Source organism: Methanopyrus sp. (genome assembly GCF_053997775.1).
Map to the genome: position 1 here is coordinate 1 of NZ_JBMXXF010000010.1, position 57,671 is coordinate 57,671.

The 57,671-nt window shown below is 70.3% G+C and carries 48 protein-coding genes and 2 tRNA genes (1 of these 50 running past the window's edge); 23 read left to right on the plus strand and 27 right to left on the minus strand.

Annotation, left to right across the window (positions count from 1 at the left end; genetic code table 11):
• Window positions 1-970 (plus strand): phosphohexomutase domain-containing protein (locus tag ACXJJV_RS01730; protein WP_456466454.1); only part of this gene is annotated, 970 nt, incomplete at its 5' end.
• Window positions 971-974: 4 nt separating this feature from the next.
• Window positions 975-2,408, plus strand: coding sequence for a DNA topoisomerase VI subunit B (locus ACXJJV_RS01735; RefSeq protein ID WP_456466455.1), 1,434 nt, complete (start codon window positions 975-977; stop codon window positions 2,406-2,408).
• A gap of 313 nt (window positions 2,409-2,721) precedes the next feature.
• Here ACXJJV_RS01735 and ACXJJV_RS01740 read toward each other — a convergent pair.
• Window positions 2,722-2,797 (minus strand) — tRNA-Asn (locus ACXJJV_RS01740).
• A 62-nt stretch (window positions 2,798-2,859) separates the two neighbouring features.
• Here ACXJJV_RS01740 and ACXJJV_RS01745 point away from each other — a divergent pair.
• Both ACXJJV_RS01745 and ACXJJV_RS01750 read left to right on the plus strand, forming a co-directional pair.
• Window positions 2,860-3,438, plus strand: coding sequence for a hypothetical protein (locus ACXJJV_RS01745; RefSeq protein WP_456466456.1), 579 nt, complete (start codon window positions 2,860-2,862; stop codon window positions 3,436-3,438).
• A gap of 4 nt (window positions 3,439-3,442) precedes the next feature.
• Window positions 3,443-4,336, plus strand: coding sequence for a hypothetical protein (locus tag ACXJJV_RS01750; protein WP_456466457.1), 894 nt, complete (start codon window positions 3,443-3,445; stop codon window positions 4,334-4,336).
• Here ACXJJV_RS01750 and ACXJJV_RS01755 read toward each other — a convergent pair.
• Window positions 4,245-5,198 carry a hypothetical protein gene (locus ACXJJV_RS01755; RefSeq protein WP_456466458.1) on the minus strand — a complete coding sequence of 318 codons (954 nt, stop codon included), beginning with the start codon at window positions 5,196-5,198 and terminating at the stop codon, window positions 4,245-4,247. The two genes, ACXJJV_RS01750 and ACXJJV_RS01755, sit on opposite strands and share 92 nt — an antisense overlap.
• A gap of 46 nt (window positions 5,199-5,244) precedes the next feature.
• Between ACXJJV_RS01755 and ACXJJV_RS01760 the strand changes: the two genes are divergently transcribed.
• Genes ACXJJV_RS01760 through ACXJJV_RS01770 form a run of 3 tightly spaced genes read left to right on the plus strand, consistent with a single transcriptional unit; the run spans window position 5,245 to window position 8,465 of the window.
• Window positions 5,245-6,669, plus strand: a complete 1,425-nt coding sequence (locus ACXJJV_RS01760) for a Mur ligase family protein (RefSeq protein ID WP_456466459.1) — start codon at window positions 5,245-5,247, stop codon at window positions 6,667-6,669.
• A gap of 3 nt (window positions 6,670-6,672) precedes the next feature.
• A complete protein-coding gene (locus tag ACXJJV_RS01765; RefSeq protein ID WP_456466460.1) occupies window positions 6,673-7,440 on the plus strand; it encodes a hypothetical protein in 768 nt (255 codons plus the stop codon).
• Window positions 7,440-8,465: a radical SAM protein gene (locus ACXJJV_RS01770; RefSeq protein WP_456466510.1), complete on the plus strand. Its 1,026-nt coding sequence runs from the start codon at window positions 7,440-7,442 to the stop codon at window positions 8,463-8,465. Before ACXJJV_RS01765 ends, ACXJJV_RS01770 begins: the two co-directional genes overlap by 1 nt.
• Here ACXJJV_RS01770 and frhB read toward each other — a convergent pair.
• From frhB to frhA, 3 genes are all read right to left on the minus strand, one after another.
• Window positions 8,462-9,358, minus strand: coding sequence for a coenzyme F420 hydrogenase subunit beta (gene frhB / locus ACXJJV_RS01775; RefSeq protein WP_456466511.1), 897 nt, complete (start codon window positions 9,356-9,358; stop codon window positions 8,462-8,464). The two genes, ACXJJV_RS01770 and frhB, sit on opposite strands and share 4 nt — an antisense overlap.
• A 17-nt stretch (window positions 9,359-9,375) precedes the next feature.
• Complete coding sequence (frhG, locus tag ACXJJV_RS01780) at window positions 9,376-10,083, minus strand: coenzyme F420 hydrogenase subunit gamma (RefSeq protein ID WP_456466461.1); 708 nt, start codon at window positions 10,081-10,083, stop codon at window positions 9,376-9,378.
• 151 nt (window positions 10,084-10,234) lie between these two features.
• A complete protein-coding gene (frhA, locus tag ACXJJV_RS01785) occupies window positions 10,235-11,485 on the minus strand; it encodes a coenzyme F420 hydrogenase subunit alpha (RefSeq protein WP_456466462.1) in 1,251 nt (416 codons plus the stop codon).
• 115 nt (window positions 11,486-11,600) lie between these two features.
• Between frhA and ACXJJV_RS01790 the strand changes: the two genes are divergently transcribed.
• The gene (locus ACXJJV_RS01790) at window positions 11,601-13,157 is read left to right on the plus strand and encodes a B12-binding domain-containing radical SAM protein (protein ID WP_456466463.1); all 1,557 of its coding nucleotides are present in this window, start codon (window positions 11,601-11,603) and stop codon (window positions 13,155-13,157) included.
• Window positions 13,158-13,302: 145 nt separating this feature from the next.
• On the opposite strand, the gene ACXJJV_RS01795 is transcribed toward ACXJJV_RS01790, so the two are convergent.
• The 3 genes from ACXJJV_RS01795 to ACXJJV_RS01805 are packed head-to-tail and all read right to left on the minus strand — an operon-like array spanning window position 13,303 to window position 15,993.
• Window positions 13,303-14,355 carry an MBL fold metallo-hydrolase gene (locus ACXJJV_RS01795; protein ID WP_456466464.1) on the minus strand — a complete coding sequence of 351 codons (1,053 nt, stop codon included), beginning with the start codon at window positions 14,353-14,355 and terminating at the stop codon, window positions 13,303-13,305.
• Window positions 14,325-15,167, minus strand: coding sequence for a 16S rRNA (adenine(1518)-N(6)/adenine(1519)-N(6))-dimethyltransferase RsmA (rsmA, locus tag ACXJJV_RS01800; RefSeq protein ID WP_456466465.1), 843 nt, complete (start codon window positions 15,165-15,167; stop codon window positions 14,325-14,327). The genes ACXJJV_RS01795 and rsmA overlap by 31 nt, the downstream gene beginning before the upstream one ends.
• Window positions 15,154-15,993: a THUMP domain-containing protein gene (locus ACXJJV_RS01805; RefSeq protein WP_456466466.1), complete on the minus strand. Its 840-nt coding sequence runs from the start codon at window positions 15,991-15,993 to the stop codon at window positions 15,154-15,156. Before ACXJJV_RS01805 ends, rsmA begins: the two co-directional genes overlap by 14 nt.
• A 28-nt stretch (window positions 15,994-16,021) precedes the next feature.
• On the opposite strand from ACXJJV_RS01805, the gene ACXJJV_RS01810 reads away from it, so the two are divergent.
• On the plus strand, window positions 16,022-16,423 hold the full coding sequence (locus ACXJJV_RS01810) for a CBS domain-containing protein (protein ID WP_456466467.1): 402 nt from the start codon (window positions 16,022-16,024) through the stop codon (window positions 16,421-16,423).
• Here ACXJJV_RS01810 and ACXJJV_RS01815 read toward each other — a convergent pair.
• On the minus strand, window positions 16,410-17,714 hold the full coding sequence (locus ACXJJV_RS01815; RefSeq protein WP_456466468.1) for a hypothetical protein: 1,305 nt from the start codon (window positions 17,712-17,714) through the stop codon (window positions 16,410-16,412). The genes ACXJJV_RS01810 and ACXJJV_RS01815 overlap by 14 nt on opposite strands.
• A gap of 18 nt (window positions 17,715-17,732) precedes the next feature.
• Window positions 17,733-18,314, minus strand: coding sequence for a flavodoxin family protein (locus ACXJJV_RS01820; protein WP_456466469.1), 582 nt, complete (start codon window positions 18,312-18,314; stop codon window positions 17,733-17,735).
• Between the two features lie 28 nt (window positions 18,315-18,342).
• Between ACXJJV_RS01820 and ACXJJV_RS01825 the strand changes: the two genes are divergently transcribed.
• Window positions 18,343-19,188: a D-aminoacyl-tRNA deacylase gene (locus tag ACXJJV_RS01825; RefSeq protein ID WP_456466470.1), complete on the plus strand. Its 846-nt coding sequence runs from the start codon at window positions 18,343-18,345 to the stop codon at window positions 19,186-19,188.
• A complete protein-coding gene (locus ACXJJV_RS01830) occupies window positions 19,185-19,694 on the plus strand; it encodes a hypothetical protein (RefSeq protein ID WP_456466471.1) in 510 nt (169 codons plus the stop codon). The genes ACXJJV_RS01825 and ACXJJV_RS01830 overlap by 4 nt, the downstream gene beginning before the upstream one ends.
• Here ACXJJV_RS01830 and ACXJJV_RS01835 read toward each other — a convergent pair.
• Both ACXJJV_RS01835 and mtxX read right to left on the minus strand, forming a co-directional pair.
• Complete coding sequence (locus ACXJJV_RS01835) at window positions 19,661-20,488, minus strand: class I SAM-dependent methyltransferase (RefSeq protein ID WP_456466512.1); 828 nt, start codon at window positions 20,486-20,488, stop codon at window positions 19,661-19,663. The genes ACXJJV_RS01830 and ACXJJV_RS01835 overlap by 34 nt on opposite strands.
• Window positions 20,489-20,492: 4 nt before the next feature.
• Window positions 20,493-21,254, minus strand: coding sequence for a methanogenesis marker protein Mmp4/MtxX (gene mtxX / locus ACXJJV_RS01840; protein WP_456466513.1), 762 nt, complete (start codon window positions 21,252-21,254; stop codon window positions 20,493-20,495).
• A 187-nt stretch (window positions 21,255-21,441) separates the two neighbouring features.
• On the opposite strand from mtxX, the gene ACXJJV_RS01845 reads away from it, so the two are divergent.
• Together ACXJJV_RS01845 and ACXJJV_RS01850 are read left to right on the plus strand one after the other, a co-directional pair.
• Window positions 21,442-22,623 (plus strand): argininosuccinate synthase, encoded by a 1,182-nt coding sequence (locus tag ACXJJV_RS01845; protein WP_456466472.1) that lies wholly within the window; start codon window positions 21,442-21,444, stop codon window positions 22,621-22,623.
• Window positions 22,624-22,692: 69 nt separating this feature from the next.
• The gene (locus ACXJJV_RS01850) at window positions 22,693-24,306 is read left to right on the plus strand and encodes a polysaccharide deacetylase family protein (RefSeq protein WP_456466473.1); all 1,614 of its coding nucleotides are present in this window, start codon (window positions 22,693-22,695) and stop codon (window positions 24,304-24,306) included.
• Here ACXJJV_RS01850 and ACXJJV_RS01855 read toward each other — a convergent pair.
• On the minus strand, window positions 24,293-25,375 hold the full coding sequence (locus tag ACXJJV_RS01855) for a histone deacetylase family protein (protein WP_456466474.1): 1,083 nt from the start codon (window positions 25,373-25,375) through the stop codon (window positions 24,293-24,295). The two genes, ACXJJV_RS01850 and ACXJJV_RS01855, sit on opposite strands and share 14 nt — an antisense overlap.
• Before the next feature lie 84 nt (window positions 25,376-25,459).
• Between ACXJJV_RS01855 and ACXJJV_RS01860 the strand changes: the two genes are divergently transcribed.
• A complete protein-coding gene (locus ACXJJV_RS01860; protein ID WP_456466475.1) occupies window positions 25,460-26,317 on the plus strand; it encodes a PP-loop family protein in 858 nt (285 codons plus the stop codon).
• A gap of 41 nt (window positions 26,318-26,358) precedes the next feature.
• Here ACXJJV_RS01860 and ACXJJV_RS01865 read toward each other — a convergent pair.
• Together ACXJJV_RS01865 and ACXJJV_RS01870 are read right to left on the minus strand one after the other, a co-directional pair.
• Window positions 26,359-26,436: transfer RNA gene (locus ACXJJV_RS01865), tRNA-Thr, on the minus strand.
• Between the two features lie 45 nt (window positions 26,437-26,481).
• Window positions 26,482-26,994, minus strand: coding sequence for a metalloprotease (locus tag ACXJJV_RS01870; protein ID WP_456466476.1), 513 nt, complete (start codon window positions 26,992-26,994; stop codon window positions 26,482-26,484).
• A gap of 29 nt (window positions 26,995-27,023) precedes the next feature.
• On the opposite strand from ACXJJV_RS01870, the gene ACXJJV_RS01875 reads away from it, so the two are divergent.
• On the plus strand, window positions 27,024-28,625 hold the full coding sequence (locus ACXJJV_RS01875) for a tRNA uridine(34) 5-carboxymethylaminomethyl modification radical SAM/GNAT enzyme Elp3 (protein ID WP_456466477.1): 1,602 nt from the start codon (window positions 27,024-27,026) through the stop codon (window positions 28,623-28,625).
• Here the strand turns inward: ACXJJV_RS01875 and ACXJJV_RS01880 are convergent.
• The 5 genes from ACXJJV_RS01880 to ACXJJV_RS01900 are packed head-to-tail and all read right to left on the minus strand — an operon-like array spanning window position 28,622 to window position 33,355.
• Window positions 28,622-29,011, minus strand: coding sequence for a universal stress protein (locus ACXJJV_RS01880; protein WP_456466478.1), 390 nt, complete (start codon window positions 29,009-29,011; stop codon window positions 28,622-28,624). The genes ACXJJV_RS01875 and ACXJJV_RS01880 overlap by 4 nt on opposite strands.
• The gene (locus ACXJJV_RS01885) at window positions 29,011-30,114 is read right to left on the minus strand and encodes an amidohydrolase family protein (protein WP_456466479.1); all 1,104 of its coding nucleotides are present in this window, start codon (window positions 30,112-30,114) and stop codon (window positions 29,011-29,013) included. The genes ACXJJV_RS01880 and ACXJJV_RS01885 overlap by 1 nt, the downstream gene beginning before the upstream one ends.
• 8 nt (window positions 30,115-30,122) lie before the next feature.
• The gene (locus ACXJJV_RS01890) at window positions 30,123-30,410 is read right to left on the minus strand and encodes a MazG nucleotide pyrophosphohydrolase domain-containing protein (RefSeq protein WP_456466480.1); all 288 of its coding nucleotides are present in this window, start codon (window positions 30,408-30,410) and stop codon (window positions 30,123-30,125) included.
• A complete protein-coding gene (locus ACXJJV_RS01895; RefSeq protein WP_456466481.1) occupies window positions 30,407-31,954 on the minus strand; it encodes a hydantoinase B/oxoprolinase family protein in 1,548 nt (515 codons plus the stop codon). The genes ACXJJV_RS01890 and ACXJJV_RS01895 overlap by 4 nt, the downstream gene beginning before the upstream one ends.
• A 3-nt stretch (window positions 31,955-31,957) precedes the next feature.
• Complete coding sequence (locus ACXJJV_RS01900) at window positions 31,958-33,355, minus strand: Mur ligase family protein (protein WP_456466482.1); 1,398 nt, start codon at window positions 33,353-33,355, stop codon at window positions 31,958-31,960.
• 31 nt (window positions 33,356-33,386) lie between these two features.
• Between ACXJJV_RS01900 and ACXJJV_RS01905 the strand changes: the two genes are divergently transcribed.
• Window positions 33,387-34,196 (plus strand): hypothetical protein, encoded by an 810-nt coding sequence (locus ACXJJV_RS01905; protein WP_456466483.1) that lies wholly within the window; start codon window positions 33,387-33,389, stop codon window positions 34,194-34,196.
• 58 nt (window positions 34,197-34,254) lie between these two features.
• On the opposite strand, the gene ACXJJV_RS01910 is transcribed toward ACXJJV_RS01905, so the two are convergent.
• Window positions 34,255-35,775: a hypothetical protein gene (locus tag ACXJJV_RS01910; protein WP_456466484.1), complete on the minus strand. Its 1,521-nt coding sequence runs from the start codon at window positions 35,773-35,775 to the stop codon at window positions 34,255-34,257.
• A gap of 179 nt (window positions 35,776-35,954) precedes the next feature.
• Entirely contained in the window at window positions 35,955-37,514 is a 1,560-nt protein-coding gene (locus ACXJJV_RS01915) for a prenyltransferase/squalene oxidase repeat-containing protein (RefSeq protein WP_456466485.1), read from the minus strand.
• Window positions 37,515-37,580: 66 nt separating this feature from the next.
• On the opposite strand from ACXJJV_RS01915, the gene ACXJJV_RS01920 reads away from it, so the two are divergent.
• Entirely contained in the window at window positions 37,581-42,968 is a 5,388-nt protein-coding gene (locus ACXJJV_RS01920; protein ID WP_456466486.1) for a cobaltochelatase subunit CobN, read from the plus strand.
• 4 nt (window positions 42,969-42,972) lie between these two features.
• On the opposite strand, the gene ACXJJV_RS01925 is transcribed toward ACXJJV_RS01920, so the two are convergent.
• The 3 genes from ACXJJV_RS01925 to ACXJJV_RS01935 are packed head-to-tail and all read right to left on the minus strand — an operon-like array spanning window position 42,973 to window position 47,786.
• Complete coding sequence (locus ACXJJV_RS01925; protein ID WP_456466487.1) at window positions 42,973-44,613, minus strand: radical SAM protein; 1,641 nt, start codon at window positions 44,611-44,613, stop codon at window positions 42,973-42,975.
• Between the two features lie 7 nt (window positions 44,614-44,620).
• Complete coding sequence (locus tag ACXJJV_RS01930) at window positions 44,621-47,116, minus strand: DNA-directed DNA polymerase (protein WP_456466488.1); 2,496 nt, start codon at window positions 47,114-47,116, stop codon at window positions 44,621-44,623.
• A 1-nt stretch (window position 47,117) separates the two neighbouring features.
• Window positions 47,118-47,786, minus strand: a complete 669-nt coding sequence (locus ACXJJV_RS01935) for a precorrin-2 C(20)-methyltransferase (RefSeq protein WP_456466489.1) — start codon at window positions 47,784-47,786, stop codon at window positions 47,118-47,120.
• Between ACXJJV_RS01935 and cbiT the strand changes: the two genes are divergently transcribed.
• Together cbiT and ACXJJV_RS01945 are read left to right on the plus strand one after the other, a co-directional pair.
• Window positions 47,779-48,351, plus strand: coding sequence for a precorrin-6Y C5,15-methyltransferase (decarboxylating) subunit CbiT (cbiT, locus tag ACXJJV_RS01940; RefSeq protein WP_456466490.1), 573 nt, complete (start codon window positions 47,779-47,781; stop codon window positions 48,349-48,351). The two genes, ACXJJV_RS01935 and cbiT, sit on opposite strands and share 8 nt — an antisense overlap.
• Window positions 48,351-49,322 (plus strand): hypothetical protein, encoded by a 972-nt coding sequence (locus tag ACXJJV_RS01945; protein WP_456466491.1) that lies wholly within the window; start codon window positions 48,351-48,353, stop codon window positions 49,320-49,322. The genes cbiT and ACXJJV_RS01945 overlap by 1 nt, the downstream gene beginning before the upstream one ends.
• Here the strand turns inward: ACXJJV_RS01945 and ACXJJV_RS01950 are convergent.
• Window positions 49,319-52,054 carry a DEAD/DEAH box helicase gene (locus ACXJJV_RS01950; protein WP_456466492.1) on the minus strand — a complete coding sequence of 912 codons (2,736 nt, stop codon included), beginning with the start codon at window positions 52,052-52,054 and terminating at the stop codon, window positions 49,319-49,321. The genes ACXJJV_RS01945 and ACXJJV_RS01950 overlap by 4 nt on opposite strands.
• A gap of 45 nt (window positions 52,055-52,099) precedes the next feature.
• Here ACXJJV_RS01950 and ACXJJV_RS01955 point away from each other — a divergent pair, with 45 nt between their 5' ends.
• Window positions 52,100-53,539, plus strand: a complete 1,440-nt coding sequence (locus ACXJJV_RS01955; protein ID WP_456466493.1) for a hypothetical protein — start codon at window positions 52,100-52,102, stop codon at window positions 53,537-53,539.
• Window positions 53,536-54,378, plus strand: a complete 843-nt coding sequence (locus tag ACXJJV_RS01960; protein ID WP_456466494.1) for an MBL fold metallo-hydrolase — start codon at window positions 53,536-53,538, stop codon at window positions 54,376-54,378. Before ACXJJV_RS01955 ends, ACXJJV_RS01960 begins: the two co-directional genes overlap by 4 nt.
• Window positions 54,379-54,447: 69 nt before the next feature.
• On the opposite strand, the gene ACXJJV_RS01965 is transcribed toward ACXJJV_RS01960, so the two are convergent.
• Entirely contained in the window at window positions 54,448-55,401 is a 954-nt protein-coding gene (locus tag ACXJJV_RS01965) for an ATPase domain-containing protein (RefSeq protein ID WP_456466495.1), read from the minus strand.
• 291 nt (window positions 55,402-55,692) lie between these two features.
• On the opposite strand from ACXJJV_RS01965, the gene ACXJJV_RS01970 reads away from it, so the two are divergent.
• The gene (locus tag ACXJJV_RS01970; protein ID WP_456466496.1) at window positions 55,693-56,973 is read left to right on the plus strand and encodes a hypothetical protein; all 1,281 of its coding nucleotides are present in this window, start codon (window positions 55,693-55,695) and stop codon (window positions 56,971-56,973) included.
• 138 nt (window positions 56,974-57,111) lie between these two features.
• Window positions 57,112-57,671: the 5' portion of an AmmeMemoRadiSam system radical SAM enzyme gene (amrS, locus tag ACXJJV_RS01975; protein WP_456466497.1), read on the plus strand. 460 nt of this gene lie beyond the right edge of the window; 560 of the gene's 1,020 nt are visible here — the first part of the coding sequence; it begins with the start codon at window positions 57,112-57,114; the stop codon falls past the right edge of the window.

Genomic DNA, 57,671 nt, shown 5'->3' on the forward strand with positions numbered 1-57,671 from the left:
GGGCTGGCGGTCCGTCGGCGAGCGGACCCGCGCCCCCGAGCTCCTGAACGGCTTCGTGGACGCCGTCCTGGACTACGTCGGCGACTTCGACGGCGAGGGACTCCGCGTCGTCGTCGACGCCGCCAACGGGGCCGGCGCCACGATCACGCCGCGCCTGCTCTCGGAGCTGGGGGTGGAGGTCGTCAGCGTGAACGCGCACCCGGACGGGCGCTTCCCGGGCCGCGAGCCGGAGCCCTCCGAGGAGAACCTGCGGGAGACCATGAGCATGGTCCGCGCCTCCGACGCCGACTTCGGCATGGCGCACGACGGTGACGCGGACCGGCTTATCCTGATCACCGGGGACGGCCAGTTCGTTCCCGGCGACCACTCCCTCGCCCTCCTCAGCGCGTGGGCGCTGGAGGAGGGTAAGGGGAGCCAGATCGTCACCCCCGTCAGCTCGTCCATGTGCGTGCAGGAGGTGGCGGAGGAGTACGGGGGCGAGGTCATCTGGACGAGGGTGGGCGAGCCGGTCGTCGTCGAGGAACTCAAGCGCGCGGACGATCCCGCGCTCGGTGGGGAGGAGAACGGAGGAATCATCTACCCGGACTTTCACCTCTCTCGGAACGGCATCATCACCGCCCTGCTGATCTGCCGGCTCGTCGCCGAGGAGGGCTCGCTGAATGACCTGCTGGCCCGGATCCCCCGGTACCACCTGCACAAGACCGGTGTCGAGTGCCCCGACGACCTGAAGCCGCGCGTGATGGAGGAGGTGGAGTCCCTCGTTGAGGAGGAGCGGGAGGACGTCGAGGACGTGATCACCATCGACGGGGTGAAGCTGGTCTACGAGGACGGGTGGGTGCTCATCCGACCCTCCGGCACGGAGCCCCTGATCCGCGTGTTCGGAGAGGCCCGAGACGAGGACACGGCCGTGCAGCGCGTAGAGAAGTGGCGCCGGCGCGTTCGGGAGATCGTCCGGGACCTGCAGGGGTAGCCGGATGGAGCGGCTCCGGTGGCGCGAGGCCTCCCCCGCCGAGTTCTTCGAGCGCAACCGGGAGATGCTGGGCTTCGACGGCCCCGTCAAGAGCCTCGTGATGGTCGTCCACGAGCTGGTCACCAACGCCATGGACGCCTGCCACCTCCACCGCATCCGACCCGACGTCCGCGTGCACGTCCGACGGGTGGGCGAGGACACCTACCGGGTGCGGGTGCGGGACAACGGCCCGGGCATTCCCCCGGAGCGCGTACCCTCGGTTTTCGGCAAGTTTCTCGCCGGCGACAAGTTCGACCCCGTGTACGGCCTCCAGTCCATGGGACAGCAGGGCATCGGGGCCGCCGGGGTCGCCCTCTACGCCTACATGACCACGGGAGAGCCCGTGCGCGTGCTTACTTCCACCGACGGGAGGACCGCCCACTACTTCGAAGTGCACCCAGACCCCAGCGAAAATGAGCCCGTCGTGCTCCGCAGAGAGCGACGACCGGCCACCGGGCGCGGAACCCTGGTGGAGGTCACCGTGGGGGAGGCGCGCTACGAGTCCGGACGCCGAGGGCCCCGCGAGTACCTCCGGCGGCTCCACGCCGCCAACCCACACGCCCGACTCCTCCTTCGCGACCCGCGCGACCGCGTCCACCGGTGGACGCCCCGGGTGGAGGAGCTCCCGGAACCGCCCCGAGTGCTCAGGCCCCACCCCCACTCCCTGGACGCCCACAAGCTGCTCCGGCTGGCGGAGCGGACCAACCGGCGGACCGTGCGAACGCTGCTGACGGAGGAGCTCTGCCGCTTCTCCCGCGAGCGGCTCGACGAGCTGCGGGAGAAGCTGCCAGAGGACGTCGACCTGGAGAAGGACCCCCGGGAGCTGACCCGCTGCGAGGCCGAGGCCATCGTCGAGGCGCTCCGGAGGATGCGGTTCATGCGTCCACCCTCCAACGTCCTCTCGCCCATCGGCGAGGACGCGCTCGAGGCCGCGGTGCGGGCCGAGGGGTGCCGGCTGGTCGCCGCCGTGTCCCGGGACCCCGTCACCACCCGCGACAACGTGCTGCAGGTGGAGGTGGCGGTGGGACTCGCGGAGGAGGGAGGCGGGGATCTGTGGAGGTACGCGAACAGGGCCCCGCTGATGTTCCGCTCCGGCGGCTGCTCGATCACCCAGGGCGTGGAGGACGTGGACTACCATCGCTACGATCTGGACGAGGAGCGGCTCCTGATCCTGGCGAACGTGAACTCCCCGTTCGTCCCCTTTAGCGGACCCTCCAAGCAGGAGATCGGGAGCGAGCTCGTCCGGGAGGAAGTTAAAAAAGCGGTGCAGCACGCGTGTCGCCGGCTGGGCCGCGAGGTCCGCCGGTTGAGGCGGGAGCGACGGGAGCGGGAGCGGCTCCGCCGGATCCGCCGGTACCGGGCCATCGCCCGGCGTAAGGCCCGAGAGATCCTGGGCTAGTGATGAGCTCACGACGGGGAGACCGGTCGGGATGATCGGCCCCCTGGCAGGCTGAAAAACGGCGCGGGACGAGGTAGCCGGCGGGGAGCGCACGGGCCTAGACCCGCCGCAATGAGCCGCCGGATGCCGCGGCCGCGCCACACCCCCGGAAACGGGGTCCCGATGACGAGCTTCACCCTGTCCGACGCGCCGTGAGGGTGAGGAGGGGAGCGTTTGCCGAGGGTCAGGGGCGGGAGTACTCTTCACCCGTCCGCGGCTTGCATGATCATCATCCCCGACCGCAATCGTTACGAACATCATAACGATTCGGCGTTGGCGCCGCGGCCCGGACTTGAACCGGGGGCCACGGGATTAACAGTCCCGCGCTCTACCTACTGAGCTGCCGCGGCCTCACCCGGGGCCATCGACCACCCGGGCCCCTGCAAATATAACGTTTTCGGGGGAGGGAACGGTGCCGGTGAGCCTGAGGGTGATCGGGCCCGAGGACCTCGAACGGTCGCTGCGCGATCGACTCTCCCTGCTGCAGCCCTCCGAGGAGGTAAGCGTGCTCTTCGACCGACCGGCCGAGATGCTCAAGGTCTCCTCCCCTAACACCAGGATCCGGGTGAGACCGGAGTCCGCCTACGTGTCGACCAAGGGTCGAATCAGCGAGGACGCGGTGGCGGCGGTCTCGGTGGTCCTGCCGGAGCTCGGGGTTCGAAAGCCGGTGGAGCGGTTCCTCTCGTCGGTCGTGGACGTGGGTCGAACGGTCCCCCGGGACCGCGAGCTGGTGGCGGTGGTGAAGGGAAGGGACGCGGTGCTCAAGTTCCGGGCCGAGCCCGACCGGGGCGGTTACGCCCTGGAGTCCCGGGGGAACGTGCTGATCCGCAGGACCCGCTCGACGTGCGAGATCGAGGTGCTGACCACGGTCGGCGGGGTGGAGACGCTGGCCAGGCGGGCCCAACGCATTTGGAGGCAGCTATCCCTGCTCTCCGGGGGCGAGGAGGCGGGGAACGTGATCACGGAGGTACTCCGGGCGGTAGGGAGGTGAACTGGTGAAGTGGTGGAGGCTCGCGGAGACCATGGCGGCCATGTACGCGGGGATCCTGCTGGCCTCCGTGGTCGGATCCCGGCCGCGGTGCGTCCGGACGATGGTCCGTCCCCTGCGACCGCTCCTGGGAGAGGACGAGATGGGCCGGGCCGCCGTGCTCTCCGTGCTGAGCTCCTCCGTGGCCATGTACGCGGCGCGCGACGCGGTCCAGGGGACCCGAGACGTCGTCGCGCTCCTCCTGCTGATGGCGTTCCCGTCCTCGATCGCCGCCGCCGTCCAGCTTTACCTCCCCGTGGTGGCCCCACTGGTGGGCCCGGCCTGCCCGGTCCTCGTGGCCGTCTCCACGGCCTCCGCGCTGATCACCACCCTGATCGGACGGGCGTCGCGCCGGGTCCGGGACGACGGGCTGGGTCCCGTCGAGGACCTCCGACTCGTGAGGGAGCCCGTGAGGACCGCCAACCGGGTGTTCCTGCGGGTCGGGCCGCCGGTGGTGGCCGTCATCCTGCTCTTCCACTGGTGCGAGCGGAGCCGGCTGCTGGACCCCCTGGTGCTCCGCCTGGCCCCGCTGGTCTCCTGGTTCCACCTCCCGCCCGCGTCGTCCCTGGTGATCCTTGGGTGCCTGGCCAACGTGTCGGTGGGCGCGGTGATCGGCGCGGAGCTCATGGACGCGGGTCGGCTGGACTGGTGGGACGCGGCCCTCTCGCTGTCGCTGGGCCGCGCGGTCTCGCTGCTGCGAATCCACGCCCAGTTCCTGGCCCCGCCCGCCGTCTCCTTCTTCGGCCACGCCGGGATCGCGGGCGTCGCGGTCAGGACGCTCGTGGAGTCCGCCGTGAACGCGGCACTGGTATGGGTGCTATCACTGGCAACTCACTCGCACCACTGCTGGACCCGGTGCTGACGCAGCGCTCGAGCGGCTCGTAGCCGGCCGCCCAGATCAGCGACCTAGCCAGGAACTTCCACGCCCCGACCCGATCGGTGAGCTCCGGATGCACACCGAAGAGCACGAACCGGCCTCGGGGCACCCACCCGTTCCCGCTCCTCAGGTAGTACTGGCCCAGGACGATGGCCCAGCCCTCCACCGTGCTGAGGTACTGCCCGACGCCCTGCACCGTTACCTTGATCTCCCGCCCGTCGAGCGAGACGCGCTCGTACCACTCCCGATCGGACACGATCACCGAACCGCTCTCCGGGCCCAGCCCCGGACCGTTGGCGTACACGTACTGGAACACCCGACCCCACGTGCTCGGTGGGGTCAGCGGGTTCTCGTACAGCAGCACCGGCACCTCGCCCTCCCCTCGATTCCCGTCGATGGCCGTCACCCCGTCCACGAACACGTCCTCCCCGATGCCACCCCGGCTCGTGACCCCGGCGTGCAGGTAGGCGCCCGCACAGACGCCCACGTACCCGATCCCCAGGTCGATCTGCGCGTGATAGAGCGCGCTGACCCAGTCGAAGTCCCAGTGCCACTCCGGGTGGAACCCGCCCGGCACGTAAATCACGTCGATCCGCTGCCCGGTCTGCGGATCCCGGCCCGTCTCGAGCACGTACCGCCAGTCGGCACTCGAGTAATAAGGGATGACGTTGATGGAGAACCGAGCCCCGTCCGGGGATTGGTTCCAGTAGTTGATGGCCTCCAGGGAACGCTCCACGCAGTTCTCCGCGGCTCCCTCCCCCGCCCACATCGCCACCGTGACGGTGACGCCGGCCGCCCCCTGAACCAGGGCGAGCGCGACCGCGATCAGAACGATCGCCCTCCTCATCGATCCTCCCCCGGCCGCACGGTGACCGAGGAAGGGGATGAAAAGGTTGAGGACGGCGGTGGCGGAACTCGCGGGCAGGCTGGCCCTACACCTGGTCAAGCTCGGCCCCGGCATGGGGCGCAGCTTCCCAGGCTGGCTCACGATCAAGCTCGGCGGGCTCCGGGCCGTCCGCCGACTGGCGCGCCGACCCCGGTACGGCGTCGTCCTCATCACCGGCACGAACGGGAAGACCACCACCACGCGCCTAGCCTGCCGCCTCCTGTCCCGGGACGCGAACACCTCCTGCAACTACGACAGCAACACGATCAACGCCGTCGCCACTGGACTCCTGCGCGGCCGCTCCGCGGACCTCGTGGTCACCGAGTACGGCATTCGCAGCCGCGAGTACGGGATCCCGGACGTCGTGTGCGAGACCGTGGACCCCACCGCCATCGCGTACACGACCATCTCCAAGGAGCACTACAAGGAGAACGCGGACAAGGAGGACCCGTTCGGCGCGTACTTCGAGGCCAAGCGCCTCCTCGCCCGACCCCTGAGGGACGGGGCCCTGGTCCTCAACGCCGACGACCCCCGGGTCACCTACATCCGGGAGGAGAAGCGCGGGGACCCCGTGACGTACACCTTCTACGGCCTGGACGCCGACGTCCGCGACCTGACGGCACCCACGGAGGAGCTCGAGTGCCCGGCCTGCGGCGCCGGGCTCGAGTACGAGCGCCGCTACTTCAACCACAAGGGCCGCTACGCGTGCCCCGAGTGCGGGTTCTCCCGACCGGACCCCCACGTGCGCGCCGTCGGGCTCAAGGGCGGGCCCGAGCGGTGGAAGGTGCGAGTCGAGTTCATGGTGACCAACGTGGTGACGGGTGAGGAGCTGGAAGGGGACGTCTCATACCGACTCCCGCTCCCGGGTCTGCACAACGTGTACAACAGCCTCTGCGCGGTGGCCCTGTACCTGACCGTGACCCCGAACCCCCACGACGCCGAGCGAACCATCCGGGAGACGCTGGAGGGGATCGACCCGGAGTCGTTCATCCCGCCCGGGCGCTTCGAGGTGATGGACGTGAACGGCCGCCTGGTCGGGGCCGGTCAGGGCGACAACGGGGACGCGTTCAAGGCCAACGCCAACCTGATGCTGGAGCGGGCCGGCGAGGTGAAGACCTGCGTGTACACGACACCGGACGCGGGGGAGCGACCCATTTTCGAGATGCACCGGCGCGTCCTCAGGGAGCTGGACCCGATGGAACTGCACGTCTTCCCGGGCCGCGAATCCGTCCGGGCGGCCCGCAAGTACTACCGCGACCTGTCCGAGGAGTTCGACTCGGTGGAGTTCCACGGGATCCCCCACGACCGGATGGACGAGAAGGTTGAGGCGATCGCCGAGATCTGCCGAACGTCGCGGGACCCCGTCTTCGCCTCGGGCTGCGGACCCGAGCACGAGCTGTGGGAGGCGCTGAAGCGTCGGCTCAGGGGATGAGGGATGCGGGTCCTCCGGGCCCTAAAGCTCACCGTCCCGATCCTGCTCCTCGCCTACCTCGCCCTGCTGCTGACCGAGTACCGCTCCTTCCAGGCCGTCCTGGGCGACCCCTGGGGCCGGGCCGTCTACGTCAAGCTGCACAATCCCGACATCGCCCCCGGGACCCCGCACATCGAGCGCCTCACCCGGTTCGCCCGGGAGCACGGGTACCGCAAGATCCTCGTGATCCACAACGCGGGCAAGGTCGGGTACAGCCACTTCTGGTACAACGGCGTCCTGATCGTGCAGCTCGCCTGGTACGACTACCGGACCGTCTTCGCGAACCCCGACTGGAACCTCATCCTGAAGGACATCCTCTACGGCCATCGCGGCATGGTGGGGGAGTGGGTGGCCGACCGCCAGACCTTCGGCACGACCGACCAGGCCGTCCGACACGTCCGAAACCTCCTGCGCTCGGTCCCCGGACCCACCATGGTCGTCTGGCACGGCTCGTGCCGATGGGGCCACCCGATCTGGCGGCTGGGCTGCGGCTCGGAGCCGTACTACTGGATCCTGGCCCGGTACGGGGGGCGCGTGCTGGCCCTCACCCTCGTGGCCCTCGGCGACTTTTCACCCTTCGTGTTCTACGGTCGGGACGCCTGGGCCGAGCTGAGGAATCACCGCAAGATCCAGGAGCTGTACAACTCCGGCTACCTGAACGCGCACTCGATCGACCCGAACCTGCGCGAGGTCCCGCCACCGGAAGCCGCTCCTCGGGGTGCCTACGAGTGATGAGGATCGACGCGCTCCGAGACTACCACGAGATCGAGCGCGACCGGCTTCCTGCCCGCTACCTCGTGGCCAAATCCGTCCCGGTGGAGACCCTGGAGGGCGACCTGGACGAGCTGTGGAGGGAGCACGACGAGGCCATGGAGGAGTTCCGTGCCCGGTGGGAGGAGCGCCCCTCCCCCTCGGACGTCGAGCCCGCTAGCCCCAACCTGCTGGAGCTCAAGGCCGCCATCGCCCGCCGCCTGCTCGAGCGCTGCACCTTCTGCGAGCGACGCTGCGAGGTGGACAGGACGCGGGAGCGGGGCTTCTGCCGCGTGCCGCCGTCCCCTCGAGTTTCCTCCGAGTTCCTGCACATGGGCGAGGAGCGCGTGCTGGTCCCCTCACACACGATCTTCTTCTGCGGGTGCACGTTCCGCTGCGTTTACTGCCAGAACTGGGACATCGCCTTCCACCCGGAGAACGGGGTGAAGGTGGAGCCGGAGCGGCTGGCCCGGATCATCCGGCACCGCCGCTCCGAGGGGGCGAGGAACGTCAACTGGGTGGGCGGCGACCCCACTCCCAACCTACACTACATCCTCCGCGTGCTGACCGTCCTGGACGTGAACGTCCCGCAGGTCTGGAACTCGAACATGTACCTCACGGAGGAGGCGATGCGACTGCTGGACGGGGTGATCGACGTCTACCTCACCGACTTCAAGTACGGGCGGAACGAGTGCGCCGATCGGTACTCGAGCGCCCCCGAGTACTGGGAGGTCGTCACCCGCAACCACCTGGAGGCGCGCCGGCAGTGCGAGTTGATCGTCCGGCACCTGGTCCTGCCCGGGCACGTCGAGTGCTGCACCCACCGGATCCTGGAGTGGATCGCGGAGAACCTGGGCACGGACACGCCGCTCAACGTGATGCCGCAGTACCGGCCGGAGCACCGGGCGCACGAGTACCCGGAGATAAACCGCCGTCCCTCCGCGGAAGAATTAGAGAGCGCGTGGAAAAAGGCGAGGGAGCTGGGGTTCCGGCACTACCGGCTCTAGAGCTGCTCGTGCACCTTGCCCGGCTCCGGCAGGCCCAGCTCCTTCCGCTCCTCGATCTCCTTCTGGTTCTTGTCCTTCTTCGCCTGCGCCAGCTTCTCGACCAGGCCCAGCCCCGGCTTCACCTCCTCGATGCTCTTCACCTCCAGCAGGCCCTGCTCGACCATCTCCTCGAGCAGCTCCAGCGCCTTCTCCGTGCGGACGATCACCGTGCTCCAGCCGTCCGGGGAGCCCACCGAGCCCGCGGTCAGGTCGGAGAGCTCGGCGCAGTAGTCCGTGCACACGTGGCACGGCTCGCCCTCGAACGGGTGCGTCTCGTCGAGCGGGATGGACTTGACCTCCCCGTCGTCCGTGTACACCCAGAACTTGCCCTTACCGATGTCCATCTTGGCGACCTCGCGCATCCACACGCCGCACAGCTGCTCCACCATCGTCTTGAGACCCTCGTACGGGAAGTTCTCCATGCAGATGATGCCGATCAGCAGCTCGATCTTGTCGGGCACGTGACGCATGCCCACGGGCAGCAGCTGCGCCTTCCGGACCGCCCGCACCTGGCACGGCGTGCCGACCATCGCGACGCGCTCGCAGCCGTGGCTCCGGACCGCCTCCTTCAGCACGCTCACGTTGGGGCAGTACGTGTACTTCGTGCCGGCCGCCTCCAGCACCTCGTCCGGGTCCGTGATGACCACCGGCCGCGGCTTCCACGGCTCCTCAGGGTCGTCCGGGTCCGCCACGGCGGCGATCACGCCGTCGAACTTACCCTCCTCCAGCCCGTAGACCATGATCGAGGAGACGATACCGCCGTCCTGAGTCACCCGCAGGATCCGCCGCTCGGTGGACCGGGCCGTGAACACGCCCAGGTGCTCGCCTAGCAGCTCCTCGTCACCCTTCACCATGATCTCCTTCAGCTCGCTCACTCCTCCTCACCCCCCATCACGAGCTCCTTGATCGCATCGTCACCCGGCCAGATCGTCCGCGGGCACTGCGTGAAGCAGGCGCCGCACTTGATGCAGCGATCCTCGTTCACCACCGGCCGACCGTCCACGATCTCGATCGCCCGGGTCGGGCAGGCGGCCGCGCACGTGCCGCAACCCATGCACATGTTCTTGTTCACCACGTGGTACATCAGGTCGCAACCGCAGTACTCCGTCTTCCCCTCCGCCAGCTTGGCGAAGGGCTCCAGCAGGTCCGTCTTCCCCTCCAGGAGCAGCGTCAGGAACCGCTCGATCGCCTCCGGGGCCGGCGGGCAGCCGGGGATCGCGTAGTCCACGTCCACCACCTCGGTCAGCGGCACGAACGCCTCGTGCGTGGGGGCGGACTGCTCGTTGCCCCGCGAGTACCGCATGAAGTTGCCCGTCGCCGCGCAGGCCCCGAGCGCCACGATGGTGTCGGCCTTCTCCTCCAGCCCTCGAGCCACTTCCACGCACTCCTCGTGATTCAGGCAGACGGCTCCCTCAACGACGGCCACGTCGCACTCCGGGATCTCCCGCTCGTCCATCAGCGTCTGGCAGTAGACCAGCTCCACCTCATCGAGGATGTCCAGCAGCCGCTCGTACGTGTCGGCCAGCGAGACCAGGCACCCGCAGCACCCGGCCAGCTGCACGTACGCGAGCCGAACCAACGGCACACCCCCGGGGCAACGGTGGGAAGGGGACGAAGGGGGAGAACGGGAGGAAGACGAAGGGTGCGAAGGGTGGGAAAGGGGGAGGCGACGGCCCCCGCGTGGGGGCCGGTCCCGCCGCGGGTCCCCCTTTCGGGGTTCCCCGCGGCGGTCATCCCTTCAGGCTGATGAGGGACTCACCCAGCTTCTCGCCGGAGTCGGCATCCCGAACCTCCTTGACCACGTGAGCGGCGCACGATGCTCATATGTCGTAACAGCGCATGATGACCTCGGCGTACTCCTGATGCTCGCCCTCAATCGCCTTCTCCACCACCGGGAAGTTCCACGTGGACGCCGCGATGATGCGGTAGTCCTCGACGATCCCCTTCTCGTTGACCGTGGCGATGTGCACGTTCGTGCCCCGCGGCGCCTCGTGCACGCCCACGCCGGTACCGGCCCGCGGCTCCCACTCCGCGAGCGTCTTACCGCTCGTGTTGAGCTCCTCCAGGATGTTCAGGCACCGGTCGATGGCCGCCAGCGTCTCCTGCGACCTCAGGATGTGGATGTACAGGACGCCCCGCGGGTCCACGCCGTCGAACACCACGTACCTGGACCGCGGCCCCACCTCGACCGGGACGCCGTCGTACAGCGGGATCTGACCGTTGTGCTCGTACGCCTCCTCCTTGTGCTCCTCACCGTAGTACTCGATCGGCAGGACCTCGACCACTCGGTCCAGGTCCAGCCGCTCCGGGTCCCCGTACGTCGGGTGCGTGGCCATGAAGGGCTGATCGTGACGCCCGAACTCGTCCAGGTCCAGGTCGTTCTCCTCCGCGAACCGCTCCACGATCTCCCGCATGAACTCGTGCTGCTCCTCCATCAGCTCCCGGGCCTCACGCAGTCGCCGGTAGAGCCGCTTCCGCGCGCTCTCCGAGATGTTCTCCGCCATGCCGCCGATCCGGATGTTCGGCGGGTGGATGCCCTCCCCGCCCACCACGTCCACCACGTACTGGCCGATCTTGCGGATCTGCTGGATCCGCTTGATCGCCTCCACCTTCTCCTTCTCCTCCTCCACGAAGTCGTCCAGCACCAGCAGCTGGTGCAGGACGTGGGACTGGATCCGGTTACCCAGCGCGCAGAGCTCCCGCAGCAGCCGCCCGTCCCGCGGCGGCTCGATCCCCATCGCGCGCTCGAACGCCTCGGCGGACGCGGTGCCGTGCGTGGCCTGACAGATGCCGCAGATTCGCATCACGGCCACCTGAACGAACTCCGCGGGCCGTCCCTTGGCCATCGCCTCGAAGCCTCGGATCGCCGACGTGTTCAGGTAGAACGCGCGCTCCACGTACCCCTCGTCGTCCACGTACAGAACGAGCTTACCGTGACCCTCGTGCCTGGTCGTGGGCTGAATCTCCACCTGCTCCGACAACTCCTCACCCCCTGAACCGGCCGTTCCGGTGGACGGAGATCATCGTAAAAGGGGCGAGACGTGAGTTGGGCGTGAACGACGGAGAAACTCAACCGGCGCGCGGGTGCCCATCGACTTGACCGAGCGCGCGCTGATCGTCGACGCCCTGGGGGCCGGGTCCGGGCGCCGCGTGCGCTCCCGGGACGTGATCGGCGCGGGCCCCCGCCTCGTCGCCTCCATCCTATCCGAGCACGGGTACGAGGCCGACCTGGTCGAGTTCGAGCGGCTGAGGGACCCGGGGCCCTACGACCACGTGGGCGTCAGCGTGATGACGGGCGACGAGCGCGCCGCCCGCCGCGTCTTCGAGCGGTGCCCCGACGCCTTCAAGTTCCTCGGCGGCCCCGGGGCCGCGGACCCCAACGCCCTCCTCAAGACCGGGGCCGACGCGGCGGTCGTGGGGGAGTGCGAGCGCACCCTACCCGAGCTCCTCGAGCGCCGCGGCCCCGTCAAGGGCGCCTACTGGAGGCGGGGCGACGACGTCGAGTTCCCCGGCCCCCGCCCCGTGACCGAGAAGCCGGGCACCCCACGGCCCGAGTTCATCCGGGCCTATCCCACCCGCTGGGCCGCGCGCGTGTACGTCGAGGTGGTGCGCGGGTGCAGCAACTCGTACCGCACGACCCTCGAGCTACCGGACGGCCGGAAGTGCACCGGCTGCGGCCGGTGCCGGGAGGGGGAGGGGAGGGAACGGTGGGAGTGCCCTAAGGGGATCCCGCCCGGCTGCGGGTTCTGCTCGGTCCCCTCCCTGTTCGGACCCTCCCGCTCCCGACCGCTGAGGGACATCGCCCGGGAGGTGCGCGGCCTCGTCAGGGAGGGCGTGAGGAGGATCGTGCTCAGCGCCTCGGACGTGCTGGACTATCGGCGGGGGAAGGAGCCCCTCACGGACCCCCGGCACCCGCCCCCGAACCTGGACGCCCTGGAGCGGCTGCTCCGACGCGTCTCCAAGCGGGTCGAGGTCGTGTTCGTGGAGAACGTGAAGGCCTGCCTCGTGGACGGGGAGGTCGCGGAGCTACTGGGCGAGTACTGCCGGGGCACCTCCGTAAGCGTGGGCGTGGAGACGGGGGACCCGCGACTCCTGCGGGCGATCGGTAAGCCGTCCACCGTGAAGGAGGCCCTCCGGGCCGTGCGACTGCTCCGCCGGGCGGGCCTGAGACCGCACGTGTACTTCGTGTACGGGCTCCCGGGCCAGACGACGGAGTCGGCCCGGGCGACCGTCCGAGTGATGCGCCGCGCGGTCGAGCTCGGCGCGGAGAAGGTGACCGTGTACCGGTTCCGACCGCTCCCCGCCTCGGCCTTCGGCGACCTTCCCCCGGGCCCGCACCCCAGGGAGAGCCGCGCCAGCAAGCTCATCGCGGACGCGGCCCGGGAGCTCAACACCCGACTCAAGCGGCGGCTGGTGGGGAAGGAACTCGAGGTCTTCGTGGCGGAGAAGGACCTGAGGAACCCGAGGAACGCCGTCGGCTGGCCGGTGCTCGGTGGGCCGAAGGTCCTGATCAAGGGTGGCTCGGAGCTGCTCGGCACGCGGTGCAGGGTGCGCGTGGAGGGCGTTATCTCCGACAAGATGGTGGCGGGGAAGGTCAGGGAGGTGCTGGAAGAAGTGGACCTCGAGGCGCTGGAATCACGGGTACCGGCGTAGCGGGCTCGGGTACGTCGTGGACCAGCGAAGGAGCCACCACAGATGGCACGGACCCTTTCCGGGCCGACCCGGGCCGCCGCGCCAGCGACCCCGGCCACGCCACCTCATGTTAGGGCCCCCTAACGCCCGGCGCGCAGGGAAAACGTTAAGCGTTTCGGTCCCCGCCCGGCCCGGGCCGTGGTGAGAATTCCTTTAGCCGACGCAGGGATGAGGAGTACTCCCCAGGCCGAGCCGCCCACTCCCTCACCCGGGACCCCTCACCGTACTCGGACACCGCCCGGATCACCTCGCCGTAGTCCACCCACCCCGACTTCTCCCCGCACCGGGGACAGACCAACCTCACCCGCTCCGGATCCTCACCCTGAAGCGTGGCGGGGTTCCCGCACTCCGGGCACCGGAGGTGGCGCACGAACCGGAACACGGGGCACCCCGAGCCCCGCATGCAGCGCGTGCACAGGTGGTACTCCCGGGCGCAGGGGACCTCCGCCTCCAGGCACGCGGTCAAGTCGACGCGCAGGCCGAAGTCCGGCTCCACCACGGCCGCGTCGACGTCCAGCTCGCGCACGAACCAGGGTTCGTAGGCGATCAAGTGGACGGGTACCACGACCTTGGGCCTCACGACGGTGCAAAGTCGCTCCAGCCCGGGCCGGTCCAGGTGGCCCGGCACCCCCGAGCACTCTGCCACCAGCACGTCCACCCGGGGAAGGTCCCGGCGCAGGAACGCGTCCGGGTTCACGTCACCCGTGAACAGGAGCCGGCATCCGTCCACTTCAACGACGTAGGCCACCGCGCCGGGGCAGTGCCCCGTTTCGATGGTCTCGACCACGAGGTCGCACTCCGACGCCGGGCGCGGGCGGTACCCGAACCTGCGCTCGATCCTGCCGATCGCGTCCGGGTGAGCGTACGCCCGGCCGTACTCTCCCCCGTGCTTCGCGTGATCCGTGTGATGGTGCGTGACCAGCGTGCACTCCGGGTCCGGCTCACCGAACCTCCGGAACAGCCCGGGGGACGACTTCACCCACTCGGGCAGGCGGGCCCATCCGGGAACGCGTCGCTCGTACCCCTCCCGCCACCCCCCGGGATCGAAGAGGAGCTCGGTCTCATCTCCCCTCAGCCCCACCACGGCCCCGGGCGTGGCACCGAACAGTCGGACCGGGGACCACACGATCAGCTCGAGCCGCGCGCCCTTTCCACGCATCGGGCCACCCTCACGACCTCCTCGGGGGTTAGGTGTAGGGGTCGCTTGTCCAGCAACTCCTCGGGTAGCCTCCGGAGGACCTCCTCCACGACCTCCTCGTCGCCTCCCCACTCGTGGGCCGACAGCCTCAGCGCGTTGCGGACGGTCTTCCGGCGGTGCTGGAAGAGTCCCCGGCAGACGGCCTCCAGGGTCTCCGGGTCCACGTCCGGGAGCTCGGACTCGGGGCGGGGCTCGAGCCGGACGATCGCGGAACTGACCCGGGGCGGCGGCACGAAGGCCCGCCGGGGAACGGCGCGCAGCACCTCGACCCGGGCGAGCAGGTTGACCATCACGGTGAGCCGGCCGTACCCGCGCGTGCCGGGCTCGGCCGTCATCCGCTCGGCGAACTCGCGCTGGTACGTGAGCACGGCGCGCTCCACGTCGGAGCGCAGGATCTCGAACGTGGCCTCCGAGGAGATCTGGTAGGGCAGGTTCGACACCACCTTGTTCACCTCCTCGGGCACGCCGTACTCCAGGAAGTCCGCGTGCACGATCTCCAGGTTCTCGGCGTCCCCGAGCTCCCGCTCCAGCACCTCCACCAGGCGCTCGTCCAGCTCCACGGCCACGACGCGGCCGGCCCGCTCGATCAGGTACCGGGTCAGCAGTCCGGGGCCGGGCCCGATCTCGAGCACCGTGTCCCCGGGCCCCACCCCCGCCGCCTCCACCATGAACCGCAGCAGCCGGTCGTCCACCATGAAGTGCTGTCCCAGCCGCCGGTTCGGCCGGAGCCCGTAGCGGCGCCGGAGGTACGCCAGGTACTCAGCGCTCCTCAACGCCCACGGACACCCGGTCGCCCAGTACGTCCACGTACACCACGGTCCTCGGCTCGTCCAGGTCCACCTCGTGGCCGGCCTCGGTCAGCACGTCCCCCAGGAACACCTCGGCGTCGCGGGAGGACGAGAAGAGGCCGGCGCGCGCGATCCGGGCCCGAACGGCGAACGGGTCCTTCACCAGCGGCTCCACCTCCCTCAGCACCCTCCGGGAGAGCTCCTCCCGGTCCTCGAACCGGTCGCTCAGCACGAAGTGATGAACGTTGAACGTGGGCAGCTCGCGCTGGATCGTTTGGGCGGCCCGCCTCGCGTCCCCTCGACGCACCGTGATCTCGACCCGGCCGGCCAGGTTCTCCGGGGCCGGGGCGATGTCCACCTTCATCCCCTCGCCGGTGAGCAGGCAGTACACCCGGGCGGCCACGTCCTCCTCGGTCAGGTAGGGGTTGCCGCCGAAGGTAACCAGGACATCCAGCCGCTCCACCGGGTCGTAGTAGGGGGCCCGGCCGGGGTGCACCTCCACTACCTCGATCCCCTTCCGGGCCAGGTAGTAGGGCCCCAGCCCGCGGCCCCGGCCGAGGCAGGCGACCCCCGCCACGCCGGCCCTGGCGAGCTCCCGGGCGCAGTACAGGCAGGGTCGCACGGTCACGAAGACCACGCCATCGGACACGTCGTGATTGCGGACGAGCTTCCGCTCCGCGTGCTCCCCGTCCGCCTCCTCGTACGCCTTCACCTCTCCGTCCCGGATCAGGGCGGCCGTGACCGTCCGCGTGGGCAGCTCCCGGAGGAGCCGATCCACGTCCAGCGTCTCTCCCGCTAAGGTTATCTTCACCGGGTCCGGTCCCCCTGCGGGGCCTCCGATGCCCGAGGGTAGAAAGGTTAAGGATCACATGACGATGGGCGTGGCCCAGGTCCCGATGACCGCCACCGTCCGGGACGCGATTCTGGAGATGGTGGACGTGGGCGTGCACGGGATCGCCGTCGTGTCCGACGCGGGCGAGCTGGTTGGCGTGGTGGAAGAAGAGGACCTCATGCGGCTGATCCTCGACCGGTGGGGGGAGTGGGACGAGATCCTGGAGGCGAGCGTGGAGGAGGTGATGAACCCGGAGCCTCCCGTCGTCGAGCCCGAGGACCCGTTAATCCGGGCGCTGGAGGTGATGCGGGAGCACGACGCGACCCGGGCGTTCGTCGTCGGCTGCGAGGGGAACCCGGTGGGCGTCATCAGCGTCACGGACGTGCTCTCGGCCCTCACCTCCCCTTGATGTGAATCTCCGGGAGCACCCTCCTGGTCGCCAGCTCCGCCACCTCCCGGTAGAACCGTATCGGCACCGGCCGTTCGGCCTTCGGCTTCGTGCGCGACTTGATGGCGACCGGCTCCACCTCCACCCGCTGTACCCCGTTGATCTCCTCGCCCATGTCGCCGAGGAGGTTCTCAAGCTCACCGACTAGATCCTTGGGGTCGTCCCCGTACACCTCGATCACCTCCAGCCCCGCGTCCTCCTCCACGCACTCCCTCACCCAGCCCTCGCACTCCTCCTTGGTCACGATCAGGATCAGGGTCTCCACGTCGAGGCGTTCGAACGCCTCCAGCTGCGTCCAGAACAGGTAGTGGGAGCCGCTGTCATCCTTCCACAGCTTCCGCTTCGGGAGCTTCGACCGGTACTTCAGGTACAGCATGTACGAGAGGTCGAAGGAGGGTAGGTCCAGAAGCGTGGATAGGTGGTACGAGTACAGGCTGCCTAGCACGTCCACGTGGGCCACGGCGATGTCGGAACGCTCCCAACCCTGCCGCGCGGTGATCCCGTCCAGTCCCCACGCCATGACTCGAGGCAGGTACTTCCAGTTCATCCAGATCACCTTCACGTCGCTCGGCACGCTGTCGATCGTGAACACCTCGTCCGCGCTTAGCGGGATCTCGTTCATCCGTGTGATCTTCCTGCCGACGCGGAGGTACGGGAGCACCGCCGCCTCCGAGGATCCGCCCTCCTGGATCCCGGAGGGATCCTCCGCCAGGTTGCGGGCCGCGGTCACGCTCGCGGCCTTGGTCAGCGCCAGCGAGACGAAGGCGCGCTTCAGCTCCGCCTTGCCCATGATGTACGAGATGCGGAGGGCGGAGTACTCCATTTCCAGCAGCGTGGCCGCGTCCACCTCGAAGATCGGCACCACCGAGACCTCGGAGTACCGGTCCTCGCTGGGAACGATGTTGGGCGACGAGTAGGCGAGCCGCTCCCGGAACCTCTTCAGCGCCTGCACCAGCTTGTTCTCCAGCTCCTTGTCCAGCTCCCAGTCCACGTGAATGCGCAGGATGGCGGGTCCCACGGCGCGCTTCGGGGAGATCCGAACGTTGGAAGGTACATCCAGCCGAACCTCGATGTCCTCCTCCTCGGACGAGATGATCAGCGACTCGCCCTCCCAGATGACCCGGCAGCCCTTGGGCACCTCCACCTCCGTGGGTACCGGCACCTCCATCAGCTTGGAGAGGCTGTTCACGAACTCGAGCACGTCTCCCTCGATCTTCTCCAGGATCCCGTGGCTGGCGTTGTCGGCGGCCATGGGTCCGCCCGGCCTGACCTACCCCTTGATCAGTTTAACAACTTCCCCAACGCGCTTCCCGGTGTTCCGGGCCGTCTCGACACCCTCCTCATCCTTCTTCACGTCACCCGGCTCCAGCCCCACGCCCGCGCCGCCGAAGTGGGCCGTGGGGTCCGAGTCCCCGACGACGATCATCGCGTGGATCATGAAGAAGTTCTGAATGTCCCGGAGCGTGTGCTCCTGACCGCCGTTCCGGGCCCCGCCCACGGCGATGGCCCCGCCCACCTTGTCCTTCAGCTCCCAGTTGATGCGCAGCGGCCGGGTGCGGTCCATCAGCGCCTTCAGCTGCGCGCTGACGCCGCCGTAGTAGACGGGCGACCCGACGATCATCCCGTCGCACTCGCGCATCAGCTCGTACACGTCCTGCATGTCGTCCTTCACGGCGCACTCGCCCGTCTCCACGCACTCGTCGCACGCCCGGCAGGGCGAGATGTCCAGGTCGCGCACGGAGATGAACTCGGTCTCCTCCCCGGACACCTCCTCGGCCGCCTCGAGCGCCACCTTAACCAGGTACTCCGTGTTGCTCCCCTCCCGCGGGCTGCCCGAGATTCCTAAAATCATCCCGGCGCGCCCCCGGCCGGGGCCCACGTTGAGGAGAATCGCGGTCGTCTGGAACCCCGACGACCCGGCCTCTAAAAATATCGCGGAGAACCTGCTGTCCGACGCCGAGCGCGTGGGTGTGGAGGAGCTTCCGACCTACACTGTGGAGGCCTGGGAGGTCGAGGGGGTCCGGATCCACACTGTCCAGTCCCTGGGGGACCTGATCGAGGAGGACGAGTGCCGGGAGCTGGCCCGGCGGTTCGACGCGATCGTCTTCGCCTCCCGGCACGAGAGCGCGTCCGGCAAACCCTGCCTCACCGTGCACGCTCCCGGCAACCCCACCCCTGAGGCCAAGTTCGGCGGCAAGCCGCTGGAGGTCTGTACGGCCGACCCCGCCGGGATGAAGGCGGCGTTGCTCGAGCTCAAGCGCTTCCGGGACAGGCGGGGACTCGACTACGACGTGTCCTACGAGGCCACGCACCACGGACCGTCGGACCCGGGCGTCCCCTGCTTCTTCCTAGAGATCGGCTCCGACGAGGAGCGATGGACGGACCCGGACGCCGGGGAGGCCTGCGCCCGGGCCATCCTCGCCGCCGCGGACCCCCCGGACGTGACCCCGGTCATCGGGTACGGGGGCGGTCACTACGCCCCCGCGCACACGGACGTGGCCCTGTCCGACGACCGGCTCGCCTACGGGCACATCGTGCCCGAGTACGCGGTCGACGGGGAGTACCTTCGCGACCAGTTCCACGAGGTCCGACGCAAGACCCCCGGAGCGAAGCGGGTCATCGTCGACCCGCGGGGCCTGGAGGACCGGCACCTCGAGGCGATCGAGGACCTGGCGCGGGACGAGGGGCTCCGGGTCGCGACGGTGGAGGAGGTGAAGCGGGGTTGACCAGGATCCGCCGCGGGCACCGGCTGCGGTGTCGACGGGGCCCGCTGCGGCGCATCGGGGCCATCGTGCGCGTGGCCCGGTACTCGCTGATCTTCACCGTCCGCGGGGCGAGGCCGGCGCCCCGGCGCGTCCTGATCGACGGCGTCCAGTGCCCCAAGCTGTACGAGAGCAGGAAGCTCAACACCGCCGTCTACGTGCTGGAGTTCCCGGAGCTGGCCGACCACGACGAGGTGGGAACCCCCCGGCTGGGTCACGGCCGGCTGGAAACGGACCGGACGCACGAGTGCCGGATCGAGTCGGTCGACCGGAACTACGTCCGGGCCACCATCCCCTCGTACGTGCCCCGGCCCGGGGACGCGGGAGCCCCTATCACCCAGCGCGGCCGCGTGATCGGCATGCTCGCCTCCTACTGGACCAACGACATGCTCGGCATGGGACCCCGCCTGGACGTAGCCCTCGAGCGCGTGCTGGACTACCTCCGACGCACCCGCAGCTCCACCGCGTAATGATCCAACCCGGGCGAGTAGCTCTTCACCCGGCGCACGTCCACCACCTCGCCCTCGTAACCCTCCGGCAGGGCCTCCACCACCCGCCGCGCCACCCTCCCCTCGTCCCATCGCTTCGGAAACACCTCGTGAACGATCAGCCTGCCGCCGTCCCTCACCGCCGCGCACGCGTGCGGCAGGAAGTCCAACGTCCCGTGCAGGTACCCCAGGATCACCAGGTCCGCGTCCCTCACGAACCGAGCGACCTCGCGGCAATCCCCCAGGAAGGCGCGCACCCGCCCCTCCACCCGGTTCAGCTCCAGGTTCTCCAGCAGGTACCGGTACGCGACCGGGTTCAGCTCGGCCGCGACCACCCGGGCCCCCGCCCGAGCGGCCGGCAGGGTGAAGTAGCCGATCCCCGCGAACATGTCGAACACCGTCCGAGACGACAGGTCCGACTCCAGCAACCGCCGCCGCTCCTCGAAGTTCCCACGTGCGAACATGATCCGGGTCGGATCGAGCTTGAACCTCAATCCCAGCTCCCGGTGCACCGTCTCCGCGTTCTCGTCCCCCGCCACCACCTCCCCAACCGGCTCTCGGAAGGTCCCCTCCACCCGGCGGAGCGCGACGACCGACCGGGCCCCCGTCGCCTCCCTCAGCGCCTCCCCGATCTCCCGCCGGTACCTCCAGCACTCGTCCTCGTACAGCCGGATGACGACGACGTCACCCAGCTGCTGCCACCGCCGGGGGACCTTCCCCACCACCTCCTCAGGCAGACGCTCCCTCAGGGCCCGCTCAAACCGCTCCCGCGACAGACCGCTAACCCCCCGCCAGCCGGGCGGCCAAGCGCAGCGCCCGCGCGTACCCGGAGGACCGCTGCGCCCGGGACGTGTCCACGAACACCACCCCCTCTGACAGCGCCGAGAGCACCGGGGCCCCGTGACTCCTGAACCCGGCCACCAGGGAGAGCGTCCGGAACGCCAGGTTCCCCAGCACCCCGCCCGTGAACAGGAGCACGTCCCGATCCACCGCCCGCTCCACCAGGATCCCAACGTGCTCCGCCCGCAACCCCCTCTCCCGCAGAAGCCGCGCCGCCAGCTCACCCACGGCCAGCCACTCGTCCACCCGCGGATGCCTACCAACGTCCTCCAGCCGCCCCGAGGACACGACCGCGACCCGGGGCTCCTCCACCCCGAGCCGCCGACAGAAGTCCACCGCGAGCTCCCCAAGGCGCACCAGCTCTCCCACCTCCCACCCCTCATCGATCCCCACCGGGGTTAACAGGGTAAAACCACCATCCCGCTCCAGCACGGTGGACCGGCCCGTGAACCCGACCCCCAACCTCTCCACCAGCTCCTTCACGCACGCCGCCGGCACCGCCCCCCGGACCGCCGCGTCCAGCTCCCCGTCGAGCAGGTCCGCAACCATCCTGGACCCCGGATCCTCGCAGCGAACGACCCTCACGCCCGCGTCGACCCGGTCATCGGCGTAGACCACCGCGTCCACCCCGTTCACCCTCTCCACCGCCCGGGCGACCCTCCTTAGTCCCCCCTTCACCCGTCGCGACGCCGCGATCCCCACCCGAACCAAGCCCGATCCCCCCGTGATGACAGACGGCCCTAGCTGACCGGATGATGTGGCTCGGGCAGGCTGATCCGGACCCCTCCCGACCGCGCGAACCGGGCGGCGCCGGGTCCACCACGGTCACCGATTTATGCCCCGTGACCGGGCACGGGCCGGCCCCACGACGGTTCGGGGGAGGGGTCCGGTGTCCCGCGTCGTCCTCGCGTACTCCGGCGGGCTGGACACGTCCGTCTGCATCGAGCTGCTCCGGGAGCGGTACGGGTACGATGAGGTGATCACGGTAACGGGCTACGTGGGCCAGCCGGAGGAGGAGGTGAAGGAGGCCGAGCGCAAGGCCCGGAAGCTGGCCGACGAGCACCGCACGATCGACTGCCTCGAGGAGTTCGTGACCGAGTACTGCTGGCGGGCCGTCAAGGCCAACGCGGAGTACGAGGGGTACCCGCTGAGCACCGCCCTCGCCCGCCCGCTCCTGGCCGAGAAGGTCCTCGAGGTGGCCCGGGAGGTGGACGCGGACGCGATCGCCCACGGGTGCACGGGCAAGGGGAACGACCAGTACCGGTTCGAGGCGTACCTCCGCGCCCACGCCGGGGACGAGTTCGAGATCCTCGCCCCGATCCGCGAGCTGAACCTGACCCGGGACGAGGAAATCGAGTACGCCCGGGAGCACGGGATTCCCGTGCCCGTGGACGCGGACAGCCCCTACAGCATCGACGAGAACCTTTGGGGTCGGTCCATCGAGGGGGGCGAGCTCGAGGATCCCACCCGGGAGCCCCCCGAGGAGGTCTTCGAGTGGACGCGTAGCCCCAAGGAGGCGCCCGACGAGCCGAAGGTCGTGGAGATCGAGTTCGAGGAGGGCGTCCCGGTTTCCGCGGACGGTCGCGAGGACCCGGTGGAAATCGTTCGGTACCTGAACGAGACGGCCGGCGAGCACGGGGTGGGCCGGATCGACATCATCGAGGACCGGGTGGTCGGGCTCAAGTCCCGGGAGGTGTACGAGGCGCCCGCCGCCGTGACGCTCCTGGAGGCCCACCGGGCGCTCGAGGCCCTGACGCTGACCCGCCGCGAACTCGCCCTAAAGGACCGCATGGACGACCTCTGGTCGGAGCTCGTGTACCAGGGCCTCTGGTTCGACCCGCTCCGGGAGCACCTCGAGGCGTTCATCGACTCCACGCAGCGCCACGTGACGGGCACGGTACGGGTCAAGCTGCACAAGGGGCGCGTCCAGGTCGTCTCCCGGGAGTCCCCGCACTCCCTGTACGACGAGCGCCTGATCTCCTACGAGGAGAAGGAGTTCGACCAGCGGGTGGCCGAGGGCGCCGTCCGACTCCACGGCCTCCAGGAGAGGCTCGCCCTGAGGCGCCGATAGCCCCCGCCCGCCCTACCAAGTTTACTAATTTCAGAATCCAAGGGGGTGACCCGAAGGGGGTGATCCCCCGTGCTGACCCTCCTGCTCGCCCTACTCCTCACCCCCGCGCCCGGGGCGGCGGACGTCACGCTCCACGTCGTCCCGTACACGGACAACAACGCGTGGTCCCCGGCCCACGCCTCCCAGCTGAGGAAGCTACTCACCTGGTGCCGCGAGCATGATGTTAGCCTGGCCGCGTTCTACTTCGAGGCGGCCCACCGGAACGCCCCCGACGTGACCCGGGTGCTGCGGGAGTTCGCCGACAACGGCACGATCACCGTCACGGGTACGCAGACGGTCTCCCACGCCCTGGGTGGCCTCCCCTACTCCATCCAGTACTGGGAGCTCGTCCGCGGCCTCCAGTACGCCCGAGACCGGCTCGACCGCCCGGACCCGCTCCTCCACGTTCCGTACTGGGTCCTCGACGAGACCACACTGAGGGCCTGCGCGAAGGTCGGGATCCGCGCGCTGGTCAGCGGCCTGGGACCGGGAGTCGACCCGGACTTCCTCCGGCGAAGGTACCCGGAGCTAACCCGGGTGGACGCGGTCGGCCGGCACCTCCTCGTCGGCCGGTGGAAGGTGGAGGGGACCACGATCTACCACCTACCCGCCCTGTCGTTCACGAACGACCTGGGCGGCTCGGCCGACCTCGCCCTCTCCCGGCTCGAGCGGGGCCTCGAGCTGCTCCTACGATCGGGCCTGGTGCGAGACGGCGACCGGCTGGTGGTGTGGGTGCTGCTCGAGCCGTGGCAGATGAGCGACGCGACGCTGTCGGAGTTCGAGTCCCTCCTGGACCGGCTCAAGCGGGGCGTCACCCTGAGGGTGGACGGGCTGACCGCCCGGATCGAGCTCGCAGACCCCAAACGGGTGGTGAGGAACCTGGACTCGTACCGCTCGATCGAGCTTCCCACCCCGAGCTACGAGCGCGCCCTCCGGTACGAGGGGTACGCGCCGATCCGCGACCTGCAGGTGGACCCGGAGGTTCGGTGCCTGTACGAGCGGTACCTGAAAACCCTCAGGAGCGTCGACGACCGGCTGAGCCGGCTCCTGGAACTGGGGCTCGTGGACCGGGAGCTGGAGCGCCGCCTCGACCGGGTGGTCCAACTGGCCTGGAACGACGCGGCCCTCTACGCGGCCCTGCAGGGGTGGAAGAACCTCGACCTGGTGAAGAGGTACCTGAGGTCGCTGCTCGACGCGGCCCGGGAGCTCGCCCGAGCGGTGAACGAGCGGTACCTTAGGGTGGTGGGAGGACGACACCACGCCCCGCTGGGCGCCAGTGGAGGTTCGAGCGCGGGCCGCGCCAAGGTCGCGAGGTCCGAGATTAGCCCCGGACCCGCCCAGGCCGGAAAGGCGGCTCGAACCGCTCCGACCCAAGGAGGCACCGGAGCTCGAACGAGCAGCGCCCCTACCGGGCGGCCCCAGGGCGGGAGCGCGAGATCGGAGGGATCCTCGGAGGTGAAGGAGGCGAGGAAGAAGGTGAGTGAGGAGAGGAAGGGGGAGAACGGGGCCCGGAACGGCGGGACGAGTGACCGGGCCTCCAGGACCACTCGGCCCGGGGCACCCCTCGATCGCACGCCCACCGGGCCCGTCGTCCACCTGCCCGTCTTAGCGCTTCTACTTCGACGCCGCGTCAGGATCGGCTGAGGACTTCCCAGTACTTCGAGAGGCGCCGCGCCACCTCCTCCACCCGCTCGGGGCCCTCCGGGTTCTCCTCCGGTGATCCGGCCGGCTCGCGCAGGTCCGTGGGCAGCCCGGCCAGCCCGCAGACGACGGCCAGGTTGGTGTACGGGAGCCCGTCCTCCACGGAGTACCCTCCCTCCAGCACCGCCACGGGGCCCAGGGCGTTCACTTCCTCGGCCAGCTTCACCGCCCTCCGCATCATCCACTCGTAGCCGCGGGCGGTCACCGCCAGGTTCGTGATCGGATCGGTGAAGTGGCAGTCCTGGCCCGCGGAGATCAGGATCAGGTCGGGCCCGTACTCGCGCACGATCGGGTCGATGATTCGCTTGAAGGCCCGTCGGTAGGTGCGATCCCCCGAGCCCGGGGGCACCGGGATGTTCACGGTGTACCCCTCGCCCTTCCCCTCACCCACCTCGTGCGGGAACCCGGTGCCCGGGTACAGGGTCCTCCCATCCTGGTGTATAGAGACGTACAGCACGTCGTCCCGGTCGTAGAAGATCTCCTGCGTTCCGTCCCCGTGGTGCGCGTCCCAGTCAAGGATCGCGATCCGCTCCACGCCGAGCTCCCGAAGCGCGTACTCCGCGGCGATCGCAACGTTGTTGAAGTAGCAGAAGCCCGCCGCCTTCGCCCGGCCCGCGTGGTGCCCGGGCGGCCTCACCATGGCGAAGGCGACGTCGTACTCCCCGCTCACCGTCAGCTCGACCGCCCGGAGGGCCCCGCCCGCCGCCAGCCTCGCCTGCTCGTACGTGCGACCCGTGACGATCGTGTCCGCGTCGATGACCCCGCCACCCTGCTCGCTCATCCGACGAATCAGCTCCACGTGCTCCGGCTCGTGCACCAGCTCGAGCTCTTCCCTCCCCGCCGGCCTCGGTTCAACCAGCTCGATCCCCTCCACCTCAAGCACGCCCTCCTCGCGCAGTCGGTCCACGGTGTAGGAGAGGCGCTCCCGCCGCTCCGGATGCGTGGGGTGCTGCTCGTGCTCCAGGTACTCCTCGTCGTAGACCAGCGCCAGCCGTCGCTCCGCCCTCCACACGCGCCCCTCACCCCCGGATGACGAGAGGGCGGGGGTGACCCGGGGCGGGATGATCGGGGAGACCGCTGCCGAGGGGGACGGCCCGTGCGGGTCACGAGGCTGAAAGGGTTGACCGTGTCCTGGGACGCGAGGCCGCTCGCCCCCAACTCCGTGTACGGGGAGGATTACCGGAGGGTCCACGAGAACGTCTCCGCCGTGCTGGAGGCGGTCTCCGAGGCGTTCGGCGAGCCCGAGGGTGACCTGGCGATCGGTTTCAGCGGGGGCAAGGACAGCTTCACCTGCGCGCTCGCCCTCCGACCGTTCCTCGAGGGGTGGGACGCGAAGGCGCGGCTCGTGACCGTCGACGTGCGCGTCTGCGGGGTGGAGATCTGGCGCCCGTATCGGCGGGACCTGGAGCGGATGGCCGAGGAGTTGGGCTACAGGCTGAAGTTCGTGCGACCGTCCGAGGACGTGGAGGACCTGGCGGAGGAGATGAACAAGCCGCCGTGCAAGGTTTGCTCCGCCCTGCGCCGCCGGGAGCTTGCGGAGCGGTACGACTGGGTCGCGTATGGGCACACGGCCGAGGACGCGCTGGAGACGCTGCTGATGAGCGCGAACCGGGCCCGGGGAGCGGGCACGTTCCCGCCCGCGGAGTACCTGGAGGAGGACGACGCCTACCTCCTCCGTCCCCTGTACGTGGTCAGCGAGCTCCGCACGGCCCGGATCTACCGGGAGATCCGCGAGCGGTTGAGCCTGCCCAGGGTCGAGCCGGAGTGCCCGCACGCGAAGCGGTACCGGGACGCCGACTCCCCCCGCCGGCTGGCCGCGGAGGCCGTGGAGGGGATCCGCCGGCTGGCCCGCGTTCGGGACGAGCTCGCCGTGGAGAACGTGGCTCGGGGGTTGGCCCGAATGGCGCTGGCCGACGTCGCGTGCGGGCGGGACCGGTTTCCCTCCCTGCGCTGATCCGGCCCGCGAATCGTTATGAGAATCGTAACGATTTCCGGTGGAGCCGCGGCCGGGATTTGAACCCGGGACCACGGCCTTACCAAGGCCGCGCTCTAACCAGGCTGAGCTGCCGCGGCGCGCCCGTACCGGGCCCCTCCCTCACGTTTAAAAACGTTGCGTGCCTAGTGGAGGACGAGCGCCACCGGCACCGCGCAGAGCGGCACGGTCAGCGCGGCCAGCCCCAGGGCCGCGAGCGAGCGGGCCGAGGTGACCCTCAGCCCCGCCAGCACCTTGGACCCGTCCAGCGGCGGGATCGGGAGCAGGTTGGCCAGTTGCAGCGCGGCGTTCCAGGCGGCCCCGTGCGGGACGATCGGCAGGAGGATCAGCCCGGCGAGCGCCCCGCTGAACGGGCCCGCCGCCGCGATGAGCGCCTCAGTGTCCGGCGTGGTGGGCAGGTGCTCGACGAAGGCCCCACCGAGCGGGAGGAACACTGGGGCGGACGCTGGCACCCCCAGCAGCCGGCAGGCGAGGTAGTGCCCCAGCTCGTGGAAGAACACGCCCACCACCACCGCCAGCCCGACCGGCCCCCAGATCCCCCAGTGCAGGAGCGCGCTGATTCCCAACGTTTGGATGGTCTTGCCCCACCCGTACCCCACCTTGAGCGCGGTCCCCGCGAGCTTCGCGATCCCGGGCATCCCCGACCACCCCACGGGGGTGAGACGCGTTGTCCGAGACCGAGGCCTTCGAGCGGGCCTGCCGCGAGCTGATCGAAAAAATGCTCTCGGGCGAGATCCGGACGAAGAGGGAGCTGCAGGACGCGAAGCGGGAGGTCTGCCGTAAGTATCGGCTGTCCAAGTTCCCGACGGACGCGGACGTGCTGGAGCACGCGACGCCCGAGGAGCGGAGGAAGCTCCGCGAGATCGTGGTGAAGAAGCCCGTCCGATCGATCTCGGGCGTGGCAGTCGTCGCCGTGATGGCGAAGCCGTACCCCTGCCCGCACGGGCGCTGCGCGTACTGCCCGGGCGGGCCGGAGCGGGGCGTCCCGCAGAGCTACACGGGCAAGGAGCCGGCCGGTCGTCGGGCCAAGGAGCACGACTTCCACCCGCGCCGACAGGTGGAGGCCCGGCTGCGCCAGCTGGAGATATCGGGCCACCCGACGGACAAGGTCGAGCTCATCGTCATGGGCGGCACGTTCCCGGCCATGCCCCTCTGCTACCAGGAGTGGTTCGTGCGGGAGTGCCTCAACGCGCTGACGGGCAAGGACGCGCTCACGATCGAGGAGGCGCAGAAGCACGCGGAGACCGCCGAGCACCGGCCCGTGGGGATCACGTTCGAGACCCGCCCGGATTACTGCAAGGAGGAGCACGTGGACCGGATGCTCCGGCTGGGCGCCACGCGCGTCGAGGTGGGCGTGCAGACGATCTACGACTTCATCCTCAAGCGCGTCGAGCGGGGCCACACGGTCCGGGACACGATCGAGGCCACCCGGATCCTGAAGGACGCCGGCCTTAAGGTGTGCTACCACGTGATGCCGGGCCTGCCCGGGTCCGACCCCGACCGGGACCTTCGCATGTTTAAGCGCCTGTTCAAGGACCCGCGGTTCAAGCCGGACATGCTGAAGATCTACCCGTGCATGGTCTTCGAGGACACGCCCCTCTACGACCTGTGGAAGCGGGGCGAGTACGAGCCGTACGACGAGGAAACGGCCGTGCGGGTGATCGCGGAGGCCAAGCGCCGGTACATCCCCGAGTACTGCCGGATCATGCGCGTGCAGCGGGACATCCCGGCGCACCTGGCCGCGGCGGGCATTCGAAAGACGAACCTGCGGCAGCTCGTCCACGAGTACATGGAGGAGCGCGGCTGGGAGTGCCGGTGCATCCGGTGCCGGGAGGCGGGTCACCGGATGCGCGAGGGGGTCGAGATCGACCCGGAGCGGGCCGAGCTGCGCATCATCCGGGAGCGGACGTGGCGGGGCGGCGTCGACTACTTCCTGGCCTACGAGGACCCGGAGGCGGACGCGATCCTCGGGTACCTACGCCTACGGAAGCCCACGGAGCACGCGCACCGCCCCGAGGTCGACCCGGAGACCGCCATCGTGCGCGAGCTGAAGGTCGTCGGACCCACCGTCCCCCTCGGCGAGAGGGACTCGGAGGCGGTGCAGCACCGCGGATTCGGCGAGCGGCTGATGAAGAAGGCGGAGGAGCTCGCGGAGAGCGAGCTCGGCGCGGAGAGGATCCTCGTGATCAGCGCCATCGGCACCCGGGAGTACTACCGACGGCTGGGCTACGAACGCGTGGGCCCGTACATGGGCAAGGAGCTCGGCTAACCCGGGACCAGGATCACCGGCACGTCCCGCACGCACTCCTCGATCCCGCGCCGGAACGTGATCTTCTCGAACCCCGGCACGCTGCCCACGCCCACCACCACCGCGTCGGCGCCCGCCTCCTTCGCGAACTCCATCACGGCCTCCGGACCCTCCCCCTCCACCACCTCGAACCGCGCCCCGTACTCCCGCCTCACCAGCTCCTCGATCAGGGACGCCTCCTGACGCATGAACTCCTTCAACGCACGCGCCATCTCCTCGTTCAACCCCTTGAACGCCCGCGCGTCGATCAGGTACACCGCGATCACGTCCTCCGTCCGCTCCCGCGCGTAATCCAGCGCCCGAAACGAGGGATCCGAACCGTCCATCAGCACGACGTACCGAGCCATCAACCACCCTCCCCTAGCAGCACCTCCACCCGGGCTAACTTCACCACCTGCAGCAGGTGAGCCACCACCCGGTTCAACCCCTCCCCCACCACCCGATCCAGCGCCGGCACGCCCTTTAGCCCCACCGCCCGCAACCGCTCCCCCTCCTCCAACACCGGAAGCCCGAAGAACCGGGCCGGCGTCACCGTCGCCGCCCGCAGCGCGTCCACCGGCCGCATCCCCAACCGCAGCCAGGCGTACCGGGCCTCCTCCCACACGTCCGGCTCCACGCACATCCCGTTGTCCGTGCCCAGCGCGAGCCTCAACCCCCGCAGCCGCTCCACCTCCGGCACCCCGAGCTCGAAGTACTCGTTCGAGCGCGGGCAGAGCACGACCAAGGGATCCAACTCCCTGAGCAGCTCCTCATCCCGGCCCGTTAACACCACGCAATGCACCACCCCGTCCGGCTCCAACAGCTCCACCGCCCGCTCCAGCTCCGTCACCCCGTGCTCCCGCACGCACTCCCGCACCGACCGCCAGCTCTCGTTCACGTGCACGAACACCCGCAGCCCCGAGTCCCGCACCGCCTCCAACGCCTCCCCCGGCAGGTGCACGTCCGGCACGCCCACGAACTCCGTCACCGCCCGCAACCGCCGCAGCTCCCCCTCCAACCGCTCCGGCTCCCACGAGCCCGGACGACCCATCGGCACGTACTCCGGAAACCCCACCCGGCCCGCCGCCCTCAGCCCCAACCGCACCCCCTCCGGACCACCCTCCCGAAAGTCCGCCACGCCCGGGCAGCCGAACCGCAACGACGCCGCCAGAAACCCCGAGATCGCCCCCTCCAGCTCCCCCTCGTCCACCTCCCTCAACAGCCGATGCTTCAACCCGTCCGGCGGGGCCACCACCCGCTCCAGCGGCCGGCCCAGACCCGCGTGACGAAACGCCCAATCCGCCGCGTGAACGTGGGCGTTGAACGGGGCCGGAAGGAGCGCGTCGTAGGCCCGACCACCCCGCTCGCGACACTCCTCGACCCGACGAACCACCCCGTCCCGCACCTCCACCGTCACCGGCGCGTAGGGCTCCAGACCCTCACCCACCAACCCCAGGTCCGCTGTGATCACCCCATCCCTCACTCGCCGCACCGGCAGGGCTTCCGCCCGCACTTCGGGCACTTCCCCGGATACTTTTCCCTCAGCAGCTCCTCCACGTCCACCCCGACCACGTTGGCCAGCGAGAAGGCCCACGCGATCACATCCGCCAGCTCCTCTCGAATCCCCTCCTCGTCCCCGCGACGCACCGCCTCCGCCAGCTCCCCCACCTCCTCCACCAGCCAGAGCAGCGTCCGCTCCGGGCCCCGCTCCCGATCCTTCTCCCCGTAAATCTCGTCCATCAACCGCTGAAACTCGGAGATCCTCATGCCTTTCCCACCCGCCCGTACCCACCGCCTCCGGCCGTCTTCACGACGAGCATGTCACCCGGCTCGAGCACGGTCGAATCCTTCGACCCCAACCGCTCCACCGACCCGTCCGCCCGCTCCACCAAGTACTCAGCGGGCGCGCCCGGCTCACCGCCCTCCGCCCCCCTCGGACCCCGCTCCACCCTGTCCCCCAGCACCGTGACCCGGCACCGCTCCAGCGCCAGGTACCGGCGCACGATCCCGTCCCCGCCCCGCCGCTCCCCCGCACCACCGCTCCCCCGACGGACCGTGTACTCCAGGATCCGGATCGGGTACTCCCGCTCCACGTGCTCCACCGGCGTGTTGGCCGTGTTGGTCAGGTACACGTGCACGGCGCTCTCCCCGTCCCGCTCCGGGGAGGCCCCCGCGCCCCCACCGATCGTCTCGTAGTACGCGAAGTCCGGGCCCCCGATCGCCACGTTGTTCATCGACCCGTGCGAGTGGGCCGGCAGGTCGGGGATCGCCCCCCGCAGCGCGTCCAGCACCGCGTCCACGATGCGCTGCGACGTCTCCACGTTGCCCGCGCACACGGGGGCCGGCGGGCGCGGGTTGACCACCGTCCCCTCCGGGGCCCGCACGCGAATGGGCCGGTACGCCCCCTCCGACGCGGGCGTCCCCGGGTCCAGCGCGGCCTTGAGCACGAAGAAGACCGCCGAGTACGTCACCGGCAACGGGGCGTTGACCGGCCCGTCCACCTGCTCGCTCGTCCCCGAGAAATCGACCGTGATCTCGTCCCCCTCCACGCTCACGGTCACCTTGATCCACACGTCCCCGTCCGAGACCCCATCACCCTCCAGCCGATCCGCCCCGTGATACTCCCCGTCCGGCAGCCGCTCGATCGCCCGCCTCATGCGCCGCTCCGCGTACTCCTTCGCCCACTCGCACGCTTCCCGGAACGCCTCCACCCCGTGCTCCTCCACCAGCTCCCCCACCCGCTCGCAGCCCAACAGCGCGGCGGAGAGCTGCGCCAGCAGGTCGTACCGCCGCTCCCGTCCCCCGCGCGAGTTGGCCTCGATCAGCCGCAGCAACTCCTCCCGCGGCTCCCCACCCTCCGCCAGCCTGACCGGCGGGATCCGCAGACCCTCCGCGTACACGTCCTCCGCATCGTGCGGCATGCTCCCCGGCGCCTTCCCACCCACGTCCGCGTGATGCGCGCGGACCGCCGCGAACCCCAGCGGCTCCCCCTCGTGGAAGATCGGCGCGACGACGGTCAGATCCGGCAGGTGCGTGCCGCCCCGGTACGGGTCGTTCACCAGGAACGCGTCCCCGGGCTCCATCTCCCCCGGATCGAACTCCTCCAGCACCGCCCGAACGGCCCAGCGCATGGACCCCAGGTGCACCGGGATGTGCTCCGCCTGCGCGACGAGCTCCCCCTCCGCGTCGTACACCGCGCAGGAGAAGTCCTCCCGTTCCCGAATGTTGGGCGAGAACGCGCTCCGACGCAGGTGCGCCCCCATCTCCTCGCACGCGTAGATCAACCCCTGCCGGATCACCTCCCGGCGCAACCCCTAACCCCCCAGCACCCCGGACAGCCCGCGCAGGAACGCCCGCCGCACCCGCTCGTACGCGTTCACCACCCCCGGACCCACGTGCAGCAGCACGTCCCCCTCCCGGGAACGCCTCGCGACCTCCCGCGCCGCCTCCTCCACCGACCGCACCGCTACCCCCTCGCAGCCCGACTCCTCCGCCCCGCGCACCACCTCCCGGGCCGCGTCCATGTCGAGCCGCTCCAACGTCTCGTTGAACCCACTCGCTGCCACGAAGTCCGCGAACTCCCCCACGATCCGCCCAAACTCCCGCTTGTCCCGCTCCGTCACCGTGTCCGGGTTATCCACGCTCACGAGCAACCGACCCCCACGCTCCTCCGCCAACCCCCGGAACGGCGGCAGGCTCGCCCGCAGACCCTCCGGGTTGTGCGCCGCGTCCAGGTACGCGACCCGCCCCGCGAACTCCCCCACCAACTCCATCCGACCCGGCACGCCCTCGAACGTATCGAGCCCCTCCTCCACCCCCTCCGGGTCCGCCCCGAACTCCAGGCAGGCCGCCACGGCCCCCGTGCAGTTCTCCACGTAATAACCCAGCAGCCGGAACCCCGCCTCCACCCGACACCCCGGCCCCTCCACCACCAACCGCCCGTCCACCCGACGCCCGAAGTAGTCCGCCTCCCCACTCCGCACGGAGTACCACACCGCCCCCTCCAACCGCTCCCGCAGCTCCCGACAGTCGTACCCCGCCACGACCGTCTCACTCATCCCCACGATCGTCAGCTTCCGACGCACGTACCGCTCGAACGACCCCCCGAACTCGTCCAAGTGCTCCGGCGCGACGTTCGTCAGCACGCCCACGTCCAGCCGAATCCCCGACGCCAGCCGGATCGTCCCGTGCGGCAGCTCCACCACCGCCACGTCGTACCCCTCCACCTCCCCCGTCACCACCCCCTCCACGAGCGCCTCGATCACCAGGTGACGATCCAGGGACGAGCACCGCCACACGTCGTACCCGCACGCCTCCAACAGGTGCGCGATCGCCCAGGTAGTGGTCGTCTTCCCGTTCGTCCCCGTCACCCCGACGGCCGGAACCGGAAAGAGACTCCCCAACACCTCCGCCACGTCCCGCACCGTGATCCGCTCCGGCACCCGCTCCGCCAACCGCCGCCCCTCCGCACCCTCCGGGATCGCGGGCGAGACGAAGACCGCGTCCGCGGCCTCAAACAGCCCCGGATCGTGCCCCCCCAGGACCACCTCCACCCCCTCCCGCTCCAACACCTCCAGGTACTCCCGCTCCTCCGACGTGAACTCCTCCCACTCCCGCACGTCGTTCACCACCACCTCGCACCCCACGTGGTTCAACAACCGCGCGACCGACCGACCCGCGCTCCCCGCTCCGACAACTATAACCCGACTCAAACCCCTCACCCCCACGGGCGGGGAGGCCGCCTTGACCGCCGAGACCCGCCGCCTCACCTTAAACGCTGCCGCCGGCCCCGTGACCGGCTACCTCTGCCGCGTCCACACCCCCGACGGGACCCCCGGCCTCGGCTTCGGCTACGACCCCACCACCGCCCACGAGATGGCCATCCTCGACGCCGAAGCCCGCTCCGAAGGCCTACCCCTCACCGAGATCCTCGGCGGCGAACCCCGCACCCTCCAATCCGCCCTCCGCCTCCACCCCGAGGACGGCCCCCGCGAGGCCCAGCACGGCCTCACCGCCGGCTACACCACCGCCCGCATCCCCGCCGACACCCCCCACGCCACCGCCATCTCCACCCTCGACTTCGACACCATCCTCCTCGACTTCCCCGACCACCCCAACGAACGCACCCTCGAGGAGATCCGCGCCGCCACCGACGCCGAGGTCATCGCGCTCACCCCCCGCGAGTTCGACGCCGACGTCCCCGTGTACGTCAAGGTGCGCACCGAGGACGAACTCCACGCCCTCGACGCCGCCGACGGCGTCGCCCTCACCGTCCAACGCGTCGGCTTCCTCGACACCATCCTCCTCGGTCGCAAGGCCCGCGAACAGGGCCTGAAAATCGCCATCCTCACCGAACTCGAGAGCGCCGTTTCCGTCAAGGCCGCCGCCCACCTCGCCGGCGCCCTCAACGCCGAGATCTGCGACCTCTCCGGCCACCTCCCCCTCTACGAGGACCTCGAATCCCTCGGCTACGCCCCGGAGCTCGAACTCACCGGACCCGGCCGCGAGGTCCGCGTCCACCACGACCCCTACGAACTCGCCGAGGCCCCATGAACCCCCACGCCAACCGTTACAAGACCCGTAACGATTCGAGAGGGGGCGTAGGAGAGGGCTAGCGCCGGCGCGCCGCCAGCGGGAGCAGCGCGACCAGCGCCAGCACCGGTAGCACCGGACCCTTGCCCCTCTTACCACCCCGCCTCTCCAGCTTACTCACCCGCTTCTCCAGACCCTTCACCTGACCCTGCAGGCCCTCCACCCGCTGCTTCACCTGCTGCACCTCCCGGCTCACGGACGAGACGCCACCCTCCAGCTCCTTCAGCGTCTCGTACCGGTGCCGCCACGCCGGCAGCTGCAGCGAGATGTAGCTCGCCAGCACCTTCGCCACCGCCTCCACGGCGTTCGGAGCGTCCAGCACGCCCCGCCGCACGTAGATGACGTACATGTCATCGCTCGTGCCCAGCTGATCCTTGGAGATCTTGTAAATGCGGGTGTTGATGTAGACCGTCGCACTCTTCCGTTTACCATCCTGCACGTACGTGTACTGCTCCTTGTCAGCCTGGGTCTCGGCCGCGAGCTGCGCGTTGAAGTGCCTCAGGATGGCCTCCTTGTAGTCGTACACGTTCGGCTCGCCCTGCTTCGGGTTACCCTCGAACAGCTTCCGGTCCGTGATCCCCGTCACCGTCAGGTACGGAACCACCAGCACGTACTTCACGCCGGCCTTGTTCAGCTCCTGCATCACCTGCTTGAAGTTGTCGTACCTAATGGACCACCGAGACTTCTCCCACTTCTCCGGCCCGATCTCCGGGTTGTTGAAGGCGAAGAACTTGGCCTTGCTCCGATCGATCCCGAGCTTCTCCGCGAGGCGCTTGAGCACGTACTCGATGTTCGCCTTGTAGTCCTGCCAGTAGCTGACCCTCAGCGTGCCGAACGCGATCACCAGCAGTCCGAGCTCGTCCTTGACCTTATTGATCAGATCCCCTAGTGTGGGGTTCTGGATGCCACTCAGCAGGTTCTGCAGGTTGGAGTCTGAGATGTTCACCAGCCGCTTCTTCTCCTCCTCCTTGACGTTCCCGTACATCAGCTCCGGGACGACGCCCAGGTCGTCCTGCCGGTCCCAGGACGCGATGCCGAACTGCTGGTACACGTACGCGTACCTCGGGACCTTCTGGTCCTCCACCAGCACCCGCTCGATCAGCTCCGGGATCTCCACGCCCTGGTGCTGACCGCCCCGGTTCAGGAACGCCGGCAGGATCACGATCAGCCCGTCCTTACCCTTGTTCGTGAACTGCGCCGCCTGCTTCAGCGCGTACCCGAACTCCGTCTCCAGGGTCTCCTCCTCCGTCCGGATCGACTCCTGGTGGATCTCGTACGTCTTGCCGCCCTGCAGCGTGACCTCGGTCACACCGAACGTCTCGAACTCGCCCGGGTACACCTTGATGTCGTAGCCCTCGCTGAAGGTCGCCGACAGGTACTCCTGGAGCTTCTCCGGCAGCTGGTGGGCCTTGTACACCCAGTGCGGGTCGTAGCTGCCGTGGTACGGCAGCACCACGGCCACCTTGAAGCTCTCCTCCTCCGCCAGCGCGGGCCCCATCAGGGCCGTCAGGGCGGCGAGGAGCACGGCCAGGGGTCTCACGTGGGTGGACCCCCCGGGGACGCCGCCGTCCTTTACTGATAATAAGATTAGAATCGGTTCGAACCGGTGAACCTAGGTTAACACGTCTTTGGTAACAATAAAAATTGGTTTAGTAATCAGCCAGGGGATCGGTCCGGCGGGGAGATTGCGGGGAAGAAGAGGCGGGAAAAAGCGGGGGCCTAGCGCCGGCGTCGGAGGAGGGCCAGCGCGACGGCCACCGCCAGCGGGTGGACCGGGATCCCGTGGGTTCCCCGGGTCCCCCTCGCACCGGTCTTTCCACCGCCCTTGCCGGTCTCGCTGGCGCCCCGCTCCGTCGCGCCGACGTTGGGGATCAGCCGGTGCACGTCCGCGGTGGTTCGCTGGAGGAACACCTCGGGGTGGGAGAACGCCACCGCGCAGAGGGTGCCGTACATCTGCGAGGAGGCGTCCACCCGCTCGAAGTTCTCCCGGTTCGGGTAGGGGAACGCGGCCAGCCCGTCGTACTGCACGCACTCACGGTACAGCCACTCCTGCTCGCTCTCCATCGTCGCCCCGAGCCGGTTGAGCTCCCGTATCGCGTCGTCCCCCAGCCCCAGCCGCCGGGCGAGGGTCAGCGCCATGAGCACGCGGGCCGTGTGGAGCACGTACGGGCCCACGCCCGACAGTCGGGTGCTGGAGTACGCCCAGCCGACGGCCTTCTTGCCGTCGAACTGCACCACCGAGGCGCTCCGGTACTTAGCCGCCCAGTCCACGAGAGCCTTCAGGGCCCGGTTGATGCAGTCGGCCAGCTTGTTCTTGTCCAGGCCCAGCTCGTCCGCGAGGGAGTACGCGTCGATCAGTCCGAGCAGGATCGTCGCCTCCGAGGGCGGCGCGTACCGGGAGCCCATGATCGCGGCGGACTCCATCCTCCACAGGTTCGGTCCCTCCTCGCTGTTCGGCGGGTTTTGGTGGGATTCGAGCCACTGCACGGCCTTCCGGATCGCCCGCTTGATCTGGTTCACCGTGGCCTCGCTCAGTCCGATCAGGTCCCGGTACCGGTAGGCCTCGCACAGGGCCCGCAGGGCCTGGCCCGTGTACAGCGGGTCCTCCGTCTTCGACCACGTCCGGTTCGCGCTGTACCCGCCGTCTTCCAGCTGCTGGTCGAGGAGGAACCGCACGGCCGCCTGCGCGCACTTGGCCACGTCGTACCGGGCGCCGTTCAGCGTGACCTCCCGGATGTTCAGCCGCAGGGCGGGGATCACCACGTCGGCCAGGATCTGCGCCGTCCTCAGGACGTGCCCCTTGCCGGATGGGAACCGGGTCTTGCCCGAGGATAGAACCACCTTCCAGCCCCAGCCGCCGTCCTTGTGCTGCAGCGATAGGAGCTTGGCGAGGGCGGTGGTCACCGCGGTCGCCATCCGGGACCGGTAGGGCTCGGGCCAGTCCTTGACGTGCGCCTCTCCGCTCAGCAGCGCGGCGTAGATCGAGGACAGCGCCGAGTAGGTCCCGTAGATCACCTCGCCGGACGACTCCCACCTCGCGTGACCGTACTTGGCCGTCCAGTACACGCACTCCTTGGACGCGTGCAGCTGGATCCTGCCCGGGAACAGGTAGTACCGCGGGTCGCCCTCCTTCGCCTGCTGGGACAGCCTCTTGGCCTCGTCGAGGGCCACCCAGTAGCGCGCGGCCTTGTCGATGACCGGCCCCCAGTTCGCCGGGTGCGCGGCCGCCGCCCCCGCGAGGCAGAGGGCGGCGGTGAGGGCGAGAATCAGCCGCCTCACGCGCGGCCTCCCCCTAAACCGTTATTTAGGTGCGGTTAACGCCGTTCCCGCGCGGGGTCCCTGAACTTGGTTGTAAAAGTGTTTCGCTTAATTTTATCGCTGGTGGCGCTGGTCTCGCCGTTCTGCGGGCCCGTGGGCGCCGTTCACGTGGTCCTGTTCACGAACGCGCCGCTGACCGGGGTGCACGAGGCGGCCCGTGAGGCGGGGGTATCCGTCAGCGTTTACCCGGTCCCGAAGCAGCCGGAGGACGTTTCCAGGATCCCCTGGGACGTGGTGGACCGCGAGCTGTCCCGCACCGACGTGCTGGTGATCGACGCCATGGGCGGCGTGCCCCGGGTGCTCGCGGAGCGGCTCTCCGGGCGGCTGGGCGGGCCCGCTCCCGACCTCCAGTCGCTCGCCCGGCTGGTCTCGCGCCGGGTGCCGATCGTGTTGGTGGTGCATCAGAAGCTCGAGCGCTCCGCCGCCGTGATCCGGGGCGGTCGGCTGGCCGGGGTGGCGGGGCGACCGGGAGTGGCGGACGCCGTGGTCGCGCACGTGTGGTTGTGCCTGCACTCGGGGGACGCGCGGGCCCTGCTCTCCTTCCTGGCCTGGTTGGCGGATCCCCGGTACCCGACGGAGCGGGTCGTGCCGCCCCGGCACCTGGGTGAGGTGGCGCTGTCGGTGTACGTGCCGGGGCTGGGGTATCGGTCGCTGGAGGTGCGGGTGGATGAGGGGGCGTTCCGGCGGTGGCTGTCCCGGCTGGAGCGGGGCGATCGTGGCCTGATCGTCTACGAGCCCCGGGTGTCCCGGGACCTGCCGGGGTGGGTGGCGGAGGCGCTCGGTGAGGCCGTGACCCGGCTGGGTGATGTGCTCCGTGGGCTGCCGGACGACCTGGTGGTGGTGCTCGCGCACGGTGCGTACCTGATGACGCCGGTGAGGCGCGTCGTGGAGGCGGTGGTGGACCGGTTGGACGCGGTGGCGCGTCGGTACGGGGCGCGGGCGGTGGGGGTGTTCTGCGGGCTCGGGCTCGTGACGCCGGCGATGGTGCTGGATCGGCTTTGGGAGCTGGGGAAGCGGGTGGAGGCGGTGGTCAGCCTTCGGGCCTTCACCCTGGACTTCCCGCGGCCGGCGGAGTACGTGCTGTCCCGGTTGAACGCGCCGCTGGTGCAGGTGGTCTTCCCGTTCCTGGGCGACGAGCGGATGAGCGTGGGTGAGTACGCGGGCGAGTTGGCGGGGCCGCTGCTGGAGTGGACGTACCAGGTGCAACTGGGCTCGGAGCGGGAGGGTGGGTTCTGGTTCCGCGTACTCTGGTTGAACTCGCCTGAGGGCCCGCGGCTGCTGCCGGGCACGCTGGACGATCTGGCGGGGTTGGTGGAGCGGCTGCTCAGGCTGCGGAGGCTGCCGAACCGGGAGAAGCGGGTGGCGCTCGTGGTCTACTGCTACCCGCCGGGCCGCTCGGGGTTGGGGGCCGCGTACCTGGACGTGCCGCGGAGCCTGGTGCGCCTGCTGGCCGCGCTGGCCGCGTGGGGGTTCGATCTGGGCCCGGCCACCCCGTTCTTCGCGCGCCTGTGGTCCTGGTACCGGGAGGATCCGGAGCGGGCGAGGCGGTGGGAGGACGCGCTCGCGGTGGCGCTGGAGGCGCTCGCCGCCGGGGTGGACCCGCGCCACCCGGAGCGCTCGGTGGCGTTGCTGGTGAACGTGGGTCCGTGGAGTCGGCCGGAGCTGGGTCGAATCGTGCGCCTGTATCGGGGGGGTCGGGCGGAGTGGTCGACGAGCGTGGACGGGACGCGGGTGGAGGTGGTGGTGGAGCGGGGCGTGGTGCGGGTTCGGGTGGACGGTGAGGAGGTCACGCTGGGTCGGGTCTCGTCGGACCAGTTGGTCCCGGCGGGCGTGGTGGAGCGGTGGTTCCGGGAGGACGTGGTGTCGCGGTTGGAGCGGTACCTGGAGCTGGTGCGGAGGTGCGATCCGGCCCGGTACGAGCGGGCGCGCCGGGTCGTGGAGGGGATGCTGCGGTCGTTCCGGGAGCTGTGGGGGTCGTCGTCGGACAACCGGGGGCTGATGGTCTACGAGGGTCGGTGCCTGGTCCCGGCCCTGGTGGTGGGGAAGGTGGCGATCGTCCTGCAGCCGCCCCGGGGCTGGTCGAGCACGTCCGTCACGTACCACTCGCGGACGCTGCCGCCGCACTGGCAGTACATCGCGGCGTACGGGTGGATCCGGCGCGTGTTCCGGGCGGACGCGGTGGTGTACGTGGGCACGCACGGGACGTTCGAGTTCCTGCCGGGGCACGACCGGGGTCTCACGGTCACGGACTGGACGCACCTGCTGCTGCCGGACGTCCCGCAGGGGTACTTCTACATCGTCTCGAACCCGGGCGAGGCGCTGCTGGCCAAGTACCGGGGCGGCGCGGTCCTGATCACCTACCCGTCCCCGCCGACCGGGTACTTCCGGGACTTCGAGCGGTACGCGCGGTTGGAGCGGCTCTGGTCCGAGTACGTCGCGTCCTCGGCGTACGGGGGCAGCCCGACCGTCCAGCGGGAGGTGCTGCGGCGGATCGTGGAGGAGGCCAAGCGGCTGGGCCTGCTGGAGGAGGTCGTGCGCGCGATCTTCCAGGAGCGTGGCGAGGCGCCCCCGAGGGACGCGGAGCGGTGGGCGTTGGAGCACCCGGACGAGTTCCTGAGCGAGCTGCACGACTACCTGCTCAGCCTGCGGGGTGAGGCCTGCTTCTACGGGCTGCACGTCCTGGGGGAGGACCTGCCGCCGGAGGTCGCGCTGCGGGAGGCGGTGATGGTGTACGCCCCGCGTTTCGTCCCGTACCTGGCGGTCGTGTCGGGCCTCGCGGGCAAGGCCACGCTGCAGGAGGTGTACCGGCTCCTCGACGAGCGACCGGACCTGTACGACCGGCTGAGGGAGGCCTCGATCCGGGTCCTGGAGCGGTTCCTGCGGCTGGTCCTCTCCGAGCCGGCGCTGGTGAGGAGACTCGACGAGTGGGTGCGCCTGATGGACGAGGGTGAGCTCAAGGACGACGCGGACCTACTCTCCCGGGCGGATCAGATCCTGCACGAGCCCTGGGTGTACTCAACCCTGCTCGACCGGTTCTCGGAGGCGCTGTCCTCGGAGGGGATGGTCAAGGTCACCCGGGAGTACGACGAGGACCTGGTGAAGATGCTCGCGGACGCGTACCGGGAGTACGTGCACGTGCTCCGCTCCGGTTGGTACGAGCTGGAGGGGCTCCGAACGTTCCTGACCGGGGGGCACGTGCCCACGGGCGGGCTCGGGGAGCCGCTGTGGAACCCGCGGGCCTTCCCCGTCGGGCGCAACGGGGTGCCGTTCGATCCGGAGACCCTGCCCACCCCGGAGGCGTGGGACGTGGCCCGGCGGCTCGTGGACGAGCTGCTCGCCCGGTACTACCGGACGTATCACCGGTGGCCGGAGACCGTCACCGTGGTCCTGTTCGCGGCCCACGAGCTGACCTCCGGGGGCCTCGGGATCGCGGAGGTCCTCTACCTGCTCGGTGTGAAGCCGGTGTGGGACCCGGGCACCGGGCGGGTCGTGGGACTCCGGGTGATCCCGCTGGACCGGCTCACGGTCCGGGTGAACGGCGTCCCCGTGCGGAGGCCGCGGATCGACGTGATCGCCCTCTGCACCGCGGTCATGACGTCGATCGAGCCGCTGGTCCGACTGCTGGCGCTCGCCTCCCGGATGGTCTGCCGGCTGGACGAGCCGCCGGAGTGGAACTACCCGAGGAAGCACTACCTGGAGCTCGTGCGGGAGGGCGTGGACGAGCGGCTCGCCGCGACGCGGGTGTTCGGGGAGCCCCCGGGTGACCCGCAGGGGACCGGGGTTAACCGGGTCATCGAGTTCGGGTGGTCGAGCCTGACGCGCGGGCTGGGTGTCTCCGGGTCCGGGGACCTGGACCGGCGCCTGACGGAGCCGATCGTGCGATCGTTCGAGTCCCGCGTCGCGTACGCGTTCATCGTCGAGGCCCCGGACGGGACGGAGGTCCGGCTCGACGAGCTGACCGGCTACCGGGCGGCGGTGCCCGCGCTGCGGGTCTTCCGGGCGCTGTCGCGGACCGTGGACGTGGTCGTGGACCAGATCGTGAACGCGTTCAACGTGATCGACGTCAACGACTACTACTCGTGGGTCGGCGGGATGGCCGCCTACGTCCGCCGGCTGCGCGGTCGCGAGCCGCTGGTGTACTTCACCGTCGCCCGGAGCCCGATGACGGCGAGCGTGCAGAGCCTGGCCGAGCGGCTCTCCATCGAGACCCGCTCGGAGCTGCTGAGCCCGAGCTGGTGGCGCGCGCTGATGGCGCACGATCCGGACGTGGGCTGGCACGAGGTGGAGAAGCGGCTCGGCAACCTCATCGGCGTCCTCTCCACCATGCGCCAGGCGCGCTCGGTGGGCGACGTGCTGCTGACCCAGGTCGCCCGCACGGTCGTCACCATGCTGGGCAGGTACCGGCCCCGAACCGCCCTGGGCTGGGCGAACGTGCAGTCCGCGCTGTCCTGGCTCGTCGAGGCCGCCCGAACCGGCCTGTGGCACCCGGACCGGAAGACCCTGGCCGAGGTCGTCCGGGCCTGGGCGCGGGTGACGGCCCGGTACGGACCCTCCACCTGCCACCACACGAGCCCCAACCCGAGCACCGTCGCCTACGTCCAGCACGTGGCGGCCGCCCTCAACCTCCCGGACGTGCAGCAGCTGCTCCCCGACATCGTGGCCGCCTACCAGGCCCTGGACAACCCGGAGATCGTCCGCGACATCCGGGAACTCACTCGGCTCGGCGCCGCCACCGCCCCCACGGCCCCGACGACCACGATCGCCCCCGCCCCCTCACCTCCCCGACCCGGTCCCCGATCCCCGGCGACCAGGGTCACGACCCGTAGCCACCCATCGGGCCGAGCCATCGGGGGCGCCCAACCCACCCGGGTCAGCCCGAGGCGGACCCTCCGAACCGCCCTGAGGGCCGCGACGACCGCCGTGCGCTCCCTTGCCCGGGCGATCACCCACGCCAGCGCCTCCCAGGCCGCCAGCGCCGCGCGCGCCCTCCACCGGGCCGTCTCCAACGTCGCCAGGGCCGCCACCGCGCTGGCCCGGACCACGTACGCGATCGCGAGGAACCCCACCGGCCGAGTCGGGCTGACCGGAGGGCGCCGGGGAGGGTCCGCCCGGACGATCTCGCTCCGCGGGGCCCGACCGGTGGTCCGGGCCGCGGCCGGATCCCCGGCCACCGCCGCCCCGTCCGGCGGGTCTCGGGCGACCGCCTCCAGACCCTCTAAGGCCGCTCGAGGCCGGTTGTCCCACGAGCGGGCGAGGGCTCAGGCCGCCCGCGCGATGCGTCGGGCGGGTACCGCCTCCACGCCGCCCCGGAGAATCTGGGAGTGGGTGCTGGCCCTGATGCTGACGCTCCTGGCCCTGTCGGTGGGGGCGCTCTGGAAACGCCGTGAGATGACCGGGAAACCGCCGAGGTGGTGATGAATCAGAGCTCGAACCAGCCGGGTAGGGCGTACGGGACGCGCGGTCGGCGCCCCCTCAGGAACGCGTCCAGCGCCTCCTTTCGGCCGACCCCGGGGAGCCGGGCGAGCGTGTCCGGCCCGTCCTCCCTGCGGATCGGTAGCGGGACGACCTCCACGGAGCGCGCCCCGTGCCCCACCACGAGCCCGTCGATCCACTCCCCGGGCCTCCGCTCGGCCACCAGCCGGCACGCGATCGGGTAGGAGCCGATCTGCCGGGCGAACTCGGGCTTACGGGGCTCCACGCGGAGGCGCCGGAGGACGGTCCCCTTCGGGGCGACGCGGCGGAGCAGCTTCGGGTCGATCTCCTCCCGGACGAACCGCTTGAAGGCGACCGCCCGCTCCCGGTTCCGCTCGAGCCATCGGGTCCCGTGCCGCTCCATCTCCGTGCCGGGGAAGGGGACGACGTTGCGCACGTTGATGCGCCGGACGACGAGGCCTCGCTCCACCAGCTCCCTCAGCGCGCGCTCGTCGGTCCGGTAGCGCTCGCGGTCCTCGCCGATCAGTCCGCACACGAGGTTGATCCCGGGAAGCACGTACGGGAGGCCGTTCCACCCGCGGATGCGGCCGATCGAGGTCACGACGCGGACGGCGCGGAACGCCTCCTCCCGGGATCGGACGTTGAGGTTGTTGCGCTTGGCGACGCGCTCGTCGAACGTCTCGATGCCGAAGGCGAGCACGTTCCCGGGCGTCCCGTACCGGACGAGGAGCTTCGTGACCTCCCGGGACTCCTCCGGGTGCTCGGCGATGACGGCGGGGTTGGCGTTGTCGACGTGGAGCGTGAGCAGGTCCGGGGCGACCGCGTTGATCCCGCGGAGCAGGCGGCGCAGGGCCCCGGGGTTGGGTCGGGGACGCTCGGTCTCGCCGATTCCCCGGGCCAGGTAGGAGTAGATGCACGGCTGCCGGCCCAGTCGGAAGTGTCGTACGCCGACCCGGTAGAGCGCCTTCACCTCCTCGATGACGTGCTCCGGGGGCCGGAACTCGGGCTTCCCGTACCTCGGGACCTCCGTGCAGAAGGAGCAGCCGCCGGTGAGGTACCGGGGGCAGCCTCGGTAGGTCTCCAGCTCGGCGATCACGGCGTCGGGGTAGTCCACGTGCTCGCGGGCGGCGGGGGCTCCCTTGACCGCGTACTCCCGGAGCTCCTCGATCGTGCGCTCGCGCTCCGGGTCCACGGCCTCGGGTGAGCCCTCGCGGACGAGGTCGTGCACGACCGCCTCGACGTCCCCGGTGGCGACGAGGTCCACGCCCTCGATCTCGGTCTCCGGGGGCTCGCCCCCGATCCGGCCGTGGCCGGACTGGGCGGCCGGACCGCCGAGGACGGTGATCGCGTCCGTGCCCCGCAGGATCTCGAGCATCTCGCTCAGGTCCGCGGGTTCGGCGCCGAGGTACCGGCCCGGCGTGTGCACGCCGCAGATGCCCACGACCACGTCGAAGCGGTCGAGGTCGACCTTCCCCTCCCTCACCCGCTCGATGGGAACGTAGCGGACCTCGGAGGCGCCGGCGGCCCGGGCGGCCCCGTAGGCGTACCGGGGGTGGGTGCCGAGGTAGGGTGGGACGCCGAGTCCCGCGGGCTCGTCGGTGTACCCGTCGACGATGGCGACCCGCACGCGGGGGTTACCCCAGGAACTGGTCGAGCGTCTTCTGGGCGGTCGACTCGCCCACGATCTGCCCCCGTGAGTACCCGAGGGCCTTCATGATGCGCTCGACGGCGGGCAGGATCTGGTGCTCGATATAGTAATCGATGTCCGGCTCCTTGCCCTCCTCCCGGGCCAGCTCGACGGGGTAGGCCTTGTCGCTGACGCTGCCGGGACCGCGGACGATCACGTAGCGGACGATGGTGCCGGGCTCGGGCTCGGTGCCCAGGTACCGGGCGAGCCGCTGGGCCGCGCGGACGTGGGGCCCCTTTTGGACGTACTCGGAGGGCTTCTTCGTGAGCTGGGAGGTGACGGCGAGCTCGTCCAGGTCCACCTCGCCGGAGCGCAGGCGCTCGAGCACGCGGTGGATCTCCTTCAGGGCCGCGTCGGGGTCGTTGTCCTTGAGGATGCGCTCGAGTACCCGGCGCTGGGTCTCCCGCGCGATGGGGGCCCAGTCGCGGCGGACGGCCTCGAGCCCCTTCGTCACGATCTTGCCGTCGGTCGTGTACCCGGCGTACTTCTTCTTGGTCACGAACAGGATGCGCTCGTACACGTCCTCGAGTTCGAGCTCGACGGGCAGCCGCCGGTTCACGTCCTCCAGGAACTCCTTCACCCGGTCGATCGTCTCGGAGAGGTCGGCCCCGGGGAGTTTCAGGAAGAGGGAGTCCGTGTCCCCGTACACGACCCTCAGCCCGTACTCCTCCTCCGCGATCCTCCGGACCTCGCGGATGTAGTACCGGCCCCAGGCGGTCACGCTCTCCGCGCACTCCCGGCAGTACCAGCGCGCGTTCGCCCAGCCCATGTAGCCGTAGTAACTGTTCGCCAGGACCTTGTAGGCCTGCTGACGCACGTCGAGGAGCCGGTACCGCTCGGGCTCCTCGTCCGGGTCCACCTCGCGCAGCCGGGCCTTGTACTCCCGGCGCCGCTCGATCAGGCGCTTCACCAGCCGGGGGAAGAACCCCTCCCGCCTCCGGCAGAACTTGTGTCCCACGCCCGGGGCGACGGTCGCCTCGGTGGGGTCGTCGGCCTCCTCGACCGTGACCTCGGGGCAGCAGTCGCAGTCGAACGTGTCCGGGGAGATGTTGTGGTGGACCATCACGTTCGGGTACAGGCTGGCGAAGTCGACGCACACGACGTGCTCGTGCAGCCCGATCTTCGGCTCGAAGACGATGGCGCCCTTGTACTCCTCCCGGCGCCTCCGCTCGTACTCGTCCCGGGAGGGCTTGTTCGGGGCCAGGATCCCCTCGTGGTGGGCCCGGTAAAGCGCCCGCCACTCGGCCAGCTGCCCGAAGCTGAACCGGACGGCGTCCGGCAGGGGCAGCCGGGTCAGGTAGGACAGCTCCAGCTCAACCTGCGCGAGCTCCAGGCCCAGCTCGAGCGTGTAGTGCGCGTCCTCGGCCGAGTACCGGAACAACCGCTCCAGGTCCCCGCGCTTCCAGGCCTCGTTGATCTCGGCCAGCTCCAGCTCCTCCTTCTCCACCCCCAGCACGTCGCGGACGGCCTCCTCCAGCGTGAACCGCTCCAGCTTGAGGTTCTTCTGCGCCGTGTGGTACAGGTCCACGTGCGCCCGCCCGAAGATGTCGGAAGCCCGCCGGGCCGCGCCCGGCTTGATGATCACGCCCCGCTTCCCGGGCGGTCGGGCGAGCCGGCCCACGTCCAGCCCCAGCCGGTCCGCCCGCCGCTTCAGGTACGGGAGGTCGAACTCGTCCCCGTTGTACGTGAACACCACGTCCGGGTCCACCCGACGGAACCGCTCGACGAACTCGCGCAGCATCGCGGCCTCGGACTCGCAGACGACGACCCGGGTCTCCACGCCGTCCACGGTGAACTCCGCCTCCTCCCCCTTCCACGTGAACACGTAGTTCCCGCGCTCGCCGTCCGGCGTCCGGTACGCGAAGCTGATCGCGATCACCGGTCCGGCCGAGCCCTCCGTGGTCGACCCCGGCTCGGCCAGCACCTCGATGTCGAAGCTGGCCACCACCAGCTCGTCCAGCGGGTAGGGTCGGTGCTCCAGCTCGCGGGCCTCCTCCGCGTCCGCGAAGTAGGCCGGGAGCCCGGACCACGAGCCCTCCCTCAGCCCGTCAACGTCGATCTCGGACGCGGGCGGCACGTTCAGGTCGATGGCCGCGCGGCGCACGAAGGGAATGTCCGCCTCGTACACCTCACGCACGCCGTCCAGCTCCTTGACCCGCTCCCGGAGCCTCGGCACGACCTTCGGGTAGGTGACCAGCACCTGGTAGAGGCTGACTCGATCCTCCACGGAGTACGGGTGCAGGCGCTCCACCTCCCGCACCTCGACGACGCCCGACAGCCCCTCCAGCCGACCCGGGTCGAACCCCTCCTCCGCCTCCACGTAGAAGTAGGGCCGGAAGCCCTTCACCACCAGGGCCGCGGGCTCCCCGTCCCGGCGCCGACCCACGAAGACGACGTCGGGGCTGCCCTTGCGCGAGTAGTCCACCCACACGCTCCGGAGCACGCTACCCCTCCCCCTCCCGGAGCGCGATCACGGTGCACAGGTACCCGGGGCGCTCCGGCTCCCGGACCCGCCTCACCTCCTCCTCGGGGAAGCCCAGGCTCCGGCCCAGGTACACCCGGAACCCGCGCTCCAGAAGCAGCCGGATCCCGCGCTCGGTCGGCTTGTACAGGATGACCGCGTCCACCCCGTCCAGCAACCGCTCGGGAGGCTCCCGGGTGCACACGAGCAGCCGCTCGTCCCCCATGACCAGCGGCCGCCCCACCCGGGCCGCGCATAGCAGCCCGGCCGGGACCCCCGGCACCAGGCTCACCCGGACGTCCAGCCGCAGCCGGTCCACGAGGTGCCAGAAGGTGGAGTACAGCGTGATGTCACCCAGGTTGCAGACGGCCACCCTCCCGTGCTCCTCGAGCAGCTCCTCGGCGATCCTGGCCGCCTCCCGGTAAGCTTTTTCGCGCTCCCGCTCGTCCCGCGTCATCGGGGCCGGATACCCGACGATCACCGCCTCCGGGTCCAGCTCCCGGACCACCCTCGCCGCCCGGCTTGAGGCCCCCACGAACGGGACCATCACCACGGGGACGCTGCGGATCACCTCCTCAGCACGCCGGGTGACCAGTCCCGGGTCGCCGGGTCCCAGCCCCACCCCGTAAAGGGTGGGTGGGTCCGTGCTCAACCCCATCGACCCCGACCGGTTGTCCACCGAGGGTGTGCCCGGTCCCACGAAGCCGCCGGCCAAGTCGGTGATAATATCCATGCTGCGGCCGCGGCCCGGGGATCGGGTTCTGGAGGTGGGCGCGGGCTCCGGGTCGATCACGCTGGAGCTAGCGAAGTGCGTGGGTCCCTGGGGAGAGGTGATCGCGGTCGAGCGGGACGAGCGGGCGCTGCGCTCGCTGCGGTCCAACCTGCGAGACTTCTGCGCGCTGGACCGGGTTCGGGTGATCGAGGGAGAGGCGCCGGACGCGCTCGAGGACGTCGGCGAGGTGGACGCCGCGCTCGTCTCGGGCTCGGACCGGCTGGGGGAGCTGCTCGAGGACCTGCGCACCCGAGTCCGGGACCGGATCCTGCTCAACTCGGTGCTGCCCGAGACGTTCGCCCGGGCCTCGGAGCGCCTGCGCGGCTGGAGGGTGGACTCCCTGTGCCTGGTCTGGGGGGAGGGCCGGCGCGTCACCCGGGGCACCCTGTTCTCCGGCATGCGGACGCTGTTCCTGGCCCTCTTCACGCGCCGAGGGGAGCGGTGATGCCTACGATCCTCGCGCTCGCCTTCCTGTGCCTGCTCCCGCTGCCGACCCCGGGCGCGGGCGAGAACGTGGGTGGCCTCGCCCCGGGGCACTACTACCTGAACCCCGAGTACGACGCGTTCAACGGGCCGCTGGGGAAGGACGTCGACGGGGACGGGCGGGCCGACACGATCTGGTGCGGAGAGGCGTGCGCGATCGACCTGTACAATCTGGGCGTGGCCATGGGTTGGTGGCCGGGCCCGCCCGTGACCCCGCTGCAGTACGAGCTCCGGTCCGCCGGCTCGGAGGCGGGGGACGACAGCGCGGGCGTGCTGGAGGCGTTCCGGTGCCTCTCGAGCAGGGCCCTGGCCAAGGTGTTCGACGTCAAGATCGTGTCGCTGCTGAACACCCCGTCGGACTACCACACGGTGCTCGTCCTCGGAGCCGTGGAGCAGGACGGGAGGCGGTACCTGGTGATCGACGATGAGTCCAGCCGGGAGGTGGGGAGGCTGCTGGTGGTCCCCATGCCGGCGCTCGTGGACAACCTGTGCGGCGAGCTGCTCGAGTTCTTCGGGCCGGTGGACGCTGTGAACCGGTTGTACGAGGCCGTGAGTCCCTTCATCAACCCGCTGCTCTACGTGGCCGCCTCCCGGTCCGGTCGTCGGCTCGTAGTGGTGACGCTGACCGGGCTCCCGGACGACGCCCTCCGGTCCTTCGCCCGGCGGTTGTGGGAGCTGGCCCTGCAGGGGTACCCGGTGGTGATCGCCGTCCGGCACCCCTTCCTGTCGACGCCTGGGGTTCGGACCGTCGAAGCCCGCCGCGGCCTGGAGGGGGATCGGGTGACCCGGTCCACGCCTCGGGTGGGCCCGGGGGACGGACCCGCCCCGCCCCCCGGTCTACCCATCCCGTTCACCGACACCGTGATTGGCGGGTTCGGACTGCTCCTCCTGGTGCTGGCCTACCTGGGCCTGTCGGTGGTCCCGATCCCCTAGGAGTCCCAGAACCTCCGGGTCCTGAGGTACTTCAGGCGCTCCTTCAACAGCTCCCGGTAGAACTCCGGCTCCCGACCGTTCGTGCGGGAGAGCACGCGGGCGGCCGTCTTGGGCCCGATCCCGGGGGCGGCCAGCGCCTCCAGGGCCTTCTCCCCGTACGACTCGATCAGGTCGGCGACCCGACGCCACCCCTCCCCCTCCAGCAGCTCCCGCAGCCTCTCCTTCGACTTGGCGGCGACCAGGTAGCTGGCCCCGCACTCCGGGCACTCAATCCCCTCCTCCGCGGCCCTCTTCACGCTTCGCCGACCCTTCCAGCCGCAGTTCGGACAGGCGAACCACAGCCGGCGCCGTCGGAGGTCCCGCTTGAGCGTCTCGATCTGGGCCGCCAGCAGCCCGGAGGAGACGCGACCGACCTCGCCCAGCCCCTCCAGGGCGTGCTCGGCGAACGGTGACGGGGACTTGGACCTCACGATCACGGCCCGGTCCCGCAGCTCCCTGGCGAGCTCGTGGGCCCGCGACGCGTCAACCTCCCGCTCGACCTCGCTCACGGTCTCGTAGTACGGCGGGGTGCCCTTGAACGCCTTGAGCAGCCGGCGCGGGGAAACGTCCCGGTAGTCCGCGTCGGGCTCGATTGCGCCGAACCGCTTCAGCACGTGAACGAGCCGGCGCTTGAACACCTCGGACTTCTCCACGATCCTCAGGGTCAGCGCCCGGAAGTCGCTCTCCGAGTCGGGCAGGTTCTCCAGGCACTCCCGTAGGAGCTCGGCGTCGAGCCCCGCCGCCTTGTCCGCCGAGAGAACGATCTTGTACGGGGTGGAGTACGTCCGCACGGCTGAGCCCGTCCGGCCCGAGAGGAGCGCGCCCAAAACCTTCTCCAGCGTCTTGTTCGCCCGCGTGCCCCCGTACACGTGGACCACCAGCGTTCCGCCCAGGTCCTCGATGACGGGCCGGCCCGGGAGCGGGACCTCCGAGACCTCCCGCTGCCGTCGCACGAGATCGGCCACCACCTTGGCCTCCCGGCGCTCGAGTCCGAAGGCCTCCGACGCCTCCTCCACCGCCCCGGTGAACCCCTCCTCCTCGAGCCGCTCCGCCACCCGGCGGACCCTCTCGCCCACCTCCCGGGCGACCTCGTAGGGGACCGGGATCTCCTCGCCCACCCAGGAAGGGATCGCCCCCTCCACGGCCTCCGCGGGCGTGACCACCACCTCGTACCGGTCGTGGTCCACGTCCTGCACGATCCAGGGCCGGCCCGCGCAGATGAACTTGACCCCGGGCTTGAGGTACTCCAGCACGAACGGCTCGTCGAGCACGCTCACGTGCCCACCCTTCTCCGTCACCACCCGGTAGTGCCGCTCGTCCGGGATCATACTGAGGTTCGCGTAGTAGTACCGCCAGGCGTCCCGCGTTCGGTACACGCGGTCCCCGCGCAGCCGGAGCACCTCGATCTCGTCGAGGAACTCGGCCACCTCCCGGAGCGTGTCCTCGTCCAGGTGCCGGTACGGGTAAGCCCGCCGGAAGACCCGGAGCGCGTAATCGAGCGTCACCTCGTGCCCATCCAGGCAGAGCCCCACGAGCTGGTGAGCCAGCACGTCGAGGCAGCGCTCCGGGATCTCCGTGGGCTCCAGCTCGCCCAGGACCGCCCGCCGGCAGATCACGGCCGCCTCCATGAGGTCGTCCGGGTTGCCCGTGATCACGAGCCCCTCCGCCCGCCGGCGCCGCCGACCCGCGCGCCCCACCCGCTGCACGAGGCGCGTCACCTGTCGGGGCGAGCCGTACTGAATCACCAGGTCCACGTGGCCGATGTCGATGCCCAGCTCCAGCGAGCTCGTGCACACGAGCACGTCCAGCTCGCCCTCCTTGAACCGCCGCTCCACCTCGGTCCGTCGGTCCCGGGAGATCGAGCTGTGGTGGATCTCCACCTCGAGATCGTCGAACTCCGTCTTCAGCCGGGTGGCCAGCAGCTCCGCCATCTGCCGGGTGTTCGTGAACACGAGCACCGACTCCCGCTCCCGGGCGAGGTCCCGGATCAGCTCCAGCCGCTCCTTGACCTCGTGCGGCCCCGTCGGGTGCGCCACGGACACGTCCAGGTACCGCTCGGCCTCGATCTCCAGCACCTCCACGTCCCGATCGCCCGCCAGGAACCGGCCCACGCGCTCCGGCGATCCCACCGCCGCGGAGAGGCCGATACGCTGGAAGTCCCCCGCCACCTCGGCGAGCCGCTCCAGCCCGAGCGTCAGCTGCACGCCCCGCTTGTCCAGGGCGAGCTCGTTCACCTCGTCCACGATCACGTGCCGCACGTGCGAGAGGTGCTCCCGCATGCGCTTGCCGGGCAGGATGGCCTGCAGCGTCTCCGGGGTGGTGATGAGCACGTCGGGCGGGTCCTCCGCCTGCCTCCGCCGCTCGCTCTCGGGCGTGTCCCCGTGCCGTACCGCGACCTCCAGCCCCAGCTTCTCGCCCCACCACTTAATCCGACGGAGGATGTCCCGGTTCAAGGCCCGGAGCGGGGTGATGTACAGCGCCTTGATCCCCGGCTCGTCCAGCTCCCGGACCATCGAGAAGACGGGGAGCACGGCCGTCTCCGTCTTCCCGGAGCTCGTGGGGGCGATCACCAGCACATTTTTACCCTTCATGATCTCCGGGATCGCGACCCGCTGCGGGGGCGTGGGTTCCTCAAACCGCGAGTACACGATCTCGCGAACGTCCTCGGGCAGCGCCTCGAACCCCTCCGCCAAACCCCGTCACCCCGACCCGACCGCTGGGGGAGTCGGTATCGCAGGTTGCAGTGCAGCGCCACCCTGCTTTACGTGGTCAAGCCCCGAGACGTGAGCCTGGACGCCGATGACCTGTACCGGGCCGCGCGCCGGGCCCTCGATCGGGTGACGTCGGGAGAGGCCGACCCTGAGGAGTTCCTCTCGGAGCGCCCGGACGTGGTCCTGAGCTTCATCACCGAGGAGGAGGGGCACCGCGAGGACCGCGTCCTGCTCATCCCCATCGGCTACCGGCGGCTCGGGCACCGGAGCGGTCACCACCCCGAGGACACGGAGTACTGCGCCCGACTCCTCGCCGAGTACGCGCGCAGGGTCAGGAACCTGCGCGTGGAGGACCCCATCGTCATCCAGGGTGATCCCCACGACTTCAGCGTCTTCCACGACGTGGAGGCGGTGCTCAGGAGCCTCAAGGAGCGGCCCGAGATCCGCGAGAGCGAAGTTTACGCGGTCCTGGGCACCGACACCTACCTCGAATGGGCCGTCCGCCTCCTGGGCGCCTCCCTTTGGCGGGAGTTCCACGCGGTGCGGGTCGAGGGCCGACGGGTGCGGACCGAACCCTCGCCCCTGATCCTTCCGGCCAAGGTTATGAAGGGTTTCCTGACGAGGCACGGGCTCTTCGAGGTCGCCGCCAACGTCGCCGAGCAGTTCTCGGCGTACGACGACCCGACCGAGCCGGAGTACCTCCGGGCCCGCGACTGCGAGCTCAACTTCAACTACGACGAGGCCCTGGAGCTGTACCGGGACGTCATACGCTCCGCCCGGTCGGAGCGGCTGCGACACGACGCCCGCCGCCGACTCCGGCGGCTGGAGCGGACCTGCGAGGACCCGATGGCCCGCATCCTCCACCACATGCGGGTGATCCTTGATAACGCCCGGTACCAGTGGGTCCGGGGCGAGTACGGGGACTTCATCCTCCGGATGACCATGTTCCACGAGAACTACGCCCAGGCCACCTACGCGCTGCTGCACTGCGCCCTCACTGGGGAGCCCGTCGAGAGCACGGACCCGGAGCACCTGGCTCGGCGCATGGCGCGGCTGCTGGAGGGCGACGGGGAGCTCCTGGAGGAGTCTCTCCGGGACGAGGAGGACCCGTCACGGATCCTTCGAGAGCTGCACGGTGAGGAGGGCCGCGGTCGGGCCGTGCTCACGTTCCTCCACCTCTCCTCCCGGGTGACCGCCGCCGCGATCCGACTCCGCCGGGTGGACGAGTCGGTGTTCGGGCCGCTCATGGAGCGGCTGAGGGCCCTCTCGTGCTCCAAGCTCCGCAGGCTACGGCACGCGTTCGTGCACCAGGGCCGCGGGATCTCCCGACGGGACGTCAAGGAGATCATTCACGAGATGTCCAAGTGCCTGGGGCGCCGCAGGCTCCGTCGGGTGGACGACCTGCTGGACTTCCTAAGGGAGGGCGTGAGCGCCCTCGAGCGGGCGGCCCGGGAGGTGGCGCGATGACGGCCCGGACCCTGGAGCTCCTCTTCCTGGGCACCGGGGGCGCGGTCGTCTCCCGGGACCGCGGTCACCCGGGTCTACTGGTCCGGTACGGGGACACCAAGCTGCTGATCGACTGCGGGGAGGGAGTGCAGCGCCGGGCGCTCCGGTACGGCGAGTCGCTGCACGACCTGGACGCCGTGCTGGTGACGCACCACCACACCGATCACGTCGCCGGAATCCCACCGCTCGTCACCACGCTGGACATGCTGCACGGCCGCCGGGTGCGCGTGTACGGCCCTCCGGTGACCGGGGAGGAGGCCGTGGACGTGTCCGGGCTGGACCAGGTGGAGTACCGGGAGGTCGAGCCGGGGGACCGGCTGAAGGTGGGGGAGCTCACCGTACGCGTGCACGAGTCGCGGCACGCGGTGCCCACCGTCAGCTACCGGCTCGAGACCCCCAGGATCCCGGGCCGGGCCGACCCGGAGCTGATCGAGGAGGTGCCCCCGGAGGAGCGCCGCCGGGTGCTGCTGGAGGGGAGGAGGCCCTACTCGATCACCCGGCCGGGCCGGCTCTCGGTCTACGTCACCGGGGATGGGCGGCCCGCGGACCCGGAGGCCGTGCGAGGCTGTCAGGTCCTGGTGCACGAGGCCTGCTTCCTGGACCCGGAGGAGGCCCGCCGGTACCGTCACTCGACGCCCCGGGAGGCCGCGGAGGTCGCCCGGGAGGCCGGGGTGACTCTCCTGCTGCTCACGCACCTGTCCCCGAAGGTGGAGGAGGCGGAGGCTCTCCGGCGGGCCCGGGAGGTGTTCCCGAACGCGCTCGTGGCCGCCGAGGGAATGAGGGTGAGGCTGCGGAGGTAGCCGTCGGCTACGGCCACACTCCGCATCCCGACTCGGGGTCCCGGCTGTCTCCTCATCCGGCCCCTCCGCTTAACCGACCAGGCCGCGGTCGGTCAGCTCCACCTCCACCTCGAACGGCGGCTTGTCGGGCGCGTCCTCCAGCGCGATCACCCGCTCCGTGCGGCCCTTGAACTCGATGCTGAACCGGTACGTGGCGATGTGCTTAAGCACGGTGGGCGCCACGTCCTGCCACCGCTTACCGAACGCGTCCGGGTTCGCCTGCACGTGCGTCGTTACCAGCCCCAGCGCGTTGTGCCGCGTGCAGTACTTCAGCACCGCGTTCAGGATCTTCGCCACCATCCGCGAACGCTCCGGCAGCTTATCGCGCGCCCCGTAGGGACGGAACGGCTGCGAGATCGAGTCGATCACCACCACCTTCGGGGCGAGCCTCAGCGCCTCCCCCAGGAACTCGCCCTCCTCCTCGTCGAAATACTGCGTCAGGGCCGCGGCCTCCACGATCCGGCGCAGCACGAACCGGTCGCCGATCTTCTCCCTCGCCTCCTCCTCGTCGAACCCGCCGATCTCGATCAACCGCCGCGGGCTGAACGCGTTCTCCGTGTCCACGTACAGCACCGACTCGCCCTCCCGCAGCACGTTCGCGGCCACCTGCATCGCGAACTGCGACTTCCCCGCCCCCGGCGGCCCGTAGATGCCCACGATCGTCTTCGTCGGCAGACCGCCGTCCATGTGCTCGTCGAAGCTCTCGATGCCCGTCGGGATCACGTCCCGCTCCGCCTCCTCTTCCAGCAGCTCGGCCAGCGTCTTCGGCTCCGCGATCCCCTTGCTCGCCTCCTTCCTTGCGTCCCGGACGATGTTCCTGGCCGTCTTCTCGCTGATCCCGAACGCGCGCGCGATCTCGTCCGGCCTCGAGGCGGCCAGATCGCTCAGCGTCTCGATCCCCAGCTGCTCGTACACCTCCGCGATCTGATCCTCGCTGCGCCGCAGGTACTGGGAGGTGACCTTGACCACGTCCTCCTCAACCACGGTCGCTCACCCCCTCCGGGGCCGGATTTTCCCGGAAATATTAAGGTTACCTCGGACTTAACAGGACGTTAGAAGCGGCATCATTTAAGTAGAAAACCATGAACGAAACGGGTCGCCGAACGCGTGACGTCCGCCGGCCCGCGCGGCCGGGGACCCGGCCGGGGATGAGGAGCCTTTAGGCCACGGACCGGATGAAGACCGGTGCCGCTAACCGACCCGGCGATGAGGAACCATTCGGGCCCTGACGCGTGATGAGGGGCAGGCGTACCGAGCCCAGGGGTCACCGGCGGAATGACGGGGGCCCGGGCCCGCCGCCTCCACCGGGGCCTGTACGCCGTCGACCCCGAATCCGACACCCTCCCAGTCTTCCCGGGCGCCCTCTACGTGGCTCGACCGCCCCGCTCCGAGGGGATCAGGGAGCTGCCCGAGACCGAGGACGAGCGCGGGCGCCCCGTCCGACCCTTCATCGCGCGCGTGCACGGGCCCCCGGACGACCGGTCGCGCGTGGACGGCCTCCCGCTTCGCCTCCACCCGGAGGCCGTGGTGCACTGGGACCCCGGACAGCCCCTGGTGCTGACGGGCGTCGAGCGGGAGGGCGAGTACCTGGTCACCGCGGGGCTGCCACTGAGGGCCTACCTGACGGCGCTGTGGTACGCCCGACACGGTCCCCCGCGCCCACACGACCTGTTCGAATCGTTCACCATCCTGTACGACCCCATCGCGGCCGCGGCGCTCGCGCTGAACGTCCGCGGTCACGCGCTGCTGCTGGGCCCGGGAACGCGCGAGCACGCCCTCCTGTACACCACGCCCCCGGGCGAGCCCGGACCCACCCGCGTTCCGGCCGAGAAGTGCGCGCCCGAGGACGCCGCGGGCCCGCCCACGCACATCCTGGGGGACCGCCCCCCGGAGCTCCCGCGCCGCCGGTACCTGAGCCTCCTCTCCCGGGTCCAGCTGATCGCCGGGGTCCCGGAACCCCAACGGGCGGACGAGCGCGCGCTGAGGGAGGTTCGCGATCGGGTGCGCCGGCGGCTCGCGGTGGCCGCCTCGCTGCACTACTTCCGAACCCGGAGGGACGTCGAGGAGGCGGGGAGGCTGGTCGCGGAGGTCCTCCGGGATCGCCGGCTGCTGCGCGGGCTGATCGACGCGCACAAGCGGGCCGTCAGGGCGCTGGGCGTTCGGTACCCCACCGCCGCCTACTCCCCGGACGCCCGGACCCGTTGGGCCCGGGAGCTGGCGGGGATGGGCCGGGGCCGGGTCCTGGTGCGACCGCTGGACTTCGCGAGGCGGGCCGCGCGCTCGCGGCTCCTGCTCCGGCTCTGGACGGTGGCCGAGACGGTCGCGCTCCTGGAGGGAACGGAGGCGTGGGTGGACATGGTGGAGATGGCGTACAGCTGCACCGAGCTCGACCCGCCCTCCGGGTACCCGGGGGTGCTGCTGGCCCCCTGGCTGCACGCGCTGCGGGACCCGTTCCACCGGCGGGTGGAGCGGGGTACGGTCCCACCGCCGAAGCTGTGGCTGGTGTCGGAGCCGGAGCCGCGGGACCTGCTGGCCGAGTACGATCGGCTGCTGTGAGGGGCTCGGCAATGAGCCGCCCTATCATCGGCCCGGCGGGCCTCTACAGCGCGGGACTGTCGTCACGGCGCGGGGACCGGTGGTGACGGGGGACTTAAGTACCCACCCGCCGCCGCCGGGCACCGCAGGGGTGAGTTCATGCGGCTGGAGGAGTGGGAGGGACGCTCCTGGGAGCGCTCGGAGGACGGGTCGGTCCGGTGCCTGGTCTGCCCGCGCCGCTGCACGATCCCGGAGGGTGAGCGCGGGTTCTGCCGCGTTCGTGAGAACGAGGGGGGCGTGCTGAAGCTCCTCACGTACAACCGGGCCAGCACGGCGGTCCCGGACCCGATCGAGAAGAAACCGCTGTTCCACTACAAGCCCGGGACGGACGTGTTCTCCCTCGGGACCGTGGGCTGTAACCTCCGGTGCCGTCACTGCCAGAACTGGCAGATCAGCCAGGCGAGCCCCGAGGAGGTGCCGATGGAGGAGTGGCCGGCCGACCGGGTCGTGAGGGGTGCCCAAAGGACCGGGTGCGAGAGCGTCGCGTTCACGTACAACGAGCCGATCATCAACCTGGAGTACACGATCGAGGTGTTCGAGCGGTGCCGGGAGGCCGGGCTCGGCCGCGTGTACGTGACCAACGGGTTCGCGACCCGGTCCACCGCCGAGCTGCTGGGCGAGTGCCTGGACGCGGCCAACGTCGACCTCAAGGCGTTCAC

Bases quoted from the DNA above. Each gene is read 5' to 3' on its own strand.
- ACXJJV_RS01765 (WP_456466460.1), top strand. From the start codon at position 6,673: ATGCGGGTCCTCCGGGCCCTAAAGCTCACCGTCCCGATCCTGCTCCTC.
- ACXJJV_RS01770 (WP_456466510.1), top strand. From the start codon at position 7,440: ATGAGGATCGACGCGCTCCGAGACTACCACGAGATCGAGCGCGACCGG.
- ACXJJV_RS01755 (WP_456466458.1), bottom strand. From the start codon at position 5,198: ATGAGGAGGGCGATCGTTCTGATCGCGGTCGCGCTCGCCCTGGTTCAG.
- frhB (WP_456466511.1), bottom strand. From the start codon at position 9,358: ATGGTGAAGGGTGACGAGGAGCTGCTAGGCGAGCACCTGGGCGTGTTC.
- ACXJJV_RS01810 (WP_456466467.1), top strand. From the start codon at position 16,022: ATGCCCGAGGGTAGAAAGGTTAAGGATCACATGACGATGGGCGTGGCC.
- ACXJJV_RS01820 (WP_456466469.1), bottom strand. From the start codon at position 18,314: ATGATTTTAGGAATCTCGGGCAGCCCGCGGGAGGGGAGCAACACGGAG.
- ACXJJV_RS01795 (WP_456466464.1), bottom strand. From the start codon at position 14,355: ATGCGTGGAAAGGGCGCGCGGCTCGAGCTGATCGTGTGGTCCCCGGTC.
- ACXJJV_RS01960 (WP_456466494.1), top strand. From the start codon at position 53,536: ATGACGGCCCGGACCCTGGAGCTCCTCTTCCTGGGCACCGGGGGCGCG.
- ACXJJV_RS01880 (WP_456466478.1), bottom strand. From the start codon at position 29,011: ATGGCTCGGTACGTCGTGCTGATGGACGGTTCGGATCCCTCGTTTCGG.
- ACXJJV_RS01735 (WP_456466455.1), top strand. From the start codon at position 975: ATGGAGCGGCTCCGGTGGCGCGAGGCCTCCCCCGCCGAGTTCTTCGAG.
- ACXJJV_RS01815 (WP_456466468.1), bottom strand. From the start codon at position 17,714: ATGGCCGCCGACAACGCCAGCCACGGGATCCTGGAGAAGATCGAGGGA.
- ACXJJV_RS01890 (WP_456466480.1), bottom strand. From the start codon at position 30,410: ATGAGGATCTCCGAGTTTCAGCGGTTGATGGACGAGATTTACGGGGAG.
- ACXJJV_RS01970 (WP_456466496.1), top strand. From the start codon at position 55,693: ATGACGGGGGCCCGGGCCCGCCGCCTCCACCGGGGCCTGTACGCCGTC.
- ACXJJV_RS01945 (WP_456466491.1), top strand. From the start codon at position 48,351: ATGCCTACGATCCTCGCGCTCGCCTTCCTGTGCCTGCTCCCGCTGCCG.
- ACXJJV_RS01870 (WP_456466476.1), bottom strand. From the start codon at position 26,994: ATGCCCGGGATCGCGAAGCTCGCGGGGACCGCGCTCAAGGTGGGGTAC.